Annotated in this window: 47 protein-coding genes, 2 tRNA genes and 3 pseudogenes (2 of these 52 cut by a window edge); 18 read left to right on the top strand and 34 right to left on the bottom strand. The window is 73.2% G+C overall.

The features are described from left to right. Positions 1-26 carry the beginning of an ectoine/hydroxyectoine ABC transporter substrate-binding protein EhuB gene (gene ehuB / locus FHS37_RS25260; RefSeq protein ID WP_184825156.1) on the bottom strand. Its footprint begins 889 nt before the window's first position, so 26 of the gene's 915 nt are visible here — the first part of the coding sequence; the start codon lies at positions 24-26; its stop codon lies off the left edge, out of view. A gap of 160 nt (positions 27-186) precedes the next feature. On the opposite strand from ehuB, the pseudogene FHS37_RS25255 reads away from it, so the two are divergent. Then, positions 187-435: pseudogene (locus tag FHS37_RS25255) on the top strand (DUF3830 family protein); the annotation flags it as partial. Here FHS37_RS25255 and FHS37_RS25250 read toward each other — a convergent pair. Together FHS37_RS25250 and FHS37_RS25245 are read right to left on the bottom strand one after the other, a co-directional pair. Continuing rightward, complete coding sequence (locus tag FHS37_RS25250) at positions 419-1846, bottom strand: amidase (protein ID WP_184825154.1); 1428 nt, start codon at positions 1844-1846, stop codon at positions 419-421. The pseudogene FHS37_RS25255 and the gene FHS37_RS25250 sit on opposite strands and share 17 nt — an antisense overlap. A gap of 17 nt (positions 1847-1863) precedes the next feature. Continuing rightward, the gene (locus FHS37_RS25245) at positions 1864-2811 is read right to left on the bottom strand and encodes a D-2-hydroxyacid dehydrogenase (protein ID WP_184825152.1); all 948 of its coding nucleotides are present in this window, start codon (positions 2809-2811) and stop codon (positions 1864-1866) included. Between the two features lie 171 nt (positions 2812-2982). Here FHS37_RS25245 and FHS37_RS39835 point away from each other — a divergent pair. The 4 genes and pseudogenes from FHS37_RS39835 to FHS37_RS25220 all read left to right on the top strand — a co-directional run bounded on the left by FHS37_RS39835 (position 2983) and on the right by FHS37_RS25220 (position 6692). Next, a pseudogene (locus FHS37_RS39835) lies at positions 2983-3564 on the top strand (aspartate racemase/maleate isomerase family protein). Then, the gene (locus FHS37_RS25230) at positions 3561-4292 is read left to right on the top strand and encodes a maleate cis-trans isomerase family protein (protein WP_184825146.1); all 732 of its coding nucleotides are present in this window, start codon (positions 3561-3563) and stop codon (positions 4290-4292) included. Before FHS37_RS39835 ends, FHS37_RS25230 begins: the two are co-directional and overlap by 4 nt. Before the next feature lie 129 nt (positions 4293-4421). Then, on the top strand, positions 4422-5222 hold the full coding sequence (locus FHS37_RS25225; RefSeq protein WP_184825144.1) for a hypothetical protein: 801 nt from the start codon (positions 4422-4424) through the stop codon (positions 5220-5222). A 369-nt stretch (positions 5223-5591) separates the two neighbouring features. Continuing rightward, a complete protein-coding gene (locus FHS37_RS25220; RefSeq protein WP_184825142.1) occupies positions 5592-6692 on the top strand; it encodes an LLM class flavin-dependent oxidoreductase in 1101 nt (366 codons plus the stop codon). Here the strand turns inward: FHS37_RS25220 and FHS37_RS25215 are convergent. Continuing rightward, a complete protein-coding gene (locus tag FHS37_RS25215; RefSeq protein WP_184825140.1) occupies positions 6668-8590 on the bottom strand; it encodes a putative bifunctional diguanylate cyclase/phosphodiesterase in 1923 nt (640 codons plus the stop codon). The genes FHS37_RS25220 and FHS37_RS25215 overlap by 25 nt on opposite strands. A gap of 434 nt (positions 8591-9024) precedes the next feature. On the opposite strand from FHS37_RS25215, the gene FHS37_RS25210 reads away from it, so the two are divergent. Then, complete coding sequence (locus tag FHS37_RS25210; protein WP_184825138.1) at positions 9025-10242, top strand: M6 family metalloprotease domain-containing protein; 1218 nt, start codon at positions 9025-9027, stop codon at positions 10240-10242. A 62-nt stretch (positions 10243-10304) separates the two neighbouring features. Here FHS37_RS25210 and FHS37_RS25205 read toward each other — a convergent pair. From FHS37_RS25205 to FHS37_RS25175, 7 genes and pseudogenes are all read right to left on the bottom strand, one after another. Further along, positions 10305-10378 (bottom strand) — tRNA-Lys (locus FHS37_RS25205). Then, a pseudogene (locus FHS37_RS25200) lies at positions 10369-10977 on the bottom strand (hypothetical protein). Before FHS37_RS25200 ends, FHS37_RS25205 begins: the two are co-directional and overlap by 10 nt. A gap of 139 nt (positions 10978-11116) precedes the next feature. Further along, positions 11117-11482 carry a DUF8844 domain-containing protein gene (locus tag FHS37_RS25195; RefSeq protein ID WP_184825136.1) on the bottom strand — a complete coding sequence of 122 codons (366 nt, stop codon included), beginning with the start codon at positions 11480-11482 and terminating at the stop codon, positions 11117-11119. A 361-nt stretch (positions 11483-11843) separates the two neighbouring features. Beyond that, positions 11844-13193, bottom strand: a complete 1350-nt coding sequence (locus FHS37_RS25190; protein ID WP_184825134.1) for an AAA domain-containing protein — start codon at positions 13191-13193, stop codon at positions 11844-11846. Continuing rightward, complete coding sequence (locus tag FHS37_RS25185; RefSeq protein ID WP_184825132.1) at positions 13190-14791, bottom strand: amino acid adenylation domain-containing protein; 1602 nt, start codon at positions 14789-14791, stop codon at positions 13190-13192. The genes FHS37_RS25190 and FHS37_RS25185 overlap by 4 nt, the downstream gene beginning before the upstream one ends. Beyond that, positions 14782-15903, bottom strand: coding sequence for a hypothetical protein (locus tag FHS37_RS25180; protein ID WP_184825475.1), 1122 nt, complete (start codon positions 15901-15903; stop codon positions 14782-14784). The genes FHS37_RS25185 and FHS37_RS25180 overlap by 10 nt, the downstream gene beginning before the upstream one ends. Before the next feature lies 1 nt (position 15904). Next, positions 15905-16867 carry a phosphatase PAP2 family protein gene (locus tag FHS37_RS25175; protein ID WP_184825131.1) on the bottom strand — a complete coding sequence of 321 codons (963 nt, stop codon included), beginning with the start codon at positions 16865-16867 and terminating at the stop codon, positions 15905-15907. Between the two features lie 184 nt (positions 16868-17051). Between FHS37_RS25175 and FHS37_RS25170 the strand changes: the two genes are divergently transcribed. Continuing rightward, on the top strand, positions 17052-17648 hold the full coding sequence (locus tag FHS37_RS25170) for a histidine phosphatase family protein (protein WP_184825129.1): 597 nt from the start codon (positions 17052-17054) through the stop codon (positions 17646-17648). A gap of 28 nt (positions 17649-17676) precedes the next feature. On the opposite strand, the gene FHS37_RS25165 is transcribed toward FHS37_RS25170, so the two are convergent. Then, entirely contained in the window at positions 17677-19074 is a 1398-nt protein-coding gene (locus tag FHS37_RS25165) for an NsdA family TPR-like regulatory protein (protein WP_184825127.1), read from the bottom strand. A 294-nt stretch (positions 19075-19368) separates the two neighbouring features. Here FHS37_RS25165 and FHS37_RS25160 point away from each other — a divergent pair, with 294 nt between their 5' ends. Continuing rightward, a complete protein-coding gene (locus FHS37_RS25160) occupies positions 19369-19812 on the top strand; it encodes a hypothetical protein (RefSeq protein WP_221500272.1) in 444 nt (147 codons plus the stop codon). A gap of 187 nt (positions 19813-19999) precedes the next feature. Here the strand turns inward: FHS37_RS25160 and FHS37_RS25155 are convergent, their stop codons facing one another. Next, positions 20000-20290 carry a hypothetical protein gene (locus tag FHS37_RS25155; RefSeq protein ID WP_184825493.1) on the bottom strand — a complete coding sequence of 97 codons (291 nt, stop codon included), beginning with the start codon at positions 20288-20290 and terminating at the stop codon, positions 20000-20002. A gap of 99 nt (positions 20291-20389) precedes the next feature. On the opposite strand from FHS37_RS25155, the gene FHS37_RS25150 reads away from it, so the two are divergent. Further along, positions 20390-21256 carry a spermidine synthase gene (locus FHS37_RS25150; protein WP_184825123.1) on the top strand — a complete coding sequence of 289 codons (867 nt, stop codon included), beginning with the start codon at positions 20390-20392 and terminating at the stop codon, positions 21254-21256. Between the two features lie 45 nt (positions 21257-21301). On the opposite strand, the gene FHS37_RS25145 is transcribed toward FHS37_RS25150, so the two are convergent. Further along, a complete protein-coding gene (locus FHS37_RS25145) occupies positions 21302-21853 on the bottom strand; it encodes a hypothetical protein (RefSeq protein WP_184825121.1) in 552 nt (183 codons plus the stop codon). 108 nt (positions 21854-21961) lie between these two features. On the opposite strand from FHS37_RS25145, the gene FHS37_RS25140 reads away from it, so the two are divergent. The 3 genes from FHS37_RS25140 (at position 21962) to FHS37_RS25130 (ending at position 25647) form a co-directional block, all read left to right on the top strand. Then, positions 21962-22681: a response regulator transcription factor gene (locus FHS37_RS25140; RefSeq protein WP_184825119.1), complete on the top strand. Its 720-nt coding sequence runs from the start codon at positions 21962-21964 to the stop codon at positions 22679-22681. Then, positions 22678-24087: a sensor histidine kinase gene (locus tag FHS37_RS25135; RefSeq protein WP_184825117.1), complete on the top strand. Its 1410-nt coding sequence runs from the start codon at positions 22678-22680 to the stop codon at positions 24085-24087. The genes FHS37_RS25140 and FHS37_RS25135 overlap by 4 nt, the downstream gene beginning before the upstream one ends. Before the next feature lie 111 nt (positions 24088-24198). Then, entirely contained in the window at positions 24199-25647 is a 1449-nt protein-coding gene (locus FHS37_RS25130; RefSeq protein WP_184825115.1) for a glycoside hydrolase family 18 protein, read from the top strand. Positions 25648-25798: 151 nt separating this feature from the next. On the opposite strand, the gene FHS37_RS25125 is transcribed toward FHS37_RS25130, so the two are convergent. From FHS37_RS25125 to FHS37_RS25110, 4 genes are all read right to left on the bottom strand, one after another. Continuing rightward, on the bottom strand, positions 25799-27238 hold the full coding sequence (locus FHS37_RS25125) for a GH1 family beta-glucosidase (RefSeq protein ID WP_184825113.1): 1440 nt from the start codon (positions 27236-27238) through the stop codon (positions 25799-25801). Positions 27239-27349: 111 nt separating this feature from the next. Next, positions 27350-28255: a carbohydrate ABC transporter permease gene (locus FHS37_RS25120; RefSeq protein WP_184825111.1), complete on the bottom strand. Its 906-nt coding sequence runs from the start codon at positions 28253-28255 to the stop codon at positions 27350-27352. A gap of 12 nt (positions 28256-28267) precedes the next feature. Further along, on the bottom strand, positions 28268-29278 hold the full coding sequence (locus tag FHS37_RS25115) for a carbohydrate ABC transporter permease (RefSeq protein ID WP_184825473.1): 1011 nt from the start codon (positions 29276-29278) through the stop codon (positions 28268-28270). Positions 29279-29283: 5 nt separating this feature from the next. Beyond that, positions 29284-30642, bottom strand: a complete 1359-nt coding sequence (locus tag FHS37_RS25110) for an ABC transporter substrate-binding protein (RefSeq protein ID WP_184825109.1) — start codon at positions 30640-30642, stop codon at positions 29284-29286. A gap of 345 nt (positions 30643-30987) precedes the next feature. Between FHS37_RS25110 and FHS37_RS25105 the strand changes: the two genes are divergently transcribed. After that, positions 30988-32043, top strand: a complete 1056-nt coding sequence (locus FHS37_RS25105) for a LacI family DNA-binding transcriptional regulator (protein WP_184825107.1) — start codon at positions 30988-30990, stop codon at positions 32041-32043. A 141-nt stretch (positions 32044-32184) separates the two neighbouring features. On the opposite strand, the gene FHS37_RS25100 is transcribed toward FHS37_RS25105, so the two are convergent. The 3 genes from FHS37_RS25100 to FHS37_RS25090 all read right to left on the bottom strand — a co-directional run bounded on the left by FHS37_RS25100 (position 32185) and on the right by FHS37_RS25090 (position 34483). Then, positions 32185-32257: transfer RNA gene (locus FHS37_RS25100), tRNA-His, on the bottom strand. Between the two features lie 118 nt (positions 32258-32375). Then, positions 32376-32978 (bottom strand): oligoribonuclease, encoded by a 603-nt coding sequence (gene orn, locus FHS37_RS25095; protein ID WP_184825105.1) that lies wholly within the window; start codon positions 32976-32978, stop codon positions 32376-32378. A gap of 212 nt (positions 32979-33190) precedes the next feature. After that, on the bottom strand, positions 33191-34483 hold the full coding sequence (locus FHS37_RS25090) for a GlxA family transcriptional regulator (RefSeq protein WP_184825103.1): 1293 nt from the start codon (positions 34481-34483) through the stop codon (positions 33191-33193). A gap of 784 nt (positions 34484-35267) precedes the next feature. On the opposite strand from FHS37_RS25090, the gene FHS37_RS25085 reads away from it, so the two are divergent. Further along, positions 35268-35795: a universal stress protein gene (locus FHS37_RS25085; RefSeq protein ID WP_184825101.1), complete on the top strand. Its 528-nt coding sequence runs from the start codon at positions 35268-35270 to the stop codon at positions 35793-35795. 133 nt (positions 35796-35928) lie between these two features. Here the strand turns inward: FHS37_RS25085 and glmS are convergent, their stop codons facing one another. The 3 genes from glmS to FHS37_RS25070 all read right to left on the bottom strand — a co-directional run bounded on the left by glmS (position 35929) and on the right by FHS37_RS25070 (position 39041). Further along, a complete protein-coding gene (gene glmS / locus FHS37_RS25080) occupies positions 35929-37746 on the bottom strand; it encodes a glutamine--fructose-6-phosphate transaminase (isomerizing) (protein ID WP_184825099.1) in 1818 nt (605 codons plus the stop codon). Between the two features lie 52 nt (positions 37747-37798). Beyond that, complete coding sequence (locus FHS37_RS25075; RefSeq protein WP_030217181.1) at positions 37799-38056, bottom strand: hypothetical protein; 258 nt, start codon at positions 38054-38056, stop codon at positions 37799-37801. Positions 38057-38129: 73 nt separating this feature from the next. Beyond that, on the bottom strand, positions 38130-39041 hold the full coding sequence (locus FHS37_RS25070; RefSeq protein WP_184825098.1) for a DUF4429 domain-containing protein: 912 nt from the start codon (positions 39039-39041) through the stop codon (positions 38130-38132). A gap of 101 nt (positions 39042-39142) precedes the next feature. On the opposite strand from FHS37_RS25070, the gene FHS37_RS25065 reads away from it, so the two are divergent. Continuing rightward, positions 39143-40783, top strand: a complete 1641-nt coding sequence (locus FHS37_RS25065) for a beta-N-acetylhexosaminidase (RefSeq protein ID WP_184825096.1) — start codon at positions 39143-39145, stop codon at positions 40781-40783. Between the two features lie 91 nt (positions 40784-40874). Here the strand turns inward: FHS37_RS25065 and FHS37_RS25060 are convergent, their stop codons facing one another. From FHS37_RS25060 to FHS37_RS25035, 6 genes are all read right to left on the bottom strand, one after another. Further along, positions 40875-42650 carry an IucA/IucC family protein gene (locus FHS37_RS25060; protein ID WP_184825094.1) on the bottom strand — a complete coding sequence of 592 codons (1776 nt, stop codon included), beginning with the start codon at positions 42648-42650 and terminating at the stop codon, positions 40875-40877. Continuing rightward, on the bottom strand, positions 42647-43228 hold the full coding sequence (locus FHS37_RS25055) for a GNAT family N-acetyltransferase (RefSeq protein WP_184825092.1): 582 nt from the start codon (positions 43226-43228) through the stop codon (positions 42647-42649). Before FHS37_RS25055 ends, FHS37_RS25060 begins: the two co-directional genes overlap by 4 nt. Next, on the bottom strand, positions 43225-44514 hold the full coding sequence (locus FHS37_RS25050) for a lysine N(6)-hydroxylase/L-ornithine N(5)-oxygenase family protein (protein ID WP_184825089.1): 1290 nt from the start codon (positions 44512-44514) through the stop codon (positions 43225-43227). Before FHS37_RS25050 ends, FHS37_RS25055 begins: the two co-directional genes overlap by 4 nt. Beyond that, a complete protein-coding gene (desA, locus tag FHS37_RS25045; RefSeq protein WP_184825087.1) occupies positions 44498-45940 on the bottom strand; it encodes a lysine decarboxylase DesA in 1443 nt (480 codons plus the stop codon). Before desA ends, FHS37_RS25050 begins: the two co-directional genes overlap by 17 nt. Positions 45941-46117: 177 nt before the next feature. Then, positions 46118-46987, bottom strand: a complete 870-nt coding sequence (locus FHS37_RS25040; RefSeq protein WP_184825086.1) for a siderophore-interacting protein — start codon at positions 46985-46987, stop codon at positions 46118-46120. A 35-nt stretch (positions 46988-47022) separates the two neighbouring features. Beyond that, a complete protein-coding gene (locus tag FHS37_RS25035) occupies positions 47023-48066 on the bottom strand; it encodes an ABC transporter substrate-binding protein (RefSeq protein ID WP_184825084.1) in 1044 nt (347 codons plus the stop codon). A 182-nt stretch (positions 48067-48248) separates the two neighbouring features. Between FHS37_RS25035 and FHS37_RS25030 the strand changes: the two genes are divergently transcribed. Continuing rightward, a complete protein-coding gene (locus tag FHS37_RS25030; RefSeq protein WP_184825082.1) occupies positions 48249-48590 on the top strand; it encodes a hypothetical protein in 342 nt (113 codons plus the stop codon). A gap of 80 nt (positions 48591-48670) precedes the next feature. Here FHS37_RS25030 and FHS37_RS25025 read toward each other — a convergent pair whose 3' ends face one another. The 4 genes from FHS37_RS25025 to FHS37_RS25010 are packed head-to-tail and all read right to left on the bottom strand — an operon-like array spanning position 48671 to position 54343. Continuing rightward, the gene (locus FHS37_RS25025; RefSeq protein ID WP_184825080.1) at positions 48671-49831 is read right to left on the bottom strand and encodes an acyl-CoA dehydrogenase family protein; all 1161 of its coding nucleotides are present in this window, start codon (positions 49829-49831) and stop codon (positions 48671-48673) included. Between the two features lie 5 nt (positions 49832-49836). Beyond that, positions 49837-50784, bottom strand: a complete 948-nt coding sequence (locus FHS37_RS25020) for a hydroxymethylglutaryl-CoA lyase (protein WP_184825078.1) — start codon at positions 50782-50784, stop codon at positions 49837-49839. Beyond that, positions 50781-52712 (bottom strand): acetyl-CoA carboxylase biotin carboxylase subunit, encoded by a 1932-nt coding sequence (locus FHS37_RS25015; protein WP_184825076.1) that lies wholly within the window; start codon positions 52710-52712, stop codon positions 50781-50783. The genes FHS37_RS25020 and FHS37_RS25015 overlap by 4 nt, the downstream gene beginning before the upstream one ends. Before the next feature lie 14 nt (positions 52713-52726). Beyond that, complete coding sequence (locus FHS37_RS25010; RefSeq protein ID WP_184825074.1) at positions 52727-54343, bottom strand: carboxyl transferase domain-containing protein; 1617 nt, start codon at positions 54341-54343, stop codon at positions 52727-52729. 87 nt (positions 54344-54430) lie between these two features. Between FHS37_RS25010 and FHS37_RS25005 the strand changes: the two genes are divergently transcribed. Both FHS37_RS25005 and FHS37_RS25000 read left to right on the top strand, forming a co-directional pair. Beyond that, a complete protein-coding gene (locus FHS37_RS25005) occupies positions 54431-55027 on the top strand; it encodes an SACE_7040 family transcriptional regulator (protein WP_184825072.1) in 597 nt (198 codons plus the stop codon). Positions 55028-55141: 114 nt separating this feature from the next. After that, a protein-coding gene (locus tag FHS37_RS25000; protein ID WP_184825071.1) for an acyl-CoA dehydrogenase family protein crosses the window boundary here: on the top strand, positions 55142-55675 show its beginning. The gene runs 624 nt beyond the window's last position; 534 of the gene's 1158 nt are visible here — the first part of the coding sequence; its start codon is at positions 55142-55144; the stop codon falls past the right edge of the window.

Below are 55675 nucleotides of genomic sequence, written 5' to 3'. Positions count from 1 at the left end.
CTGTAGGGGTGAAGTGGTGGAGCCATGGCGGCGCGGCTACCCGAAGCCATGCGAGTTATTCCGGCCAGTTTCGGCCCCGCGCGGCGGTCGGGCGTCTTGACCGGCGCGGGACGATGGGGGACACGGCTGACCGATGTCACGAGGCCGCGCTGGTCAAGCGCGCAGTCGCGGGCACGGCCCGGCTGCTTCTCCTTCGCGGGCGCCGAGGTGGGCACGCGGGCCTACGGCTACGACCGCGAGGTCCGCCCCGGCACCACGGTCGTGGACCCGGCCCTGTTCCACGAGCGCAACGACCTGCTCCCCGACGGCGACGTCGGCTGGGTCCCCGGCACCGTCTGGGGGCAGGTGGTGGAGGGCCCGGCGGAGACGGCCGACGCCTGCAACGACCTGTGGCGCACCGGCGCGGCGGGGGAGACCCTCAGCCTCCGCCGGGCGTGGCCCCCGACGCGGGCACCCCGGCCTCGTAGAGCGCGTGGGCCGCGCGCAGCACCAGGGCGTCCCGGTGGCGGGCGGCCACCAGCTGGAGGCCGACCGGCAGTCCGTCGGCGTCGGTGCCGACGGGGACGGTCGCGGCGGGCTGCTGGGTCATGTTGAAGGGGTAGGTGAACGGGGTCCAGCCCGTCCAGCGGCGGTGGCCGGACCCCTTCGGCACCTCCGCGCCCGCCTCGAACGCCGTGATCGGGAGCGTGGGGGTGACCAGCAGGTCGTAGCGCTCGTGGAAGCGGCCCATGCGGCGCCCCAGGTCCACGCGGACGTCCACCGCGGCCAGGTAGTCCAGCGCCGAGTACCGGGCGCCGGCTCCGCAGATCTCCCGCAGCCCGGGGTCGAGCCGTTCCCGCTGCTCCCGGGTGAGGCGCTGGACCACGCGGGCGGCCCCGGCGAACCACAGGGTGTGGAAGGCGTCCACCGGGTCGGCGAGGTCCGGGTCGGTCTCCTCGACGTACGCGCCGAGCCCGGCCAGCCGCTCCACCGCCCGCCGGACCGCCGCCGCGACCTCCGGCCGCACCGCCACCTGCCCGCCCAGCGACGGCGAGTACGCCACCCGCAGCCCGCGCACCCCGCCCGCCAGCCCCGCGGTGAAGGACTCCGGAGCCGGTCCGAGCGCCGACCAGTCGCGGGAGTCGGGCACGCCGATCACGTCCATCAGCAGCGCCGCGTCCGCCGCGTCCCGGGTCATCGGACCGACGTGCGCCAGCGTCCCGAACGCGCTCGCCGGGTAGAGCGGCACCCTCCCGTACGTCGGCTTCAGCGCGAAGATCCCGCAGAACGCCGCCGGGATGCGGACGCTGCCGCCGCCGTCCGTGCCCAGCGCCAGCGGCCCCGCGCCCCGCGCCACGGCCGCCGCCGCGCCCCCGCTGGAGCCGCCGGCCGTACGGGTCGGGTCGTGCGGGTTGCGGGTGACGCCGCTGAGCGGGGAGTCCGTCACGCCCTTCCAGCCGAACTCGGGGGTCGTCGTCTTGCCGAGGAACACCGCGCCGTGCTCCCGCAGCCGGGCCACCGAGGGCGCGTCCTCGTCCCAGCGGCCGCCCGCCGGGTCGATCGTCCGCGAGCCGCGCAGGGTGGGGGCGCCGCGCAGCAGCAGGATGTCCTTCACCGTCACCGGCACCCCGTCCAGCAGCCCGCGCGGCTCCCCGCGCCGCCACCGTTCCTCGGACGCCCGGGCCTGTTCCAGCGCGTCCCCGGCGAGCAGGCGGACGAACGCGTTCAGCTCCGGCTGGACCTCCTCGGCCCGCGCCAGCGCCGCGCGGGTGGCCTCCACCGGGCTGAACTCGCCCCCGCGGTAGCCGTCGAGGAGCCGTACGGCGCTCAGCTCGGTCAGGTCGGCGGCCTCGGTGAAGTCGGTCATCCACCCTCCTGGTGACGTCAGTGTCCGGGTACGTATCCGCGCTGCTTGTCGACCACGTTCACCAGCGGCCTGCCCGCCGCCCACAGCTCGTACAACTCAACGAACTGGTCGGCGAGTTCGTCCCGCCAGCCCACCGTGTCCCCGCTCATGTGCGGCGACACGACCAGCCCCGGGACCTCCCACAGGGGGCTGTCGGGGGCGAGCGGCTCGGCGGCGAAGACGTCCAGCGCCGCGCCCGCGATCCAGCGCCGCCGCAGCGCCTCGGCGAGCGCCTCCTCGACGACCAGCTGCCCGCGGCCGACGTTGACGAAGTGGGCGGAGGGCTGCATCACGCCGAAGCGGCGGGCGTCGAACATGCCCCGGGTCCGGTCCGTGAGGGGCGCGGCGGAGATCACCCAGTCCGCGCCGGCGATCAGCCGGTCCAGGTCGTCCGGCCCGTGCACGCCGGTGCGCTCGGCGCGGCCGACCAGGGCGGTGGTCACGCCGAGCGCCGTGAGCGTGCCGGCGATCGCCCGGCCGATCGGCCCGGAGCCGACGACGACGGCCCGCGTCCCGGCGACCCTGCGGGTCTCCCGGTGCCGCCAGGTCCGCTCCCGCTGGAACTCCAGGGTGCGCGGCAGGTCCTTGGCGAAGGCGAGGACGAGGGCCGCGACGTACTCGGCGATCGGCCGGTCGAAGATCCCGCGCGCGTTGGTGACCACCGTGTCGGAGGCGGCCAGTTCCGGACCGAGCAGGTGGTCCACGCCGGCGCTCGCCGTGTGCACCCAGCGCGGACGGGGGCCCTCGCCGGGCCACGCCTCGCGCACCGCGTGGGAGGTGAAGTCCCACACCAGCAGCACGTCCGCGTGCGGAAGACGCTCGGCGAGCGTCGAGGCGTCGGCGTGCTCGATCCGGACCCGGCCGGTGAGCCGGCCGAGGCGGGGGAGCGGATCGGCGTCCAGGACGAGCAGTGTGGGGACGGTCATGGGCCGCCGTGCCTCCGGGATGGCCGGGTGTCCTCCAGGAGCGTTCCGGGAGTGTTCCGGGAGTCTGAGATGCGCGGATCGCCCACGCTCGCACCCGGACCTGCCTCCGTCAACACGGGCGCTCCCCCGATCCGTTGCGTGCCCGTCTCCCCGCGTGAGGCCGGCGCTGACGTGGACGTCTCCTTCCTCGGCGGACCGGGCCCGCAGCGCGGTGCCGGCGCCGTCGCCCCCTTCGGCTTCGCGCTGGACCGCGAGCTGCGGCGCCGGGTCCCGGACGAGGTGCCGCTGCACCTCACCCGGACGCCGTAGGTGCCGGTCGGGGTGAGCCTCGACCTCGCCCGGCTGGTCGGCGAGCGCGCGGCCCCCGGGGACGCGGTGCGCACGCCCACCGCGGTCGCGCCCGAGGCCGTCGCCTACGCCCGTACGTCGGGCAGCTCCGCCGGCGGCGTCGTGGGCGAGCGCGCGGTGAGCGAGGCGGTGAGCCGGGCCGGCGCGGCGGACGCGCCGTTCCCCTCCTGCACCAACCCGCCGACCTGCGACGTGATCCCGCAGCTCGAGGCGGAGCTGCGCATACCGGTCATCTCGGCCAACCAGGTGACCGTGTGGGCGGCGTTGCGCCGATTGGGTACTCGGGCGGTGGGACCGTATCAGGCGCTGATCGACAGGTCGGCGCGCTCCGGGACCGTACTGCCGGGCCAGACGTCCGGCGCCGTACCGCCGGAGGAAGAGAAGCAGCAGGAAGGCTGGTCATGACCGCACTGGGATTCCTCTACCCGGGCCACTCCGCCGAGGACGACTACCCGCGCATCGAACAGCTGCTGGGCAGCGACGTCCGGGTGGACCTGGTGCACACCGACATCGGTGAGGACGCGCGCCGGGTGGACGCGCTGCGGGAGATGGGCTCGCCCGAGCGGCTGGCGGCCGGGCTGCGGGACCTGCGGCTCTCGGGCGCCGACGCCGTGGTGTGGGCCTGCACCAGCGGCGGTTTCGTGCACGGCTGGGACGGCGCCCACGAGCAGGTGCGCTCCCTGGCCCTGGCGGCGGGCATGCCCGCGTCGTCCACGTCCTTCGCCTTCGTGCACGCGGTGCGGGAGATCGAGGCGCGGCGGGTCGCCGTCGGGGCCACCTACCCGGACGACGTGGCCGCGCTCTTCGCCGACTTCCTGCGGGCCGGCGGGGTGGAGGTGACGCGGGTGCGCGGCTCCGGGATCGTCACGGCGGCGGAGGTCGGCACCTGGGGCGAGGCCGAGCTGTTCGCCCTGGCCCGCGGGGCCGACACCCCGGACGCCGAGGCGCTGCTCCTGCCGGACGCCGCCCTGCACACGGTCGCCCACATCCCGGCCCTGGAGAAGGAGCTGGGCAAGCCGGTCCTCACCGCCAACCAGGTCACGGTCTGGGAGTGCCTGCGCCTGGCCGACCGCCGGGTGAACGCCCCGGAGCTGGGCGCGCTGTTCACCAGGGAGCCGATCGTGCAGGTGTGATCGTGCGGACGTGACCACGCGGGTGCGGCCGGTGGCCGTCGCCGGTACAACCTCGACCCGGTCATGACGGTCTTGCTCTCGTGATCTTGTGCCGTTCCCGGGCACAGGACGCTGGACACGGGAGAGAGCATGCGAACCACCGCCGTACGGCGTACCGTCCTGACCGCTTCCGCGGCCGCCCTCGCCCTGGTGGTCACCGCCTGCGGCGGGAGCGACCGGGACGGTGGCGACACGAAGGCGAAGGACGGCGGGTCCGGCAAGCCGGCGGCGAAGGCGCTGACCGCCGGCGAACTGGAGAAGCTCGTGCTCACCACCGCCGACCTCGAGGACCACGAGGTCCGCAAGCCGGGGAAGGACGACGTCTTCGCGCCCGGCTCCGTCTCCGCCGAGCAGGCCGAGTGCGAGCCCGTCGCCCGGGTGCTGTCGGCCCAGCCGGCGGGCGAGCCGGCGGCGAGCGCCCAGCGCCTCGTCACCCAGGAGTCCGCGGCGGCCGGGAAGGGCCTGCCCTCGGTGGAGGAGCTCGCGGAGATGACGGAGGAGGAGGCCGAGGAGGCCGCGCTCGCCTCCCTCGACATCACCAAGACGATGACCTCCCTGTGGTCCTACGACGCCGACGGCGCGCAGCGCACCCTCGACACGCTGAGGGAGGCCGGCGAGAAGTGCGCCGGGGGCTTCGCCATGACGGCCGACGGGGAGAAGCAGCAGATCACCAAGGTCACCGAGGAGAAGCTCGCCGCCGGTGAGGACGCCGTCGCCTGGACGGTGGGGACCGAGCTGGACGGCACCCCCGCCGAGACGAAGGTCGTCGTCTTCCGGCAGGGCACCACGCTCGCCGGATTCTCGTCCTTCAACATCGCGGCGGTCGGCCGGGGCGAGGCGTTCGGGCAGCCGACCGCCGTCATCGAGGCGCAGGAGGCCAAGCTCGGCTGATCCGCGCCCTGCCGTGCGACCGGGGCGGCGCGCTCGCCCCGGTCCGCGCGGACGCGGCGGACACGGAAGAACCCCGGTCCCGCGGGAGCGGGGCCGGGGTTCTCGTCGAGCGCCGGGCAGGCCTTGCACCTGCATCTCCCCACAGGAAGTGGGGCGTCTTTCCTTGGACCACCAACGCATTGCCGACCACCGGGTGTTGTTCCCGTGACCAGGCAGGATGATCATACCGCAGGACCGGCCGACGCGCACACGCACGCCCGCACCCGGTCGACCGTGACGCGTGGCCGGAGGGAACGGAGGGGAATAACCGGGGGCGCCCTCCCGTTGCGTCGTGAGCGAACGTCGCACCCGACAGGAGGCACCACCACCATGGCCGCAGACACCGCAGAGGAGATCCGGGGCACCGCCCACGGCACCGCACCCGTCCCGCTCTCGGTGCTGGACCTGGTGACCGTCGGCGCGGGCCGGACCGCGAGCGACGCCCTGCGCACCAGCGTCGCCCTCTCCCGCCTCGCGGAGTCGCGCGGCTACCACCGCTACTGGGTCGCCGAGCACCACTCCATGCCGGGCGTGGCCTCCTCGTCCCCGGCCGTGATCCTGGCCCACCTCGCCGCCCACACCGACCGCATACGGCTCGGCTCCGGCGGCGTGATGCTGCCCAACCACGCCCCGCTCGTCATCGCCGAGCAGTTCGGCACCCTGGAGGCCATGGCCCCGGGGCGGATCGACCTCGGCCTCGGCCGCGCCCCCGGCACCGACGGCGCCACGGCGGCCGCCCTGCGCCGCACCGATCGGCTGAACGAGGGCGCCGACGACTTCCCCCAGCAGCTCGCCGAGCTCACCCGCTTCCTCGACGACGACTTCCCCGACGGACACCCCTACGGCCGGATCCACGCCGTCCCCGGACCGGTGCAGGCCACCTCGCCCGGCGGGGTGCAGTCCCCGCACCGCCCGCCGATCTGGCTGCTCGGCTCCTCCGGGTTCAGCGCCCGGCTGGCCGGCATGCTCGGTCTGCCGTTCGCCTTCGCCCACCACTTCTCGGCGCAGAACACCGTTCCCGCGCTGGACCTGTACCGCGAGACCTTCCGGCCCAGCGAGGTCCTCGACGCGCCCTATGCCCTGATCGGCGTCTCCGCGCTCGCGACCGAGGACGAGAAGGAGGCCCGCCGGCAGGTGCTGGCCGCCGCGCTGAACATGGTCCGGCTGCGCACCGGCCGCCCGGGCCTGGTCCCCACCCCCGAGGAGGCGGAGGCGTACCCCTTCACCCCCATGGAGCGGGAGTTCGTCGACTCCTGGAACGCCAACGTCGTCCACGGCACCCCGGACGAGGTCCGCGCCGGACTGGACGACCTGCAGAAGCGCACCGGCGCCGACGAGCTGATGATCACGGCCAACGCGCACAGCGGCGAGGTGCGGCTGCGCTCCTACGAACTCATCGCCGACTCCTACGGGTTGCCGGCCCTCGACTGAACCCCGGGCGTGCCCAGCAGCTCGGAGATGCGGTCCGGCGGCACCGGACGGGAGTACAGCCACCCCTGGCCGGTGTCGCACCCGATCCGGCGCAGCCGGGTGGCCTGCGCCGAGGTCTCCACGCACTCCGCGGTGACCGTGAGGCCGAGCCGGTGGGCGAGCTGGACCATCGCCTCGACGATCACCTCGTCGGCCGGGTTCGGCAGGGCGGCGGCGCGCTCCTCGTACCGGAAGCCCCGGACGAAGGAGCCGTCCAGCTTCAGCACCGACACCGGCAGCCGGCTGAGGTAGGCCAGGTTCGAGTAGCCGGTGCCGAAGTCGTCGATGGCGATGCGCACACCCATGTCGCTGAGCGCCTTCAGGGCCTGGAGCGGCCGGCCGGAGGAGCCCATCACCGCCGACTCCGTCAGCTCCAGCTGGAGCAGCTGCGGCGCGAGGCCCGTGTCCGCCAGGGTCCCGGCGACGTCCGCCACCAGGTCGGAGTCCCAGACCTGACGGACCGCCACGTTCACGCTGACGAAGATCGGCGGCTCGTCCGGGTGCTCCTCCTGCCAGCGGCGGGCCTGGCGGCAGGCGGTGCGCAGCACCCAGCGGCCGAGCGGCACGATCGAGCCGTCCTCCTCCGCGAGTCCGATGAACCGATTCGGCGTCAGGGTGCCGAACCGCGGGTGGTTCCAGCGGAGCAGGGCCTCCACACCGTGCACCCGGTCGTCCTCCATGCCGACCAGCGGCTGGTACTCCAGCGCGAACTCGCCCCGTTCGATGGCCGGGCGGAGGGTGGAGGCGAGGGCCTGACGGGTCACCCGGTGGGCGTTGCGCTCCGGGTCGAACAGCGTCCAGCGGGCCTTGCCGTCGGCCTTCGCCCAGTACAGCGTGGTGTCGGCGGCCTGCATCAGCGCGGTGGGCGTGGTCCCGGCGGCGTGCCGCTCGACCACCCCGATGGACGCGGAGACCGACAGCCGCTGGCCGGAGAGGTCGAAGGGGGCCTGGATCGCCTCGAGGACCGACTCGGCGAGGTCGGCGAGCTGCTCGGTGCCGGTGGAGTCCTCGACCAGCAGGGCGAACTCGTCCCCGCCGAGCCGGGCCACCAGCGGGGTGCCGGCCCTGGTCCGGCCGGCCTCCTGCGCGCAGCGCGCCAGGCGCTCGGCGACGGCGGCCAGCAGCCGGTCGCCCACGTGGTGGCCGAGGGTGTCGTTGACGGCCTTGAACCCGTCCAGGTCCAGGTAGCACAGCCCGATCCGGCCGCTGCCGCTGTGTTCGTACGACTCCGCCTCCAGGGCGGCCGTCAGCCGTTCGAAGAACAGGGTGCGGTTGGGCAGCCGGGTCACCGGGTCGTGCATCCGCGAGTGCCGCAGCCGCGCCTGGAGTTCCCGGCGGGCGCTGATGTCGGCGACCGAGAGCAGCACGCCCCCGTCGTCGGCGGGCAGCGGGGCGACCGTCACCCGCACCCACAGCGTGTGCCCCTCGGGGTGCTTCAGCCGGCGCGTGCAGCGCAGCTTCGCCCGCCGTCCGCGCAGCACCTCGCGGTAGGCGTGCCAGACCCGGGCGTCGGAGGAGAGGTCCACCAGATCGGCGGCGACGGCCCCGGTCAGGGTGTCCGGGTCGCCGCCCAGCAGGGTGGCGAGGCCGGCGTTGGCACTGACCACCGTGCCCTCGCGGTCGACCACGGCCATGGCGAGCGGCGCGACCGCGAAGGCGGCGCGGTACGCCGAGGGCGGGAGGGGCGGGGGAGGCGAGGAGGAGGCGGAGGACGACGGGAACGACGGGGGCGACGGCGATGACGGAGAGGGCGGGGGTGGCGGGGACGCGGTACGGGAAGACGTGACGGTCTCACTCTCTGTGACGACTGGCCGGTCGAGATCCGTTGCGGGCGCCGGCCCTTCGGACGTTCCGCTCACCGCTCGCTCCCGCAGTGCACTCGTTCGCTGTCCGTGCAGGAAAGTCTGCCGATCATAGAGGCCGACGTCAGGCCCTTCCAGACACTGTCCGGCCTCCGGGGCGCTCCCGCATCTCTTCCTGATCGTTTCCGTCCGCCGATGGACGGCTTCGACAGGCCTCCGACCAGTTGTGACGTTCCGTGAGCGGTCGGGGTTGCCCGGGGACCCCGGGGACCGGCCCCGGCGGGAAGGCCCGGCTTTCTCACCCGTCCGGTGCAACTGAACAGGGCGAAATACGACAAACACACACACTCTGGGTGCGGTGTCCCGCGAACCGTCTCCCGGAGGTCCCCGTGCCGCGTCAGCTCCCCCTGAGAGGACGAGGACTCGGCCGGGAAGCCCTCCGGGGACTGAGCCGTCCGGGTGTACGGCCCCGGCTGCGCAGCACGGCGGCGATGTGCACCACCATGTCGGCGCTCGCGGCGACCTCGATGGTGACCGTCCCCACCGCCTCCGAGCCCTTCTCCGCGGCGCCCTGCGCCCTGACCCGCACCGACGCGCACCACTCCGAGGGCCTGGACACCTGGAACACCGCCTATCCCCGCCCGGCCCGCCGGCTGGACGCGGTGATGGTCTTCCTGTCCTTCCCGGACTCCCACCCCCTGACCACGCCCGAGGAGCTCGCCGCCGACCACTTCCCGGCCACGAGCGACTTCTTCCGGCGGGCCTCCTACGGCAGGTTCACGCTGCGGCCGCACGCCCTGCGCCACTGGATCCGGATGCCGCGCCCGTCCACGGCGTACGCCATACGGCGCGACTGGTCCGTCTCCGACCGGGCGGCCTACCTGCGCGACGCGCTCGCGGTGACCGACGGGCAGGTCGACTTCTCGCGGTACGACATCGTGTACCTCGTCGCCGACCCGGACGCGCCGGGCGTGGACTCCGACGCCACGAAGGTCGTCAACCTGGACACCCCGCTGCGGGCCGACGGCACCGACATCCGCCGGGTCGTCACCGTCTTCGAGAACCACCCCCCGGACCGGCTGGTCCTCGCCCACGAGACCGGGCACGTCTTCGACCTGCCCGACCTCTACCACCGGCCCGTGGACGGCAAGGGCGACTGGGACACCCACGTCGGCGACTGGGACCTGATGGGCAGCCAGTTCGCCCTCGCGCCCGACCTGTTCGGCTGGCACAAGTGGAAGCTGGGCTGGCTGGAGCCCCGGCAGGTGCGGTGCGTGCAGGACGCGGGGCCGGTGCGGCTGACGCTGGAGCCGCTGGGGGCGGGGCCGGGGGTGCCGGTGACGGGCGCGGCCGGGACGCCGTCCTTCGGGCTCGGCCGGGGCGTCAAGCTCGCGGTCGTGCGCACCGGGGCCGACAGCGTGCTCGCCTTCGAGGTCCGCGGCCCGGTCGGCAACGACGCGGCGGCCTGCCGGCCGGGGGTGCTGGTCTACCGGGTGAGCAGCGGCACCCAGTCCGGCGGCGGCCCCATCGAGGTCGTCGACGCCCACCCGCACACCGAGGCCTGCTGGGGGGACTCGGTCTACCCGCCCCTCGCCGACGCCCCGGTCGCCCTCGGGGAGAGCTTCACGGTGCCGGGTGAGTCCGTACGGGTGGAGGTGGAGGGGCGCACGGCGTCGGGGGCGTGGACGGTGAAGATCACCACCCGGTGATCGCCGGCGGGACGCGCGCACGAGAAAGACCCCCCGCTCTCGCAGGAGGCCTTCCCGTGTCGTGCGCCGCCAGGGACTCGAACCCCGGACCCGCTGATTAAGAGTCAGCTGCTCTAACCAACTGAGCTAGCGGCGCCTGCTGACGTCGTAGACATTAGCATCCTGGTCGGCGGGAGGAAAAATCGATATCCGCACGGCCGCGCGGGCCGCCCGTACGGCCGCCCAGAGCAGCACCTCCGGGCCCGGCAGCCAGGGGTGACGCGTGTCCGGGGCGACCAGCCAGCGCGAGCCGGAGCGGGCCGGGGCGGCGGTGGCCGCCCCGCCGGAGAGGGCCGGGACCGTCACCGCGTCGCCGGTCCCGTGGCACAGCAGCGGCGGGACGGCCCCCGTGCGGCCCCGCCGGCGGCCGTGCGCGTCCCACTCCTCCCATTCCAGCAGGGCCGGCAGCCGCTGGGCCGTCCCCGGCGCCGCGAACAGCAGCATCCGGCCCCGGAACTCCGCCACCGGCCCGGAGCCCGGCCCCTCGTCCCACATCCGGTCCAGCATCCGGCGCCCGAAGACCGCGGGCGTGCTCACCACGTCGAAGACCGCACCGCAGGGCAGGACGACCGGAGCGTCCGCGCGCTCCGCCTAGTGCGCGAGCGTGCTGCGCGGATACGTTCCTGCCGAGGCGAGCCAGGCGGCACCGTCCGGGGTGACGCCGCTGATGCCGGAGGCATTCCGTGTGCTCCTCATGACGCACAGGTCTACCGGCCGTGAGGGAGCGGTCCCCCGGGGTCGCCGGAATCCGGGACGCGGTGCCGGGGGAGGCGGTATCGTGCCCGCCTGGCACGTGCCACGCCTGTTCGAGCAGGGGCCGGCGGTGTCGGGAGGATCACATCGGGTCGACGTCCCCCCGGCCCTCCCCGTCGCGCATCAGGTCCCGCCCGAACTCGATCATCTTCTTCGTGTAGTCCTCGGTCCACTCGGCGTGCTCCGCGATGTCGGCCGCCGTCAGCCGGTCGAAACGCCGGGGGTCGGCCAGCTGGGCCGCCGCCATCGCCTGGAACTCCGTCGCCCGGTCCGCCGCGGCGCGGAACGCGAGCGTCAACTCCGTCGCCCGCTCCAGCAGCGCGCGCGGATCCTCGATCGACTCCAGGTCGAAGAAGTGCTCGGGGTCGGCGGCCGCCGCCGCGGGCTCGAACAGCAGGGGCGCGGGGCGTAGCCGCGGTTCGTCCCGACGCGGCGTGGGCTCCGCCATGGTCTCTCCCTCTCGTACGTCGCGATCGGCCCCCAGGGAAGTGGGCCACCGTCCATTGTCCCGCGCCCCCGCAAGAGGGCCTCGCCCCTCCGCCGGGCGGCGTTCCCCGACCGGCTCCACCGGTACGACCGCCACCGGCCCCGCACCGGCACCGGTGGCGGAGGGCTCCGCCGCAGAGCCCCTCACCCCGGTGCGGTCGGTGACGACGACCGCACCGCCGGGAGCGGCCTCGTCACCCCGGCCGCGCAAGGCCGGGCCGCTCACTGACGGCACACCCCCTCACGCCCGGGCGCCGGACTCCGTCCGGCGGGTCGGGGGGTGCCGCGTCGACCGCCTGCCCGGGGGCGTGCCGGAGGGGCGGTCAGGGCCGCCAGGCCACCCGGTGCTCCGCCAGGTGCGCCAGCACCGCGTGGTTCGCCTCCCAGCCGTCCGGGAACTTCACCAGCGTGCCCAGCTGGACCGGTTCCGTGGACGGGTAGTCGTCCAGCAGGTCGCCCACCCCCTCCCGGCACACCACGATGCACGCGTGCCGGTGCCGGGAGGCGAGGACGCACAGCCGGCCCGTCTCCAGGTGGAAGGCGGTGGCGTCGGGGCGGCCGGAGAGCGGGTGCAGGACCACCGTGACGTCGTACTCCCGGCCCTGCAGGCGGTTCGCCGTGTCGACCGTGACCTCCGTCACGCCCAGCTCCGCGAGCGCCGCCCGCACCGCCGCCGCCTGGTCCCGGTGCGCGGTGCCGACGGCGATCCGGTCGGCGGTCAGCGGGACGGGGTCCGGTGACCGCTCGGACACGGCCGCGCCGCCGCGGTCCAGCAGCCTGCGCACGACCGTCGCCACCGCCCGCACCGCCTCCGGGTCCGTGCGCGGGGTGTGCCGGGCGGGCAGCTCCAGCAGGCCCCAGCCCGACTCGGCCGCCTCGTCGATCACCCGGTCCGGACCCGAACCGTCCGACGGGACGCCGAGGGTCAGCCTGCGGTCACCGTGACCGGTGCCGCTGCGGAACGGCGTGTACGGGTAGAAGGCGTCGGACACCAGGGGGGCCGCCGATGCCGGGAGCCGCCACGACACCGGCAGCCGGTGCTGCGGCAGCCCGGGGTTGTGGGCGAGCAGCGTGGTCACCGCCGACGCGGAGGGGTCGTACGACAGGCCCGCCCACTGCTCGCTGCCCACGACGGAGAAGGGGTCCAGCTGGCCCGGGTCGCCCACGAACAGCGCCCGCTCGAACAGGTTGGCCACGGCGAGCAGCGCGTCCGAGCGCATCTGGTACGCCTCGTCCACGATCGCGTGCTCCCACGGTTCGACGCCCTTGACGTGCGCCCACTTCGCCGCCGTGGAGAGCACCACGCCCAGGCCGACGAGATCGGCCGCCTTCGCCGACGTGCGCACGTTCTCCAGCGCGTCGAGCGCCTTGTCGTACGGGTCGGTGTCGCTGCTGTGCAGCCGGCCCACCGGCAGGTCGGGGTTCTTCTCGGCGAGCCGCAGCACCAGGTCGTCGACCTGCGCGTTGGTCTGTGCCACCACCATCAGCGGACGCCCCGCCTCCGCCAGCTCCAGCGCCGCCCGCACCACCAGCGTGGACTTGCCGGCGCCCGGCGGGGAGTCGACGACGACACCGCGCGTGGCACCGCGCAGGGTGTCGCGGAGGATCGCGTCGGTGGCGCGGCTCGCGGCGGCACCCGGGTCGAACACGGCCTGCTGGGCAGGGGCGGTCACAGCACGTCCTCCTCGGTCACCGGATCGGCGGGCTCCGGTACGGCCTCCTCACCGGGCGGACCGCCGTGGGTCCACGGCGTCTCCTCCGGGTCGGGCAGCTTCGCCCCGCCGCGCGGTTCGTGCTCGAACAGCGTGAAGCACACGCGGTCGCCCTTCTCCGGAACCGATCCTTCCTCCGGTTCCTTGCCCCGGCCCATCCTGTCCATGACGCGCAGGACGACCAGACCGTCCTCCGGGCCGGTCTCGTAGCCCACGAACTCCGCCGTCTGCGGCTTCCCCCCGAGCGACCGGTACGCCCGTGCCCGCTCCCCTAGGTGCGGGCGGTCGTCCGTGCGGACGGTGACCAGCGGGCGGGGGCTGGGCCGCTTGCTCTCGCTGTACGCCATCACCACGTCGACCACCTCGCCCGCGAAGGCCTCCCCGGCCAGCCGCCGGCCCGCCATCACCAGCGGGTCGTCCAGGGCCTCCTGGGCCTCCAGCCGGGTCTGCTCCCGCTCGCGCACGGCCAGCTTGTTCGCCGCGGTGACCGCGTCGTCGCGGCGCGGCTGCGGCGGCTCACCGGCCAGCACCCGGTCCCGGTGACCGGTGAACGACCAGCGGTCGCGCGTCCACCGCTCCTCGACGCGCGCGCCCGGAGGCAGCTCCCGCAGCAGGTCGAGGCCGTGCCACACCGCGTCCCAGGTGGGCCGCGTACGGCTCTCCACCAGCGCGCGGATCTCCCGCTCGGCGGCGGTCAGGGCGCCGAGGCGGTCGTCGGCCTCCAGTCCGTCCTCCGCGGCGGCGAGCGCGGTGCGGGCCCGGTCGTAGCGCTCGATGGCCGGGGCGAGCAGCCTGTTGTCGAACGCCGGGTCGGTCGCCGGGCCCGCGGGCGGGCACACCAGTTGGCCGTCGGCGTCCCGCGCGAGCTCGGCCTCCTGCGCCGCCTCGGCGCCGGAGCGCCCCCCGGGCGGGGCGATCCAGGCGAGCAGCGCCCCCAGGTGCTGGTCCTCCAGCGTGGACTGCCCGGTCGCCCAGTGCCGGCCCAGCAGGTCGGTCATGGCCAGCAGCAGCGACGAGCCGGGCACCCGGGCCCGCTCCCCGAAGTGCGTCAGCCACCGCCCCAGCAGCGGCACCCGGGGCGGCGCCGGGAACGGGGCCTCCGGGTCCTGCTCCGCCGTGCGCCTGAAGCGCATGGAGCGGCCCAGGAGCCGTACGAAGTCGACGCCCGCCCGGCTCGGCACGATCAGCTGGGGCGCGTCCGCGCACAGCTCGACCTCGACCTTGACCCGCTTGCCGGTCTCCGGGTCGGTCTCGGCGCGCTCGGCCGCCTCCACGGCGTCGGCGAACCCGTCGACGTACGGCAGGACCACGTCGGCCAGTTCGGCGAGGAAGGCGGACCTGAGGTCGCGGTCGCGCGGCTGCGGGACGACCAGCAGCCGCGGCGCGTCCCGGTCGGTGCCCACCAGCGCGCCGAGCGGGGCGCCCGCCTCGCCGGCGGTGGTGAGCGGGACGAACACCAGCGGCCGCTCGGACAGGTGCCGGTGCCGGACGGTGGCGACGGGCTGGGCGCGGCCGGTGCTGACGGCCTCGAGGCGGGCGAGGGTCGCGATCAGCGACAAGGGGACACCTCCCGGACGGCGGTGGGGGCGGCCGCGCCCGCGGCGCCCAGCGCCTCCGCGCGCAGGGCCGCGGCCCTGCGCAGTGCCGCCACCGCCGGGTCGTCGGGGTCGCCGGCCCGGCCCCGGGCCGCCGCCAGCACGTCCTCGACCGTGGTGAGGCCGCCCAGTTCGGCGCGGACCGGGCGGCCCAGGGAGGTCACCGCGCCGGCCGCGCGGGAGCGGTCCCGGCAGTGGAAGGCCAGTTCGCACGCGGACAGGCACTCCGGCGCGTAGGTCGCCGGGACCGACTCCACGGCCGCCGCCAGCCGCTCGGCGGGCAGTTCCGGCGAGAAGCACGTGCCCTCGGGGAGCGTGTCGGCGATCTCCTCGATCCGGGTGAGCCGGGACAGCTGACGGGCCGTCACCGCTCGCTGCTTGCGCACGTCCACGGCGGACGCGGTGGGCAGGTTGGAGAAGTCCTTGGGGCACACCAGCAGGATCCGGTGCCGTACGCGCGGGGAGGGGGCGAGCGCGCCGGCCACCTTCTCCAACGCCAGGACGTACACCGCCGCCTGACGGGCCGCCGCGCCGACCTTCGCCGGGTCCGCGGCGCCGTCCAGCATCGGGAAGGACTTGATCTCCACGACCGTCCAGCTGCCGTCCGGGTGCACCACCACCGCGTCCGGCTCCAGGAAGGCGGGGGAGCCGGCGACGTCGAGCGCGAGCATCGGGTGGTCGAGCAGCGTCCAGGTGCCCGGGGTCGCGGCGGACTCCTCCGCGGCCTCGCGCAGCGCCAGTCTCGTCCGCTCCAGACGCCCCTCGGGACCGGAGGCGGTCAGGTCGGGCACCCGCGCGGCGGCGGGCGGTTCGGCCGCGCGGTCCAGCTTCTCGTGGGCCAGCCGCAGCAGTTCCGTGCCGCCGTCGGCCTTGACCTTCGCCTCGAACGCGTTGCCCCGCACGAACGCGAACTGCGACTGCCCGAAGACCGACGGCGCACCCAACGCACCCGCCAGCGCCGCCTTGTCCACCCCGGCGCCGTCGAGGATCGCGCGCCGCCTGCAGCCCGGGTTGGCGGCGAGGGCGGCCAGGGCGCGCGCGTCCAGCGCCTTGGCCGGGACCTCGGGACCGCGCAGCTCAGCGAGCCGGTGCCGGAGCCCCTTCCCCCGCGTCCGAGGGGGAGGCGTCCGGCTCGGTTCCTGGTCCGTACCGCGGCTCGTGCTGCCGCTGCCGTGGAATTCGCTCACCCGCGGAAGTCTGGCATCCCGCACTGACAACCGGGGAACGCGTGCCGGAGGAGGGTGCCGTGACCGGTGTGCGGCGGGGCAGGAGCCGGGACTTGACCAGGTCGGCGTACCGCACCACGGCCGGGGTCAGCAGCAGTCCGGCGCCCATGACCGCGGCCCCCGCGGCCGCGTCGAGGAAGTAGTGGTTCGCCGTGCCCATCACCACGATCGTGGTCACCAGCGGGTAGACCACGGCGGCCGTCCGCGTCAGGAGCGAGCCGTTGCCGTACCGCCACAGGACCACCCCGCACCACAGCGCCCAGCCCACGTGCAGGCTCGGCATCGCCGCGTACTGGTTGGTCATCCCGCCCAGGCCCCGCGGGGCGCTCGCCTCGCCGCCCCACCAGCCCCAGGAGCTGTAGTGGGCCATCGTGTCCACGAAGCCGTGGCTCGCGTCGAGCAGCCGGGGCGGGCAGGTGGGCAGCAGGGTGAAGCCGATCAGGCCGATGAAGGTGGACGTCATCAGCCAGGTGCGGGCGGCGCGGTAGCGCACCGCGCGGGACCGGAACAGCCAGACCAGGATCGCGGGCGTCACCAGGTAGTGCAGCGACGCGTACCAGAAGTCGGCCGGTATGCCCAGCCACGGTTCCCGGGTGAAGAGACGGTTCAGCGGGTGCTCGGCGTTGAGGTACAGGGCCTTCTCGATGCGCAGGATCGCCAGGCCGTGGTCCACCGCGTCGGAGACGTCGCCCCGGACGACCAGCCGCCCCGCCGAGTAGCAGGCGTACACCAGGAGGATGAGCGGCAGCTCGGTCCACCAGCGCAGCCGGGTCGCCGGGGCCGCCTCGATGCCCGGTGTCTCGGTGTGCGGCATCCGATCGCCCTCCCCCTTCGTTCTCGCGCGGCGCGCGTCGGCGGCCAGCCACTCTACGGTGTGCGCGCCTCCCGTGAGACGCCTTCGGCCCTGATAGACGCCGAGATCGCCCGCCGGGTTGCCCGCGACCGGGGTGCGCGATGATGGAGGGGTCCGCCCGCGAACCCCACCCGGAAGGTCTCCCATGGCACCGCGCATCCTGCTGGCCCGGCACGGACAGACCGCCTGGTCGCTGTCCGGCAAGCACACCGGCAGGACCGACGTGCCGCTCCTGGAGGAGGGCCGACGGGGCGCCAAGCTGCTCGGCGAGCGCCTGCACCGGGCGCCGTACGACGGGCTGCCGGGCGTCGAGGTGCGCACCAGCCCGCTGGCACGCGCGCGGGAGACCTGCGAACTCGCCGGCTTCGGCGAGCGCGCCCACGCGTGGGACGCGCTCGTGGAGTGGGACTACGGGGCGTACGAGGGCATGACCCCGGCCGAGATACAGGCCGGCCGCCCCGGCTGGCTGATCTGGCGCGACGGCGTCCCCGAGGGGGAGACCCCGGCCGAGGTGGCGGCCCGCGCGGACGAGGTGGTGGCCTGGGCCCGCTCGGCCGACCGGGACGTGCTGGTCTTCGCCCACGGGCACGTCCTGCGCTCCATCGGCGCCCGCTGGCTGGGCCTGCCCCTCGACTTCGCGGCCCGCATCCGCCTCAACCCGACGTCGCTGTCGGTCCTGGGCTGGGCGTACGGGGAGCCGGCCCTCGAGAGCTGGAACGACCTGGGACACCTGACGCCCTGAGGAGCGGCCGCCGCCGCGCGGGGGCCGCTCACACCACGCGGGGGAACGAGGCGTGACGGTCCAGGAACGCCGAGACGCCCGAGGCGCGGCGGTGCGGGAGCAGGACGCGGGACGTGCCCGCCAGCATCGTCTGGATCCGGGACGACTGGACCTCGGCCAGCAGGTCCAGCACCCGCATCCCGGCCTGGGCCGCCTCGTCGGGGCGTCCGCCGCGGGCCAGGTCGTCCGCCAGTTCCGCCGTGTACAGGGCGATGTTGCGGGTGAAGTGCGGGTCCTGCAGCTCCGCCGCCCGCCGCGCGTGCCGGGCCGCGCGCGGCCAGTCGCCCAGCGTCGACCAGCACTGCGCCTCCAGGCCCTCCAGTTCGGCCTCCCCGTAGAAGCTCATCCACTCGGGGTCCGCCTCCGAGGGGCCGCGCTCGAAGTAGGCCTGTGCCCGGGCCAGGGCCTGCTCGCAGCCCGTGCGGTCGGCGAGTCCGGCCCAGCCGCCCGCCTCGCGCAGCGCCAGCAGCGACATCAGCCGCGGCGAGCCGAGCGACCGTGCCACCCGCTGTGCGGCCTGCGCCGCCCGCACCGCCTCCCGGGGCCGGCCCGCGTCCCGCGCGAGGAACGCCGTGTTGCAGAAGGCGTGCGCCTCCAGGCCCGGGTCCCCGGTCACCCGCGCGGTCGCCAGCGCCTCCGCGTAGTGCGAGCGCGCGTCGTCGAAGCGGCCCGAGTCGTGGGCCAGCCAGCCCACCGAGATGGCCAGTTCACCGGCGCCCGCGTACAGCCGGTCCGCCGTCCGCTGCCGGGTCGCACCGGCGTCCAGCAGCGCGTAGGCGGCGCGCAGGGGTGCCGCCGCACGCCGGTAGAGACCGTCGGCCCCGTGCCGGTCGTCCAGCAGCCGGATCCGGCGGACGGCTTCCTCCAGGGCGCCCGCGTCGCTCGCCCCGGCGCGGCGCACGGCGCGCTGCGCCGCCGAGGCGTCCGGGGCGATCCCGAGCGGGCCCAGTGAGGCGGCGGCCACCGTGGCGCCTCCGCCGGTCATGAATGCGCGACGCAGCACGTCGCTCTCCTCGTGGTCGTACGTGTCGTACCGGTCCTGCGTGTCGTACGGCTCGTCCGCCGCGCCCGTCTCACGCGCGGCGTCCCGCGCCCTGCGCCCGCGGACCGACGAGCGGGGCGCGAAGCCCAGGTCGGTCAGCGTGCGGCCGGGGAACATGTGCAGGAACACCCGTTCGTAGGCGTAGTTGGGGCAGCGGATCTCGCCCGCCTCCACCCGGTGCACGTACCGCGCGTCGCAGCTGACCCGCTCGCCGATCTCGCGGGCGGCCCGGCGGACCGCCGCGGCGAACTCGGCCGGCGAGCGCGGTCCGCGCAGTTGCCGGAAGACGAGGTTGGGCCGGGGTGGCCGGTCGGGCTGGGACGAGGGCACCGTTGACGACGCCATGGCCGGGTCCTCTCTGCGAACCGTCGAACCATGCCGGATTCGGGACGAGTTGGTCGATTGCCGAGTGTCGTCCTGTTTCCGGCGGGCAAGAACGTACCTGCTGTGACGGAGCCGCCACGCGGAGTTTGGCTACAAACCGGATATCTCAGCCGCGATCTGCCATGATCTGCCATCCTTTGCGGCGCACTCGTGCCGTTGCCGTTGACGATCCGGCGCGTTGAACCCCGTGGACCGGGAGGCCCCCGACTCCCGACCGCTCGTCTTCAGGCAGGGGTGTGTGTGGTGGAGGCCGGGATGGTGACCAGCCAGAGCAACGATCCTCCGGCGCCGCCGGGTGTGTCGGCGGCCGGACGCGCGGCGACCGCCGGAGGCGGTGCTCCGCCCCTCGCGCCGCCGGGGTGCGACGTGGTCACGGTCCCGGCACGGCAGGGCCTGGAGGCGGTCGACATCCTGCGGCGCGGGGCCGGGGACGCGGTGGGGCCCGTCCTGCACGACGGCGGCGGTGACACGCTCGGCTTCCTGGTGCCGCCGGGGACGGCCGCCGCCTGGGACGTGCCGGGCAGCACCTGTACGGAGACCGACGGCCGCGGGCTGCGGCCGTCCCCCGAGCCGCCGGTGGAGGGCTCGGACTGGCTGCTGCCTCCCGGGGACGCGGACCCGGCGACCGACCCCGCGGTGCTGCGGGCGGCGCTGGACGAGGCCCAGCGGCTGATCGAGGCGGCGGACAGCTGCCGCTGACGGCCCCCGCGCGACGGGCGGCCGGCCGCCCGTCGCCGCCCTCGCCGACGACGGCCGGCGGTGCGGTGCCCGGCCGGTGAGCGGGGCGAGCCCGACCGGGAGCAGGGCGGCGGAGGAAGGCGCCGGGGCCGGCCCGGTGCCGGAGCACGGGTGCGGAGGCTCTGCCGCCGGGCCGGGGCGGTGGGGATCAGCCGCGACGGCCGGCAGCGGCCGCGACCAGTCCTGCCGTCAGGGCGACGAGACCGACGGCCAGGACGGGGAGGCCGGGCCCGGGCAGGACGTACAGGGCCGAGCCGACCGCGGCGAGCACGGCGCCGACGGCTGCGAGGACGGTGCCGGCGCGCCGTCCGGTCCGGGCGTTCCCCGCCGACGACGGACCGGGCGAGGGGGAGTGCCCACGGCGGGCAGCGCGCATCCGGGCCTCCTGGGCGGCGGTCTCACGGGTGCCCGGCCCGTCGACGCCGACCGGCTCCGGCACACCCCGCACATCGTGGCACGCTCCCCGCGCACCGCCCGCCGCGGCCCCGGCAGGACCGCCCGGCGGACGGCACCGGTGGCCGCTTGGGACAATGCCCCCATGGGAAGGTCCAGGAACGCCGGGCGCAGGCAGGGCGCCGTCGAGGTCGTCGAGCAGGTCGACGGGGGGCTCGCCCAGCTCGTCCCCGACCGGGACCGGCCGCGGGCCTGGACGCTGCTGGTCGACGGCGCCCCGCAGTCGCACGTCGACCTGGACGACCCCGCCCACCTCTCCTTCGAGTACCAGCGACGGCTCGGCCACGTCGTCGACCTCGTCGCCCCGTCCGGCAAGCCCGTGCACGCCGTGCACCTCGGCGGCGGCGCGTTCACCCTCGCCCGGTACGTCGCGGCCACCCGCCCCCGCTCCACCCAGCAGGTCGTCGAGCGGGACGCGGCGCTGGTGCGACTGGTCCGCCGCGAGTTGCCGCTGGCCCCCGGGGACCGGATCCGGGTGCGTTCGGCGGACGCCAGGGAAGGGCTCGCCAAGGTGCCGGACGGATGGGCCGGCCTCGTCGTCGCCGACGTCTTCAGCGGGGCCCGGACACCGGCCCACCTGACCTCGACCGAGTTCCTCGACGACGTCCGCCGGGCCCTCGCGCCCGGCGGGGTCTACGCCGCCAACCTCGCCGACGGACCGCCGCTCGCGCATCTGCGCGGCCAGATCGCCACCGCCGCCGCCCGGTTCGCCGAGCTCGCGCTGGTCGCCGACCCCGCGGTCCTGCGCGGCAAGCGCTTCGGCAACGCCGTCCTGGTCGCCTCCGACGCCCCCCTGCCGATCGCCGAGCTGACCCGCCGCGCCGCCTCCGACCCGCACCCGGGCCGGGTCCAGCACGGCAGGGACCTCACGGACTTCACCGGCGGGGCGGTCCCGGTGACCGACCTGGCGGCGGTGGCGTCACCCGCGCCGCCCCCCTCGGTGTTCCGGTGACCGGCCCCGGCCCCGGTGACGAGCCGCTCGGCCCGGTCGGTCCGGTCAGTAGGTCCCGACCTCCACGCGGGGCGGCCCGTCGTGCCAGGTGCAGAAGACCGACACCCGGTCCGCGCCCGAGGCGAACTCCACCCGGATCCACGTCTCCGTCTTCCACACCTGCATCGACCAGCCCGCCCCCGGCGTCGCCGACACCAGGGACGCGGAGGTCCCGCCGAGGTCGAAGACCGCCCGCCCGCCGTCGGTGTCGTAACTCCTGACCCGGCCGGAGGCGGTGGCGGTGGCGGTGGGGGAAGGGGAGCGGGTGGGTGCGGGCGCGGACCGCGAGGGCTCGGGGTCCGGTGCGCGGGACGCCCCGTCCGGCGTCGGGGACGGCTCCTGCGGGGCCCGGGAACCCGGCGCGTGCGACGGCCGCCGCGTCGAGGACGACACCGGCCTCGACTCCTGCGCGGCCGCGTCGGCCGCCGCGACGGGCAGGGCGCGGGGCGGGGTGTAGGCGGTGCCCGCCATCACTGTGCTGACACCCCACCACGACAGCGTGACGGCCGCGCCCGTGGCGAGCAGCCAGGCCAGTACGTGTACGAGTCCTCTGCGCATCGTCGGCCATACTGCCTCACCCGCCCCACGGGTGTCGCGCCCGCGGGGGGTCCGGAGTTGTCCACAGGCCCGCACGGGGCCCGCCCGCCATGGCGTACGGTGCGGCCCATGGCAAGTGTTCTCGTGGTCGAGGACGACCAGTTCGTACGTTCGGCGCTGATCCGGCAGCTGACCGACGCCTCGCACACCGTGCGCAGCGTCGGCACGGCACTGGAGGCGCTGCGCGAGGTCGCCCATTTCCGCTTCGACGTGGTCGTCCTGGATCTCGGACTGCCCGATCTCGACGGGTCCGAGGCCCTGAAGATGCTGCGCGGCATCACGGACGTACCGGTGATCGTCGCCACCGCCCGCGACGACGAGGCGGAGATCGTGCGGCTGTTGAACGCCGGCGCGGACGACTACCTGACCAAGCCCTTCTCGGTGGAGCACCTCTCGGCCCGGATGGCGGCCGTGCTGCGCCGGGCCCGGTCCGGCGGCCCGGAGAGCGCGCCGTCCCCCGTGCTCCGGGTCGGCGGACTGACCGTCGACCCGCTGCGCCGCCAGGCCGAACTGGACGGCGTGCGGCTCGACCTGACCCGGCGCGAGTTCGACCTGCTCGCCTTCCTGGCCGGCCGGCCCGGCGTGGTCGTGCCCCGCAGGGAACTGCTCGCCGAGGTGTGGCAGCAGTCCTACGGCGACGACCAGACCATCGACGTCCACCTGTCCTGGCTGCGGCGGAAGCTGGGGGAGACCGCCGCGCGGCCGCGCTACCTGCACACCCTGCGGGGCGTCGGCGTGAAGCTGGAACCGCCCGCCGCCCCCCTGCCCGAAGGGGAGCCGCCGCGATGAGGTGGGCGCTGGTGAAGGTCTCGCTGGCGGTGACCGCGATGGTCGTGATCGCGTTCGCGGTGCCGCTCGGGCTGGTCATCCGGGAGATGGCCCGCGACCGCGCCTTCTCCAACGCCGAGCGGGAGGCGGCGGCCATCGCCCCCGCCCTGTCCATCACCACCGACCGCGACCAGCTCGAGCGCGTCGTCGCCTCCGCCGGCTCCGACGCCGCCATGGCCGTGCACATCCCGGCCGGCGACGGCGGCGAACCCCTCGACATAGGACGCCGGCGGACCGCCGCCGAGGACATCGCGATGGTGCGGGAACTGGGGCGCGCCTCCACCTCCACGGTGCCCGGCGGCTCGACGCTGCTCCAGCCGGTCGCGCTCAGCAGCGGCGAGATCGCCGTGGTCGAGGTGTTCGTCCCCGAGTCCGAGGTCACCAACGGCGTCGGCACGGCCTGGGCGGTGCTCGCCGGGGTCGGTGCCGCGCTGATCCTCGGCTCGGTCGCGGTCGCCGACCGGCTGGGCGTGCGGATGGTGCGGCCCGCGCGGCGGCTGGTGGAGGGGGCGCGAGAGCTGGGGGAGGGCAAGCTCGGGGCCCGGGTGCCCGAGGACGGGCCGACCGAACTGCGGCTGGCGGCGGTGGCGTTCAACTCCATGGCCGACCAGGTCGTCCAACTGCTCGCCAACGAGCGGGAGCTGGCCGCCGACCTGTCCCACCGGCTGCGTACCCCGCTGACCGTGCTGCGGCTGAACGCCGCCTCCCTCGGCGACGGGCCGGCCGCCGAGCAGACCCGGGCGGCGGTCGAGCAGCTGGAGCGCGAGGTGGACACCATCATCCGCACCGCCCGGGAGGCCAAGCCGCAGACGGCCGCCGCCGGTCCCGGCTCCGGGTGCGACGCGGCCGAGGTGGTCCGGGAGCGGATGGCGTTCTGGTCGGCGCTCGCCGAGGACGAGGGCCGCAAGTGGCGGGTGGCCGGGGCGGACCGGCCGGTGCGCGTCCCCGTGGCCCGCACCGACCTGGCCGCCGCCCTCGACGCCCTGCTCGGCAACGTCTTCCGGCACACCGCCGAGGGCACCGCGTTCGCGGTCGACGTGCACAACGGCGACGACGCGGTGATCGTGCTCGTCTCCGACGCGGGGCCCGGCATACCCGACCCGGAGGCGGCGATGGCCCGCGGCCGGGGCTCGGGCAGCGACGGCTCGACCGGGCTCGGCCTGGACATCGTGCGCCGGCTCGCCGAGTCGACCGGCGGGGACGTGCGGATCGGCTCGTCGGTGCTCGGCGGGACCGAGGTGCGGATCTGGCTCCAGCTCGACGGACGCGGGCGGGCACCCGGACGGCGCGGTCACCGCGGGAGCGTCCGCCGGCGCCGGCCCGGCCGTCTGGTCCCGACCTTTAACCGCCCCCGATCCCTTCCTTAAGCGCGCCCTAAGATCCCCGACGGCCTCCCGGATCGGGAAGTTCGTCCGGTTCCGGATCGCTAGCGTGCTGCCGCACCGCATCCCCCGAACAGCAGCGAAGGCAGGCACGTGATGAGCACGCACCGGCGCAGGACCAGCGGCAGGAACAAGGCGATCGGCGGCGTGGTCGCCGCGGCCGTGGCCGGCGGCGGCGCGTTCCTGTTCACCGGCACCGCCCAGGCGGCCGGCGTCGGCGCGGCGTACACGAGGACCAGCGCGTGGTCGACCGGGTACACCGCCCAGTACGTGGTGACCAACAACAGCGGCGAGCGGGACGAGGACTGGACGCTGGAGTTCGACCTGCCCGCCGGCACCGAGCTCGGCTCGCTGTGGAACGCCGAGTCGGAGGTGAGCGGCCGGCACGTCACCGTGCGCCCCCCGAAGTGGGACACCGACGGCCTGGCCGCCGGCGAGTCGGTCACCGTCGGCTTCGTCGCCAAGGGCACCGGCGAGCCGACCGGTTGCCTCGTCGACGGCGCCGAGTGCTCCGCGGACGGCGGCCCGGCCCCGGAGCCCAGCGGCCGCCCCACCGAGGCCCCTACCCCGACCGGGCAGCCGACGCCGACCGGGGAGCCGACGGCGACCCCCACCCCGAAGCCCACGGAGAGCACCGGCGGCGGCACCCCGGCCACCGCCCGCTTCGCCCCGTACGTCGACACCTCCCTCTTCCCGGCCTTCGACCTCCTCGCGAGCGCCGAGGCGACCGGGGTGAAGCACTACAACCTCGCCTTCATCACCGACGGCGGCGGCTGCACGCCCACGTGGGGCGGCGTGAGCGACCTGGGGAGCAACGCGGTGGCCGCCCAGATCGGCGCGCTGCGCGCCGAGGGCGGCGACGTCCGGGTCTCCTTCGGCGGCGCGGCCGGCTCCGAACTGGGCACGACCTGCACCTCGGTGGACGCGCTGGCGGCGGCGTACGGAAAGGTCGTGGACGCCTACGACCTCACCGAGGTCGACTTCGACGTCGAGGGCGGCGCACTGCCGAACGCGGCGGCCAACACCCGCCGCGCCCAGGCCATCGCCAGGCTCCAGAAGGACCACCCGGACCTGGACGTCTCCTTCACCCTCCCGGTGATGCCGGAGGGCCTGACCCAGGACGGCGTGAACCTCCTCGCGGACGCGAAGAGGAACGGCGTGCGGATCGACGCCGTCAACATCATGGCGATGGACTACGGCCCCGCCTACAGCGGTGACATGGGCACCTACGCCGAGCAGGCGGCCACCGCCACCCAGGCCCAGCTCAAGGGCGTCCTCGGGCTGAGCGAGGACGAGGCGTGGAGGACCGTCGCGGTCACGCCCATGATCGGCGTCAACGACGTCGTCACCGAGGTGTTCGAGGTCGACGACGCCACCCAGCTGGTGAACTTCGCCGAGGCCAAGGGCCTGGGCTGGCTGTCCATGTGGTCCGGCACCCGCGACCGGCAGTGCCCCGGCGGCACCAAGCCCTCCGCCGACGCCACCTGCAGCTCGATCCTCCAGGACGAGTTCGCCTTCACGAAGGCGTTCGCGGCCTACGAGTGAGCCCCCGCCGCACCACGGAGAAGCGTGTGCCCCGGCCGGTTCCCCATCCGGCCGGGGCACACGTGGTCCGGTGGCAGGACCGGACCATCCCCGCACGGGGCGCGGCACTCCCCTAGGGCACCGCGCCCCGTCCCCCGCTTCCGGAGAGGGCTCAGACGCGCTCGGGTTCGGGCAGGGTCCCCGACTTGGCAGCCCGCGCGTACCACAGGGCGCTGGACTTCGGGGTCCGCTGCTGGGTCACGTAGTCGACGTACACCGCGCCGAAGCGCTTGTCGTAGCCGTACGCCCACTCGAAGTTGTCCATCAGGGACCACAGGAAGTAGCCGCGCACGTCGGCGCCGTCGGCGATGGCCCGGCGGACCTCGGTGAGGTGGCCGTGCAGGTAGGCGACGCGCTCCGGGTCGTGCACCTTGCCGTCGGCGTCGGGCTTGTCGTCGTAGGCCGCGCCGTTCTCGGTGATGTAGAGCGGCAGGCCGGGCGCCTCGCGGTGGTAGCGCATGATCAGCTCGTGCAGGCCCGTCGGGTCGACGGACCAGCCCATCTCCGTCTGCTCGCCCGGCGACTGGTGGAAGGCGACGTCGTCCGCGGCGGGCCACGGCGAGTGGGCGCTCGCCCCGTGGCCGTCGGCCCGCGGTCCCTTCGCGTCCGGGTCCGCCGCCGACACCAGGGTGGGCGTGTAGTAGTTGAGGCCGAGCGCGTCCAGCGGCTGGTGGATCAGGTCCAGGTCGCCGTCCTGGATGCACGACCAGTCGGTGAGCGACGAGGTCGCCTCCAGCAGGGTCTCCGGGTACGCGCCGTGCAGGATCGGGCCGTGGAAGATGCCGCTGGACAGGTCGTCGATCTTGCGCGCCGCCGCGACGTCCGCCGGATCGCTCGGCGAGAGCGGCCGGACCACCGAGGAGTTGAGGCTGATCGCGACGGAGTTGCGGGCCGGCATCACCGAGCGCAGCGCCTTGGAGCCCAGGCCGTGCGCCAGGTTGAGGTGGTGGGCGGCCCGCAGCGAGGCCGCCGGGTCGGTGCGGCCGGGGGCGTGCACACCGGAGGCGTAGCCCAGGAAGGCGCTGCACCACGGCTCGTTGAGCGTGATCCAGTGCTCCACCCGGTCGCCGAGCGCCTCGCCGACGATCTGCGCGTACTCCGCGAAGCGGTACGCGGTGTCGCGCTCCGGCCAGCCGCCCGCGTCCTCCAGCTCCTGCGGCAGGTCCCAGTGGTAGAGGGTGACGGCGGGCTTGATGCCCTTCGCCAGCAGCTCGTCCACCAGGCGGCGGTAGAAGTCGAGGCCGCGCTGCACGGCGGGGCCGCGGCCGGTGGGCTGCACCCGGGACCAGGAGACGGAGAAGCGGTAGGCGGTCAGGCCCAGCTCCGCCATCAGCGCCACGTCCTCGCGGTAGCGGTGGTAGTGGTCGACAGCGATGTCACCGGTGTCGCCGCCGGCGGTCTTGCCCGGCGTGTGGCTGAAGGTGTCCCAGATGGACGGGGTCCGTCCGTCCTCCCGCACCGCACCCTCGATCTGGTACGCGGAGGTCGCGGCGCCCCAGAGGAAGGCGGGAGGAAAGGTCACCGGGGTCGCCGGCGTGGCGGAGTCAGACATGGAAGCGCTCCCATAGGAGGTCGTGGAAGACCGACGAGTAAGAAACGGGGGAGGAGAGGAGGGGCCGAGGCGGCGGTGACCCGGCCCCAGGGGGACTTCGGACGAGCGGGGTCAGCCCTTGACGGCGCCCTGCATGATGCCGCCCACGATCTGTTTGCCGAAGATCGCGAAGACCAGCAGCAGGGGCAGCGTGCCCAGCAGCGCACCCGCCATGATCAGGGACTGGTCCGGGGTGAAGCCGCGGCCGAGACCCGCGACCGCGACCTGCACGGTCGGGTTGCCGGTCTGGGTCAGCACCAGGAACGGCCACAGGAAGTCGTTCCAGGTCTGCACGAACGTCAGCATGCCGAGCACGGCCATCGCCGGCCGCGCGGCCGGGAACACCACGTGCCACACCACGCGCCAGCTGCTCGCGCCGTCGACCCGGGCCGCCTCGATGACCTCGTCCGGCAGCGCCTGGAGCAGGTACTGCCGCATGAAGAACACGCCGAACGCGCTCACCAGCGACGGGAAGATGACCGCCTGCAGCTGGTCGGACCAGTCGAGCTTGGCGACCATCATGTACAGCGGGATGATGCTGAGCTGCGGCGGCACCATCATCGTGCCGATGACGATCAGCATCAGCGCGTTGCGGCCCTTGAAGCGCAGCTTGGCGAAGGCGAACCCGGCGATCGTCGACAGCACGACGATGGTCACCGCCGAAGTGCCCGCCACGATCGTGGTGTTGAGGAACGCCTCGCCGAGGTTGGCGTCCTTCCAGGCGATCTCCAGGTTCTTGAACAGGTTGGAACCGAACCAGAACGGCGGCGGGTTCTGCGCCAGCCGCTGGTTGTCCCGGGAGGCGGCGATCGCGGTCCACACCAGCGGGAACAGCGACACGATCGTGAACACGATCAGGATCGCGTACGCGATCGGACCGCCGTGCAGCGTTCCGCCGGCCCGCGCCGACTTCGGCAGGCGCGGACGCTTGGCCTCCTTGGCGGGCGTGGTCTCGGGGGGCGTCACAGTCGTCGTCACGGCCACAACTCCTTAACTGCTGGCGCGCAGCCGGCGCGAGATGAGCTGGTTGATGATGCCGATGACGATCAGGATCGCGAACATCGTCCAGGCGATCGCCGAGGCACGGCCCAGGTGCTGGTTCACCCAGCCCTGCTCGTACAGGTACAGGCCGAGCGTCTGGAACTGGTGCTCCGCGCCGCCGGACGCGCCCCTGTTGGCGTCGAACAGCAGCGGCTCGCCGAAGACCTGGCTGGCGCCGATCGTGGAGACCACCACCGTGAACAGGATGGTCGGGCGCAGCGAGGGCAGCGTCACGTGGATGAACTGCTTCCAGCGGCTGGCGCCGTCCAGCGCCGCCGACTCGTACAGGTCCTGCGGGATCGCCTGCATCGCGGCCAGGTAGATCAGCGCGTTGTAGCCGGTCCAGCGCCAGATGATGATCGTCGAGACGGCGATCTGCGAGGGCCACTTCTCGCCCTGCCAGTCGATCGGGTCGATCCCGATCGAGCCCAGCGCCCAGTTGATCATGCCGTAGTCACGCCCGAAGAGCAGCACGAACACCAGGGCGGCGGCGGCGATCGAGGTGGCGTACGGCGCGAGCATCGCGACCCGGTAGAAGGTCGAGGCGCGCAGCTTGTAGTTGAGGATGTGGGCGATGCCCATCGCCATCATCAGCTGCGGAACGGTGGAGATGATGCCGATGGTCAGGGTGTTCTTCGCCGCGTTCCAGAAGAAGTCGTCGTCGAAGATCCGGGTGTAATTCTTCAGCCCGACCCAGTTCATGTCGGTCGGGGAGGTCAGCTCCACCTGGTGCAGCGAGGCCCAGCCGGTGTAGATCAGCGGGAACAGGCCGAAGGCGGCGAACAGCAGGAAGAACGGCGCGACGAACGCGTACGGACTCCAGCGCACGTCGCGCTGCCAGCGGCGGGACAGCCTGGCCCGGCGCTGCTGTTCCTTGTCCGTGGGGGAGCCCCCGGGCGAACGGCCCGGGGCCGCGCCCCCCTTGACGGGGGGCGCGGCGGTGTCGTGGCGGGTGGCCATGCGGGTCACTTGTCCAGGTTGTTGTCGATGGTCTTGGTGGCCGTCTCCCAGGCCTCCTTGGCGGACTTGCCCTTGGTCACCAGGATGACGCCGTTGTCCGTCAGACCCTGCTGGATGATCTGGTCCTTCGGGCCGAGCACCTGGGACGGGATGGACTCGGCGGCCTTGGCGAAGATCTCGCCGATCGGCGTGTCACCGGTCATCTCGTTCTTCGCGTCCTTCACCTGGGGCAGCTCGTACGCGCCCGGGGCGCTCGGGAAGTTGCCCTGCACGGCGAACAGCTTGGCCTGCTGCTCCGGCGCGGTCAGCCAGGTCACCAGCTTCTGCGCCTCCTCCACGTTCTTGCCGCTCTTGGGCACGCCCAGGAAGGCGCCGCCCCAGTTGCCGGCCTTGGGCGCGGCGGCCACGTCCCACTTGCCGGCGGCGTCCGGCTTGGACTTGCCCTTGATGGTGCCGAGCATCCACGGCGGGCAGGCGACGGTGGCGAACTTGCTGTTGGCGATCGTCGTGTCCCAGGCCGGCTGGAACTGCGTCTGCGACTGGACCAGCCCCTTCTCGGCGGCCTCGGCGGTCAGGTCGAAGGCGGCCTTGACGGCGGGGTTGGTCTTGTAGATGACCTCGCCGGAGGAGTCGTAGAACTTCTCCTCCTCACTGCTGAGGACGGCGTTGAGCAGACCGCCGGGGGAGTCCATGAAGAAGGTGTCCTCCCCGGCCGCCTTCTTGTACTTCTCACCGGTCTCGATGAACTTGTTCCAGTCGCCCGCCCACAGCTTGCCGACCTCCTCGCGGTCGGTGGGCAGACCGGCCTTCTCGAAGAGGTCCTTGCGGTAGCAGATGGCCATCGGGCCGATGTCGGTGCCCAGGCCGACCGTCTGGCCGTCCTTGCCGGTGGCCTGCTGCCACTTCCAGTCGAGCCACTTGGTCTTGTCCACGCCCTCGGCCTTGGACATGTCCACGAACTTGTCCGCCTGGGTGTTGACGATCTCGGTGATGTTGGCGATCTCGATCGCCTGGACGTCCATCAGGCCACTGTTGGTGGTGAGGTGGTTGACGAGCGCCGGGTAGTAGTTCTCGTTGCGCTCGACGACGTTCTCTTCGATGTTGATGTCCGGGTTCAGCTTCTCGTACTCGTCGTAGAGACCGGCCTCCTTGAAGCCGAAGGTGCCGAACAGCCCCAGCGTGATCGTGGTCTTGCCCTCGCCGCCGCCCGACGAGGAATCGGAGTCGTCTCCGCCGTCGTCGGCACAGCCGGCCAGCAGCCCGGTGCTCAGCGCCACCGCCGCCGCGACGGCCAGCGCCTTGCGGGCGATGGGCTTCCCCCCGCCCGAACGCTGCCGAGAGAGGGGGAGGGTACGTGCTCGCATGTGCGTCCTCCTGTTGCCCTGACGTGCCGACCCCCCGGCCAACGGCATGGTTGGTCCCGTGTTATTGCTCGCTGCGGCTCGGGCGGGGAACGTGCGGGTTGTGTATGTGTCAGGTACCGTGGGAGCGCTCCCACAAGTGATGTGTTGAAGAGTCCCCGGTCCGGGCGGGGGTGTCAAGGGAGCAGACACGGCAAAGTGCGTTCAGTTATCGGCCTGTTAACTGGACGTCTCCGGACCGCCCCCGGAAGCCCGGCGTCCGGGAGCCGTGCTCCCGGCGGCGGTCACGACCGCCCGCGGGGCTGTTAGATTCCAGGCCAGAGTGACATACGACGGGAGGCGGAGCCGATGGCAAGCCACGGAGCGCGGAGCCGGAGCGGCGGTCGGCCCACCCTTGAAGAGGTGGCGGCGCGCGCCGGTGTGGGCCGCGGCACGGTCTCCCGGGTGATCAACGGTTCCCCCCGGGTGAGCGACGCCACCCGGGCCGCCGTGGAGGCCGCGGTCGCGGAGCTCGGGTACGTCCCGAACACCGCCGCCCGCGCCCTGGCCGCCAACCGCACGGACGCCATCGCCCTGGTCGTGCCCGAGCCGGAGACCCGGTTCTTCGCCGAGCCGTACTTCTCCGACATGCTCCGGGGCGTCGGCTCGGCGCTGTCCGACACCCGGATGCAGCTGCTGCTGATCTTCGCGGGCAGCGACCGGGAGCGGCAGCGGCTCGCCCAGTACCTGGCCGCCCACCGGGTGGACGGCGTGCTGCTGGTCTCGGTGCACGCCGACGACCCACTGCCCGACATGCTGTCCCAGCTGGAGATCCCGGCGGTGATCAGCGGCCCCCGCTCGGCCGCGGAGACGCTCACCTCGGTGGACTCGGACAACTACGGCGGCGCCCGCCAGGCCGTCGAGCACCTGATCGGCCGGGGCCGGCGCACCATCGCCCACATCACCGGCCGCCTCGACGTCTACGGCGCCCAGCGGCGCACCGACGGCTACCGGGACGCGCTGCGGGACGCGGGGCACGAGGCGGACGAGCTGCTGATCGAGGCCGGTGACTTCACCGAGGAGGGGGGCCGGCGCGCGATGGCGGCCCTGCTGGAGCGCCGCCCCGACCTGGACGCGGTCTTCGCCGCCTCCGACGTCACCGCGGCCGGTGCCCGCCACGCCCTGCGCGAGGCGGGCCGCCGCATCCCCGACGACGTGGCGCTGGTGGGCTACGACGACTCCGCCATCGCCCGTCACATGGACCCGCCGCTGACCAGCGTGCGCCAGCCCATCGAGGAGATGGGCCACCGGATGATCGACCTGCTGCTCGCGGAGATCGCCGACCGCCGCCCGCCCGCGTCCCGGGAACTGGACCGGCGCCAGATGGTGCTGGCCACCGAGCTGGTGGAGCGGGCCTCGTCCTGAGGCTCCCGAGGCCCCGGGGGGCCCGAGGCCCTGACGAGTCCGGGGCGTGCCCGGGACCTCCCGGACGGGGAGGTTCCGGGCACGCCCCGGAGACGAGTTCAGCCGGTGACCTCGGTACCGGGTCACCGGCTGACTGCTGAGGGTGAGTGACGGGACTCGAACCCGCGACATCCTGGACCACAACCAGGTGCTCTACCAGCTGAGCTACACCCACCATGACCTTGTCGGCTGGGATCAGTTCCTTCCCCGACCGGCCGAGAAAAAGTGTACAGGGTCCGAAGGGGTGCTCGCGCACGACTTGTCGCAGCGCCCCCGGCGTCCCCCCGATCCGCCTACTGAGCAGGCAGAACGTGCTTCGCGGCGATCTTCTTCGCGGTGTCCGAGTCGGGTCCCGGCTGCGGTACGAAGACGGCCTCGCGGTAGTAGCGCAGTTCCGCGATGGACTCGCGGATGTCGGCGAGGGCGCGGTGGTTGCCGTTCTTCTCGGGACTGTTGAAGTACGCCTTCGGGTACCAGCGGCGGGCCAGTTCCTTGACGCTGGACACGTCCACGATGCGGTAGTGCAGGTAGTCCTCCAGCGTCGGCATGTCCCGCAGCAGGAAGCCGCGGTCGGTGCCGACGGAGTTGCCGCACAGGGGCGCCTTGCCGGGCTCCTTGACGTGCTCCTTCACATAGGCGAGCACCCGCTGCTCGGCGTCCTCGAGCGTCGTGCCGTCCGGCAGCTCGGCGAGCAGCCCGGACGCGGTGTGCATCTGACGCACCACCTCCGGCATCGTCTCCAGGGCCCGCTCCGGCGGGCGGATGACGATGTCCACGCCCTCGCCGAGGACGTTCAGTTCGGAGTCGGTCACGAGGGCGGCCACCTCGATGAGCGCGTCGTCCGACAGCGAGAGGCCGGTCATCTCGCAGTCGATCCACACCATGCGATCGTTCATGTGTCTCACCTTACGGCGCGGGGGACCGCGCCGTGCCGGGCCGGGTGGTGCCGTCGGCGGCGCCGGCGCGACCGCCACGGGGCCGCCGCCCCCGGCCCGTCCGGCCCGTCCCGGCCCCGGACGGGCCGGACGAGGGCTGCGCGACCTCGCCGGCACAGGCCGACGGGCCGGAGGCCTCACGGCCTCCGGCCCGTCGGCCGCCGGTGGTCACTTCACGTCGCGCTGCGCTGTCCCGGGACGCCGGCCCGCGACGGGACGTAGGCCTCGCGGCCGGTGTCCGCCGAGGCCGTCAGGGACGGGCCCAGGGCGCTCGCCGCCGCGGTGCGGCGGGCCGCCTGGTGCGGGACGGGGTTCTCCGGGTGCAGGGCGGCCGCCGCCTGGCCCGGATGACCCGGATGACCCGGCAGTCCCGGGTGGCCCTGCTGGCCGACCGGGACGCCGCCCGGAGGGTTCGCGGTGCCGTCGGTGTCCTGGCTCCGGTCGGACTGCGGGCGCCGCGCGCGGTACGCGGCCCGGTAGGCGGCCGGGGACGAGCCGAGCTGGCGCCGGAAGTGGCCGCGCAGGGCGACCGGCGAGCGGAAGCCGCAGCGGCCGGCGACCTCGTCCACCGAGTAGTCCGACGTCTCCAGCAGGCGCTGCGCCTGCAGCACCCGCTGCGTGATCAGCCACTGCAGCGGCGCGCTGCCGGTCAGCGAGCGGAACCGGCGGTCGAACGTGCGGCGGCTCATGTACGCACGGGCCGCCAGCGTCTCCACGTCGAACTGCTCGTGGAGGTGCTCCAGCGCCCAGGCGACGACCTCGGCCAGCGGGTCGGCGCCGATCTCCTCCGGTAAAGACCGGTCGAGGTAGCGCTCCTGGCCGCCGCTGCGGCGCGGCGGGACGACCAGGCGGCGGGCGAGCGCCCCGGCCGCCTCGTTGCCGTGGTCCGTGCGCACGATGTGCAGGCACAGGTCGATGCCGGCCGCGGTGCCCGCCGAGGTCAGCACGTCACCGTCGTCTACGAAGAGTTCCCGCGGATCGACGTGCACCGACGGATAGCGTTTGGCCAGCGTCGGCGCGTACATCCAGTGGGTGGTCGCGGGCCGGCCGTCCAGCAGGCCCGCCGCCGCGAGGACGAAGGCCCCGGTGCACAGCCCGACGATGCGGGCGCCCTCCTCGTGGGCCCGGCGCAGCGCGTCGAGCGCCTCCTGAGGCGGTGGCGAGGTGATCGAGCGCCAGGCCGGCACCACGACGGTGCCCGCCCGCGCGATCGCCTCCAGTCCATGCGGCGCGGTGAGTTCCAGGCCCCCTGTGGTCCGCAGCGGGCCTTCTTCGCCGCCGCACACCAGCAGGCGGTAGCGCGGCACGCCGGCGTCCTGGCGGTCAACCCCGAACACCGACAGCGGTATGGAACTCTCGAAGATGGGGCCGCCGCTGAACAGCAGCACCGCGACGATCTCCTTGCGGCGTCGCCCGGCGAGCTTCCGGGCCGCGGTTTCCGGCGCGGCAGTGGAGTCGTGGCTCATCCTGCTAAGCCCCCCTCGGTGGTCGCGGCTCCTCGGTTGTGTCGCTCCTGCACGTTTCCCCTCGGTCCTGCACGAGTCCCCCGCCGTAAGACAGTCAAGATCGAATCTACTGCGTCCCGCCGTGCCCCGGTGGCCAGTTCGGCATCCGGCACATTGTCGACTTGGCAACTTGGCGTGAAGCATTCGATCACGAAGCGTTGCACTCGCGGGCCGCGCAGGGAAGTGCGCCTCGTCGCAGTGGCCAATCCCCGTAGGGTGCGCGGGACCCCCGTGACCCTTTCCGTGCAGGTCGAACGGGGGTTGGGGGGTGGTCGGAGCGGGGGGTGGGCGAGAAGCGGAAGTTGGCTGAAAAGATACGGGCGTGTGCGCGGAAACCGGTCAGTCGGCCGGTGCCTCCCCGCCGTCGTGCGGCCTCCGCCCGGAGCCGGCGCCGAGGGCGGCACCGGTGCCGGGCGCGGCGTGCTCCCCTGTGGCGTGGCTCACGGGGGGCGGCGTGCGGCCGGACCGTCGCTCACCGCGCCTTCCGGGGCGGACGGCCCGCGGCGACCCACTCTCGCGGCTGAGTGAACCCCGCGCAAACCGCCTGTACGGCACAGCAACCATTGCGTTACGGGCGTCCCCTCGTGCATGCTCCGGAGAACCCGCCAGCCAGCGTGCGCGGGATCTGGGCTCAGGAGGAGTGCCGCCGTACCCTTGGGGGTATGGGGTTGGGAAGATGATTCCCGGACACAGCTCCGCCGCACACTGTCGTCCCCCACCGAAGGATCACCACTCCGAGACAGCCATGGCCGGTCACGAATTCTTCGAACCCGCGGACCGCAAGCGGCCGGTCGCCGACCCCACGGCGGCCGATCCCGCGGCGGCGGAGGAGCCACGCCACGCGTGCGACCCCGCGTTCCGGCACGGTGTGGTCGTCGGCTTCGACGGCTCGACCTCCAGCGAGCGGGCCCTCGCCTACGCGATCGGCATGACGCGGCGCCTCGGCTCGGGCCTGATCATCGTCCATGTCGCCAACCGGCTGCCCACCACGGTGTGGGCGGGCTGCGAGCCCCCGGTCTTCGTGGACGTCCCGGACCACCGCACCGAGGTCCTCGGTCTGGAGCTCGCCTGTGCGGACCACCTCACCGAGGTGCCCTGGATCCTGGTCGAGCGCGGGGGCGACATCTGCCACGAACTCGAGGAAGTGGGGCGGGAGTACGAGGCCGACGCGATCGTCGTGGGGTCCACCCACGGTCTCGTGGGGCGGCTCTTCGGTTCCGTCGCCGGGAGGCTGGCCAAGCGGGCGCAGCGGCCGGTCGTCGTCATTCCGTGAACGGATGCGGACCCCCGGTGCCGTGCGGCGCACCCGGGGGTCCCTCTCGTGTCTCCGCCCGTGACGGCACGCGGGGCTGACCGCGTCCGCGCGGCGGGGCCGCACGTCGACGCGGCCCCGCGCCCCGGGCGTCCTACTCCACCGTCACCGACTTGGCGAGGTTCCTCGGCTTGTCGATGTCCCGGCCCAGGGCCAGCGCCGTGTGGTAGGCGAGGAGCTGGAGCGGGATGCCCATGAGGATCGGGTCCAGCTCGTCCTCGTTCTTCGGGACGACGACGGTGTGGTCGGCCTTCTCCTGCTCCTGGTGGGCCACGGCGAGGATCCGGCCGCTGCGGGCCTTGATCTCCTCCATCGCGGCGCGGTTCTTCTCCAGCAGGTCGTCGTCCGGCACGATCGCGACCGTGGGCAGCGCGGGCTCGATGAGGGCCAGCGGGCCGTGCTTGAGCTCGGAGGCCGGGTAGGCCTCGGCGTGGATGTAGGAGACCTCCTTGAGCTTCAGGGAGGCCTCGCGGGCCACCGGGTAGCCCCGCACGCGGCCGATGAAGAGCATCGAGCGGGCCTCGGCGTACTCCAGGGCCAGCTTCTTGATCTCCTCCTCCTGCTCCATGATCTCGGCGATCTGGGCCGGGAGCCGGCGCAGGCCCTCGATGATCCGCTTGCCGTCGCGCACCGACAGGTCGCGGGTGCGGCCCAGGTGCAGGGCGAGCAGGGCGAAGGCGACGGTGGTGTTGGTGAAGCACTTGGTGGACACCACGCACACCTCGGGGCCGGCGTGCACGTAGATGCCGCCGTCCGCCTCGCGGGCGATCGCCGAGCCGACGACGTTCACCACGCCCAGCACCCGGGCGCCCTTGCGCTTCAGCTCCTGCACGGCCGCCAGCACGTCGTACGTCTCACCGGACTGGGAGACCGCGACGTACAGGGTGTCGGGGTCGACGACCGCGTTGCGGTAGCGGAACTCCGAGGCCGGCTCGGCGTCGGCGGGGATGCGGGCCAGCTCCTCGATCATCTGCGCGCCGATCATGCCGGCGTGGTACGAGGTGCCGCAGCCGAGGATCTTCACGCGGCGGATCCGGCGCGCCTCGCGGGCGTCCAGGTTCAGGCCGCCCAGGTGCACGGTGGAGAAGCGGTCGTCGATCCGGCCGCGCAGCACGCGGTCCACGGCCTCGGCCTGCTCGTGGATCTCCTTGTGCATGTAGGTGTCGTGGCCGCCCATGTCGTAGGAGGCGGCCTCCCACTCCACGGTGGTCGGCTCGGACGTGGTCCGGGTGCCCTCGGTGGTGTACGTGCGGAAGTCGTCGGCCTTGAGGGTGGCCATCTCGCCGTCGTCGAGGGTGACGACCTGCCGGGTGTGGGCGACCAGGGCGGCTATGTCGGAGGCGACGAACATCTCCTTCTCGCCGATGCCGAGCACGACCGGCGAGCCGTTGCGGGCCACCACGATGCGGTCCGGGAAGTCGGCGTGCAGGACGGCGATGCCGTAGGTGCCCTCGATGAGGCGCACGGTCTCGCGGACCTTGTCCTCCAGCTTCTCGGCCTGCGAGCGGGCGATCAGGTGGGTGAGGACCTCGGTGTCCGTCTCGGAGAGGAACTCGACGCCGTCCGCCTCCAGCTTGCGGCGCAGGTCGGAGGCGTTGTCGATGATGCCGTTGTGGACGACGGCGACCTTGCCCTCGGCGTCCAGGTGCGGGTGGGCGTTCACGTCGGACGGGGCGCCGTGGGTGGCCCAGCGGGTGTGGGCGATGCCGGTGGTGCCCTTGAAGCGGGCGGGGACCTTCGCCTCCAGGTCGCGCACCCGGCCCTTGGCCTTGACCATCTTCAGGCCGGACGCCTTCGGGGAGGTGACGACGATGCCCGCCGAGTCGTAGCCGCGGTACTCCAGCCGCTGCAGGCCCTCGAGCAGCAGGGGAGCGACCTCGCGCCTGCCGATGTATCCGACGATTCCGCACATGTGGGTGTGTTCCTAGGTGTAGGCGGTGGCTGTGGACGGTGGCCGCGGAGGGTCAGCCGTACACGATGCGGCGCAGCTGCCGGAGCGAGAGCTCGGGCGGGGCCACGGCGCGGTATCTGAGGTCCGCCTCGATCCGTTCGAAGATCGTCGCGTTCACCAGGCCCTGGGCCTGGAGCTCGCGGTGGCGGCGACGGACGTACTCCTCGGTCGTCTCGTCGAAGTAGGCGAGCACGTCCTGGACCACGCGCAGCGCCTCGCCCCGGCTGAGGGGCGTGGACCGCGTCAGGTGATCAACAAGTTCGTCGTGCACCCGTTGATCCTGAGGCACCGGCGGCGGTTTCGCAAGAAACGTGCCCGATTCCGGGCAGGACCGGGCGGCGCCTTTACATGCGCTTGAGGATCGCCTGCTTGGCCAGGGTGAACTCCTCGTCCGTCAGCACCCCGGAACGGTGCAGCTCGCCCAGCTCCCGCAGCCGGCGCAGCAGGGCGTCGTGATCGTGCTCGGCGGCGGGGGCGGGAGCCGCGGCGGGCGCGCCGACGGCCCCGGGGTCCGCCGGCGGCTCGCCCGCGGCGACGCTCCCGGCGGCGTCCCGGACGGCCGGGTGGGGCAGGCGCACCTGGACGGCGGCGGCGACGAGCGCCATCAGCGGGTCCTTCTTGAAGCCCCACAGCTCCACCGCGTTGGGGTCGTACTTGGCCGGGGCCTTGGTGGGGGCGCTGCGCACGGTGAAGCGGAGGTGGCCGTTCTCCAGGCCGACCGCCGGCTGCCACTCCACGGCGGTGATGTCGGCCAGCGCGAGCGTGCGGGCGCCGGCGGCGGCCTTGGCGTCCTCCGTCTTCCAGTTCCACTCCAGGCGGACGCGCTCGCCGTCGAAGCTCGCCGTGCCGTCCCCGGCGGACACGGACAGCGGCACGGACGGGCCGGGCAGCAGGTACCCGTCGACCGGGTCGGAGGGGACCTGGTCCAGCAGCAGGGCGTTGCGGACCTCCTCCGTGAAGTACTCGGCGACTCCGTAGCGGTCGGACTCGACGATCAGCTGGTACGGGTCGTGCGGCTCGGTGAGCCGGCCGCCGGTCGCGTGCAGCAGCGGATCGGCGCCGTCGCGCAGCCGCAGCCTCAGCCGCCCCGCCTTCTTGCCCTGCTCGAACGAGATCCCCGCCAACGCCTCCAGGGGCACCGCCAGTTCACCCAGGGTCCTGCGCAGCAGGCCGACGTTCTTGTCCCGCCCGGGAGTCAGGCGCAACGCGTCCCCGTCGAAGGTCCAGGTGCCGTCCTTCTGGATGATTTCCGCCATGGGGTGATTGTTTCACCGGTTCTGCGGGATAGTGGTCTAGACCCGTCCGATTTCCCTTGCGGAGCAAGGGAGTTGGCACGGAACAGACGAAGGGAGTACGTGTGAGACGGCAACGACGGCACCACCGAACGGCTCCCCGCACCACCCGGCTGCTCGGGTCCCTGCTGCTGGTCGCGGCGGTCGGGGCCCTCACGGTGGGGGCGAGCCCCGTGGGAGCGGATCCCGCACGGGCGCACCACGGCCGGGGCCCGGCCGACCCGGTCCCGCTCGACCGGGTGATCCCGGCCCCCGCCTCGGTGGCCCCGGGCGGATCCCCGTACCGCATCACCGAGCACACCCGCATCCGGGTCGACGGCTCCCGCGAGGCCCGCCGCGTCGGCGAGTACCTCGCGGACGTCCTGCGGCCCTCCACCGGCTACCGGCTGCCGGTCACCGAGCACGGCGGGGGAGGCATCCGGCTCCGCCTCGCGAAGGGCCCGTACGGCGCGGAGGGCTATCGCCTGGACAGCGGACGCTCGGGCGTCACCCTCACCGCCGCGGAGCCCGCCGGCCTCTTCCACGGCGTCCAGACCCTGCGTCAGCTGCTCCCCGCGGCCGTCGAGAAGGACACCGTGCAGCGCGGCCCCTGGCTGGTCGCGGGCGGCACCATCGAGGACACCCCGCGCTACGCCTGGCGCGGCGCCATGCTGGACGTCTCCCGGCACTTCTTCGGCGTCGACGAGGTCAAGCGCTACATCGACCAGCTCGCCCTGTACAAGATCAACAAACTGCACCTGCACCTCAGCGACGACCAGGGCTGGCGCATCGCCGTCGACTCCTGGCCGCGCCTGACCACCCACGGCGGCTCCACCGAGGTCGGCGGCGGCCCCGGCGGCCACTACACCAAGGCCGACTACCGGGAGATCGTCCGCCACGCGGCCGCCCGCCACCTGGAGGTCGTCCCCGAGATCGACATGCCGGGCCACACCAACGCGGCCCTCGCCTCCTACGCCGAGCTGAACTGCGACGGCGTGGCGCCCCCGCTCTACACCGGCACCGAGGTCGGCTTCAGCTCGCTGTGCGTCGGCAAGGAGGTCACGTACGACTTCGTCGACGACGTGGTGCGCGAGCTGGCCGCGCTCACCCCCGGCCGCTACCTCCACATCGGCGGCGACGAGGCGCACTCCACCCCGCACGAGGACTACGTGGAGTTCATGGACCGGGTGCAGCCGATCGTCGCGGAGTACGGCAAGACCGTGATCGGCTGGCACCAGCTCACCGGCGCGAACCCGGCCGAAGGGGCCCTCGCCCAGTACTGGGGCCTGGACGGCACCGGCGCCCGGGAGAAGGAGCAGGTCGCCGAGGCCGCCCGGAACGGCACCGGGCTGATCCTCTCCCCGGCCGACCGGAGCTACCTCGACATGAAGTACGACGAGGACACCCCGCTGGGGCTGTCCTGGGCCGGGTACGTCGAGGTGCGGCGGTCCTACGACTGGGACCCGGGGGCGTACCTCGAGGGCGTGCCCGCGTCCGCGGTGAGGGGGGTCGAGGCGCCGCTGTGGACGGAGACCCTCGAGAACTCCGCCCACCTCGAGTACATGGCCTTCCCGCGGCTGCCGGGAGTGGCCGAGCTGGGCTGGTCCCCCGCGGCCACGCACGACTGGGAGGACTACCGGGTGCGGCTCGCGGAGCAGGGGCCGCGCTGGGACGCGATGGGGATCGGCTACCACAAGTCCCCGCAGGTGCCCTGGCCGGCCGCGTAGCAGGGAACGGAGAACACCGACGGGCACCCCGGAGGACCGTACTCCGGGGTGCCCGTCCGTCCGTGGGCCCGTCCGTCCGCGGGCCCGTGGGTCAGAGCCCCGCGAGGGGGTTCTTCAGGGTGCCGACCAGCTGGAGCGCGCCGGACGGGTCCGCGAGGTCCACCATCTGGCGGTTGTTGCGCAGCTGGAGCCGGTTGAGGCAGGACAGCGCGAACTCGGGGGCGAACACGTCGTACTGGGCGAACTTGTCGGCGAGCTCCGGCACCGACGCCTGGTACTCGCGGGTGACCTCCGCGACCGTGCGCCAGAAGCCGTCCTCGTCCAGGACCCCCTCGGTGGCGAGGTTCGCGGCCAGGAAGCGGAAGAAGCAGTCGAAGACGTCCGTGAAGACCGACAGCAGCTTCTGGTCGTCCGGGACCTCCACGCGGATCCGGGAGACCTCCGGCGGCAGCACCGCGTCCGGGTCCATCACCGCGATCTCCTCGGCGATGTCCTTGTAGACCGCCCGCCGCACCACGCCGTCCTCCAGGACCAGGATGACGTTCTCGCCGTGCGGCATGTACACCAGGTCGTAGGCGTAGAAGCTGTGCAGCAGCGGGACGTAGTAGGCGCGCAGGTAGCGCCGCAGCCACTCGGCCGGCGCGAGCCCCGACCGCTCGATCAGCGCGCCCGCGAAGGACTTCCCCTCGTAGTCGACGTGGACGAGCGACGCCATGGTGGCCAGGGTCTCGCCGTCCTCGAGCGAGGACACCGGGCTCTCCCGCCACAGCGCCGCCAGCATCTTCCGGTACGGCGAGTAACGGTCGGTCGCCTGCTCGTACTCCAGGTGCCGGTAGCCGACCGCCGCCCGCTCCCGGATGATCGTCAGGCCCGTCGACCGCAGCACCGGGTCGTTCTCGATCAGCTGGGCCAGCCAGTCGTTGATCGCCGGGGTCGCCTCCATGTAGGCGGCGGACAGCCCGCGCATGAAGCCCATGTTGAGGACGGACAGCGCCGTCTTCACGTAGTGCTTCTCGGGGTGCGAGGTGTTGAAGAAGGTCCGGATGGACTGCTGGGCCAGGTACTCGTCGTCGCCCTCGCCCAGGCAGACCAGGTGCCTGCGCGCGACCTCGGCGGCGAAGGTGACGGACAGCTTGTTCCACCACTGCCAGGGGTGCACGGGGACGAGGAGGTAGTCGGCGGGGTCGAGCCCCTGCCCGCGCAGGACGCCGTGGAACCGCTCGACGGTCTCCTCGCCCAGCTCGCCGTGCAGGAACGACTCGTACTCGATGCCGGCGCCGGCCGTGAACGCGGCCCGCGAACGGTGCGCGGCCAGCCACACCAGCTTCACGGGGCTCGCCGTCTCCGGTGCGTACGCCAGGTACTCGTGGACGCCGAAGCCGAGCCGCCCGTTGTTGGCGACGAAGCAGGGGTGGCCCTCGGTCATGCCGCTCTCGACGGCCTGGAAGTCGTCGCTCCGCGCCAGTTCGGCGGAGGTGACCCGCGGCTTGGCGAGCTTGTAGCAGGTGCCGGAGAGGGTGGAGGAGATCTCCTCCAGGTACACCGGGAGGATCTCGTCGCTCAGCCCCAGCGACTTCTGCAGCTCGATGAAGAAGTCCAGGGCGGCGAGCGGGAGTTCCTCGTCCCCGCGGTGGCGGACGATGGAGTCGGCGTCCACCTGCCAGTGGTCCAGCGCCCGGCGGACGGCGGTGAAGCGGTACCGGGTCAGGCCGTCGTCGCTGCGGACGGCGTAGGAGCCCGCACCCGTCTCCTCCGGGGTGATCAGCCGCTCGTGCGCGAACTCGGCGAGCGCCTTGCGGATCAGCAGGCGGTTGGCCCGCTCCCAGCGCTCGGGGGTGAGGTGGGAGACGGCGTCGGCGGGGCTCATGCGCCCACCCCCGTGGCCGCGGTGAACTGTTCGCGGGTGCAGAAGCTCAGCAAGGCCCTCTTCTCCGGCTTGTCGATCTCGCGTGCGGGGACGAAGCCCACGGCTTCGTTCAGGGCGTGCACCGCCTTGTTGGACACGTCCGGTTCGACGACGACGCGCCGGGTCGCCGGGTCGTCGAACAGGTGCGCCATCACGGCGGTGATGACGGAACGGGTGAAGCCGTGCAGCGGGGTGTCGGTGGGCGCGACCAGGAAGTGCATGCCGACGTCCCCGGGCTCCGGTTCGTACAGGCCGACCAGCTCGCGGTGGGCGGGGTCGTACCACTCCATGAGGAAGGCGGGCTCGCCGTCGTGCAGCCCGAGGCAGGCGTGGTGGTGCTCGTCGGCCGCGATCCTCATGTACTCGCGCTCGACGTCCTGGAGCTTCGCGTCCTGCATCATCCAGAACGCGGCCTTCGGGTCGGTGACCCAGCGGTGCAGCAGCTCGGCGTCGGTCAGCGGGTCGAGCGGGCGGACGGTGAACGTGCCGAGCTCGTTCTTGAAGCCGGTGTGCCCGGATCCGGTGTCGCGGGTGCTCATACGGCGAACTCCTGGAACGCGATGGACTTCTCGACGGGGTAGTACTCGGTGCCGAGCAGCTCGCGGATGATGCAGCTGTTGCGGTACGGGCCCATGCCCAGGTCGGGGCTGGTGATGCTGTGCGTGTGCACGCCGGCGTTCTGCAGGAAGACGCCCCGGCCGGTCACGTCGATGGCGTAGTCGCGGGTCACGTCGAAACGGCCGTGGCCGTCGAAGCGGAGCCGGTCGCGGATCGGGTCGAGGAAGGCCGGCGGCTCGTAGTGGTAGCCGGTGGCCAGCACCAGGCCCTCGGTGCGGATCTCGAAGTCCTTGTCCTGCTCGTCCTGGTGGAAGCCGAGCGTGTAGCCGCCGTCCTCGTACCGCGCGGAGGTCAGCGAGGAGTTGGTGAGCAGCCGGGTGGGGACGCCGCGGCCGCGGCTCTCGACGTTCTTCTGGTACAGCAGGTCGAAGATCGCGTCGATCAGGTCCGAGTTGATGCCCTTGAACAGGCCCTTCTGCTGCTTCTCCAGCCGGTAGCGGGTCTCCTCGGGCAGCGCGCGGAAGTAGTCGATGTAGTCCGGGGAGGTCATCTCCAGGGTCAGCTTGGTGTACTCCAGCGGGAAGAACCGCGGGGAGCGGGTGACCCAGTCGAGCCGGTAACCGTGGACGTCGATCTCGGAGAGCAGCTCGTGGTAGATCTCGGCGGCGCTCTGCCCGCTGCCGACGATCGTGATCGACTCCTTCCCGAGCAGCTCCGCCTTGCGGTGCACGTACTGCGCGTTGTGGAAGAGGTCGCCCTCCAGGCCGCGGCACGCCTCGGGGACGAACGGCACGGTGCCGGTGCCGAGGACCAGGTGCCGGGCGCGGTAGGTCTCCCCGGCCGCCGTGTGCACGGCGTACAGCTCGGTGGCCTCGTCGTAGGTCACCTCGGTGACCGTCGTGCCGAAGCGGATGCTGGACAGCTTGCCCGCGGCCCAGCGGCAGTAGTCGTCGTACTCGATCCGCAGCGGGTAGAAGTTCTCCCGGATGTAGAACGGGTACAGCCGGCCCTTCTCCTTCAGGTAGTTGAGGAAGGAGTACGGGGACGTCGGGTCGGCGAGGGTGACCAGGTCCGACATGAACGGCGTCTGCAGGTGGGCGCCGTCGAGGAACATCCCGGCGTGCCACTCGAAGTCCGGCTTGGACTCCAGGAAGACGCCGTCGAGCTCGTCGATGGGCTCGGTGAGGCAGGCGAGGCCGAGGTTGAAGGGGCCGAGGCCGATCCCCACGAAGTCGTACGTCGTGGCGGACTCAGGAAGCGCGGTCAAGGGACTCTCCCAGGTACTGCTCGGCGTGGCCGGCGATCAGGTCGAGGACGGCGGCGATGTCGGCCGTCGTGGTCTCGGGATTGAGCAGGGTGAACTTCAGGTAGTGGCGCCCGGCGACCTTGGTGCCCGCGACCACCGCGTCACCGGAGGCGAACAGGGCCTTGCGGGCGTAGAGGTTGGCCCGGTCGGTCTCGGCGGGGTCGGTGACGGCCGCCGGGACGTAGCGGAAGACGAGCGTGGACAGGCTCGGCGCGACGACCACCTCGAAGCGCGGGTCGGCGGAGAGCAGCTCGAAGCCCTCGGCGGCCAGGTCGCACACCTCGTCGAAGAGCCGGCCGATGCCGTCGGCGCCCATCACGCGCAGCGTCATCCACAGCTTGAGCGCGTCGAACCGGCGGGTGGTCTGCAGGGACTTGTCGACCTGGTTGGGGATGCGCTCGGTCACCATGCGGCGCGGGTTGAGGTACTCCGCGTGGTAGGTGGCGTGCCGCAGCGTGGCCGCGTCGCGGACCAGCACGGCGGACGAACTGACCGGCTGGAAGAAGGACTTGTGGTAGTCGACGGTGACGGAGTCGGCGCGCTCGATGCCGTCGATGCGGTTCCGGTGCTTCAGCGAGGCGAGCAGACCGCAGCCGTAGGCGGCGTCCACGTGCATCCAGGTGCCGTACCGCTCGCACAGCTCGGCGATCTCGGGCAGCGGGTCGATGGAGCCGAAGTCGGTGGTGCCGGCGGTGGCGACGACCGCCATGGGGACCAGGCCCGCCCCGGTGCAGCGCTCCAGCTCACGGGCGAGGGCGACCGTCCGGAGCCGCTTGTCGTGGTCGACGGGGATCGGCACCACGGCGTCCGGCCCGAGACCGAGCAGCTTCGCGGACTTCTGCACGCTGAAGTGGCTGACCTCGGAGGCGAAGACGCGCAGTTTCGCGAGCGACTCGGTCTTGGCCTCCTCGCGTGCCAGCAGCAGCGCCTGGAGGTTGGACTGGGTGCCGCCGGAGGTGAACACGCCGTCGGCGGCCGGGCCGAGTCCGATGCGCCGCGCGGTCCAGTCGACGAGCTTGCGCTCGATGAGGGTGCCGCCGGCCGACTGGTCCCAGGTGTCCAGGGAGGAGTTGACGGCGGAGAGCACGGCCTCGCCGAGCAACGCCGGTATGACGACCGGGCAGTTCAGGTGGGCGAGGTAGCGGGGGTGGTGGAAGTAGACCGCGTCCCGGAGGTAGACGTCCTCCAGTTCGTCCAGCACCGCGGTGGTGTCGTGCAGCGGCCGGTCGAGGTCGATCTCGTCGATCCGGGGGGAGAGGGCGTCGACCGTGACGCCGGTGAACGGCCGGTCGGTGGTGGCGAGTTTGGCGGCCACCCGCTCGACTCCTTCGGTCACGGAGCGACGGTAATGCTCCGCGGTGGTGTCGTTGAGCAGGTGCGAGCGCATGGTGGGGGTCCTCCGGTGGGGACGGTCCGGTGCGGGGTGGGGAGTGGGCCGGGGCCGCGGGGCGGCCTGTCGCGCTACTTAGGCTAGCCTAACCTAAGTGACGGGGGGTCCGGTCGGGTCCGATGTGACCGTGATCACTCCGGCCCCAGGGGTGCGGCGGTCCGACCCGCCGCGGGGTCAGCCCTCTTCGCGCAGCTGCTCCTCGGTCATCCCGCGGCGCCAGTAGCCCACGAACGTCACGCGGCGGCGGTCGATCCCGTGCTCGTCCACGAAGACGCGCCGCAGCCGCTTCACGCAGCCGGACTCGCCCGCGATCCACACGTACGGCCGCTCGGCGGGCGGGAGCCGGTCGGCGCGGAGGCTGCCGAGGGCCAGGGGGGAGTCCTGGGCGGCGTCCGCTCCCTCCCGCACGAACCAGGTGACCTCGGCGTCGGCCTCGGTGGCCAGGTCGTGGACGTCCCCGGAGTGCGGCACCTCCAGCCAGACCCGGGCGCGGGTGCCGGCCGGCAGCGACTCGAGGACGGCGGCGGTGGCGGGTAGCGCGGTCTCGTCGGCCCAGATCAGGACCAGGTCGGTGTCCTCGGGCGGCCGGAAGCGGATCGCCCGGTTGTCCGCGACCGCCGGGCCGAGCAGCAGCACCCGGTCGCCGGCGCTCGCCCCCGCCGCCCAGCGGGAGGCGGGGCCGGCCCGGAGCGAGGTGTCCGGTCCGATGCCGTGCAGCACGAAGTCGATGTCGACCTCGGTGGTCCGCCCCCGGGAGTCCGTCCGCAACTCCCGGAGCGTGTACGACCGCATCACCGCCCGGACGTCGTCCGGCAGTTCGCGCCAGCCCCGCCACCAGTCCTCGCCCAGCTCGAGCGGCACGACCGGCTCGCTCTGGCCCGGGTGCGGCAGGAACAGCGACAGGGACTGGTCGAGTCCGTCGGAACGGAAGTCCCGCAGTTCGGGGCCCGCGAAGGTGATCCGGACGAGGGACGGGCCGAGCCGCCTCGTCGTCACGACCCGGAGGGCGAAGAAACGGAACGGGGCGGCTACGGCGGTGGTCACCTGCGACTCCGGGGGGAGGGTTCCGACGGGGACGGTCAGTCGACCTTCTTGGCCTTCTCGATGGCCTCGGCGAGGTTGTCGAGCAGCGGGGTGCACTTGTCGTAGGACAGGATCGGCTCGGGGGAGCGGGAGATGACCTGGCCGGCCTTGACCGCGGGGAGCTTCTTCCAGGTGCCCTCGGTGATGTCGGCGGGCTGGATGGTCGAGGCGCGGTCGTCCATGATGATGACGTCGGCCGGGTACTTGTCGACGTTCTCCCAGCTCAGGGTCTCGAACCAGCCGCCGGTCGCCTTCTTGGCCTCCTCCGGGGGCTCCACGATGTTCACGCCGAGGGCCTTGAAGTACTCCAGGTCGATGGAGTAGTTCGAGCCGGAGACGTAGAAGACGTCCGGCGCGGCGGAGCCGGCCAGCACCCTGATCTCCGGGCGGGCCTTGGCGGCCTTGCGCAGCCGCTCGGCGGCGGCCTCGAACTTCTTCTTCGCCTCGACGACCTTCGCGGCCTTCATGTCGGCGCCCAGCGACTCGGCCAGCTCGGCCATGCGCTGCAGCGGCTCGGGCATCTGGCGGTCGTAGACGGAGACGGCCACGCTCGGGGCGAGCTTGGCGATCTTGTCCTTGGAGGCCTCGGGGACGTACCAGAGGGTGCCGGCGTCGTCGAACGTCGTGGAGATGAGCACCTCGGGCTGGAAGGCCGCGTACTGCTCGACGTTGAAGCTGTCGAACTTGTTGCCGAAGATCGTCAGCTTGCTGACGTCCATGTCGCCGGCCTGGACATCGGCCTTGCCGTCCGGCGTCTTGGTCGGGCCGAACACGCCCTTGACCTCGATGCCGTAGTCGTAAAGAGCGGCGGCGACACCGGTGAACGCGACGATCCTGGTGGGGACCTCGTCGAGCTTCACCGTGGTGCCGCGGTCGTCCTTGAAGGACCAGGGGCCGGACTTGCCCTTCTTCGCCGACTCCGAGCCGCCGCTCTTCGCGTCGTCGCCCCCGCAGGCGGCGAGCGCGGCGCCGAGTCCGAGGGCGCCGCCGGCGGCGAGCAGTCCGCGGCGGGAGAGGCGGGCGGTTCTGGCGTTCGACATGGCTGGGTCTGCTTTCGTGCGTACGGAGCCGGCGGGTGCGCGCTCGCGGCCCCTTGGCTGGAAACAGGCTTAGGTTAGCCTAACCTCATGGTCTGTCCAGAGGGGGGACGGTGTGCATCCCCTCACGGACCGCCGGCATGCGTGCCCTGTACCGTGGCCCCCGCCGCACAAGGGGGGTTGACGTGGAGTCGGTCCGGCGCTGGGGCCCGTCCGTGGCCGTCAACCTGGTCCTCGGGGTCGTGGCCGTCGTGCCGCTGTGGCTGTCGATGATGTTCGCGGCGAACTACCCGCTGGCGGAGCTGGGCCTCACCTCCCGTGAACCCACGGACAACGACGGCATGCTGCCCTGGGCGATGCTCCTGGCCCCGCTGTGGGCGGCCTTCCTGGCCCTGTGGATCCCGGTGAACGCCCTGGCCCGTCCGGAGTCGGGCGTGTCGACGCGCCGGTACTGGGCCGTCGGCTCGGGGCTCGTGCTGACGCCGATGGCGGTGCTGATGACGCTGTTCGTCCTGGTCGACGGCTGAGGGGACCCGCGGCGGGGTGACCGGCGCGCGCCCGGCGAACCGGTCCGCGCCCGGGCGGACGCGGACCGGCCCCGGGCGGCTCAGCCGGCCAGGCCCAACTCCCGGGCGATCAGCATCCGCTGGACCTCGCTCGTGCCCTCGCCGATCTCCAGGATCTTGGAGTCGCGCCACATGCGGGCCACCGGGTACTCGTTCATGAAGCCGTAGCCGCCGTGGATCTGCGTGGCGTCGCGGGCGTTGTCCACCGCGACCGTGGAGGAGTACAGCTTCGCCAGCGCCGCCTCCTTCTTGAAGGGTTCGCCGGCCACCAGGCGGCTGGCCGCGTCGCGCCAGGCGAGGCGGGCCGTGTGGGCCTTCATCTCCATGTCGGCGATCTTGAACTGGATGGCCTGGTTGGCGCCGATCGGCCGGCCGAAGGCGTGACGTTCCCGCGCGTACTTCACCGACTCGTCCACGCAGCCCTGCGCCAGCCCCGTCGCCAGCGCGGCGATGGCGATGCGGCCCTCGTCCAGGATGCGCAGGAACTGCGCGTAGCCCCGGCCCTCCTCGCCCAGCAGGTTGGCCGCCGGGACGCGGACGTCCTGGAACGACAGCTCCCGCGTGTCCGAGGCGTTCCAGCCGACCTTCGAGTACGGGGCCGCCACCGTGAAGCCCGGTGTGCCCGACGGGACGATGATCGCCGAGATCAGCGGCCTGCCGTCGGGCTTGCGTCCGGTCACCGCCGTGACCGTGACCAGGCCCGTGATGTCCGTGCCCGAGTTGGTGATGAAGCACTTCGTGCCGTTGACGACCCACTCGTTGGTCGACTCGTCCAGGCGGGCCGTCGTGCGGGTCGCGCCCGCGTCGCTGCCGCCGTCCGGCTCCGTCAGTCCGAACGCGCCCAGGACCTCGCCGGAGCACAGGCGCGGCAGCCACTCACGCTTCTGCTCCTCCGTGCCGAAGAGGTGGAGGGGCATGGCGCCGAGGGAGACGCCGGCCTCCAGGGTGATGGCCACCGAGGAGTCGACCCGGGCCAGCTCCTCCAGGGCCACGCCCAGCGCGAAGTAGTCGCCGCCCATGCCGCCGTACTCCTCCGGGAACGGCAGGCCGAACAGGCCCATGCGGCCCATCTCCCGGACGATCTCGTACGGGAACTCGTGCCGCTCGTAGAAGTCACCGATCTTCGGCGCCACGACGTCGTGTGCGAACTCCTCGACCGTCCGGCGGAGTTCTTCCAGTTCGGGGGAGAGCTTGTGGTCCATGGCGTTCACTGCTCCTGGTGGGAGAGGGCTCGTACGGTGCGGGACGGGCTGGGTCGGCCCAGGTGGGCGGCCATCCAGACGCTCGTGGCGACGAGACGGCCGAGGTCGACTCCGGTGTCGATGCCGAGGCCCTGCAGCATCCACACGAGGTCTTCGGTGGCGAGGTTGCCGGTGGCGGACTTCGCGTACGGGCAGCCGCCCAGTCCGCCGGCGGAGGCGTCGACCGTGGCGACGCCCCGCTGGAGCGCGGCCAGGGTGTTGGACAGGGCCTGGCCGTAGGTGTCGTGGAAGTGCACGGCCAGGGCGGACACGGGCACGCCCGCCTCCGTGAGGGCGGTGAGCAGGGCGGTCACGTGGCCCGGCGTCGCCACGCCGATGGTGTCGCCCAGGCTCAGTTCGTCGCAGCCCATGTCCAGCAGGGCCCGGCAGACCTTCACCACCCGGGGGACCGGGACCGCGCCCTCCCAGGGGTCGCCGAAGCACATCGACAGGTAGCCGCGGACGTGGACGTCCTCCGCCTTCGCCCGCCGCACCACCGGCTCGAACATCGCCAGCGCCTCGTCCACCGTGCGGTTGAGGTTGGCCTTGGCGAAGGACTCCGTCGCGCTGGCGAAGACCGCCACCCGCCGGGCGCCGAGCGCCAGCGCGCGGTCCAGGCCGCGCTCGTTCGGCACCAGGACCGGCAGCGACACCGGCAGGCCGGCGACGGCCGGGTACAGGTCCTCCGCGTCCGCCAGCTGGGGCACCCACTTGGGATGGACGAAGCTCGTCGCCTCGATCGTGGTCAGGCCGGTGCCGGCCAGGCGGCGGATGAACTCCGCCTTGACCTCGACCGGGACGACCGCCTTCTCGTTCTGCAGGCCGTCGCGCGCGCCGACCTCGTGGATGCGGACGCGCGCGGGCAGGCCCTCGGCCGGCACGGCCATCGGAAGTCCCAGTTCCGGGGTGTTCACGCCGTCTCCTCCTCCGCGGGTGCGATGACCGCCAGGACCTGGTCCATGGCGACCGTGGTGCCCGGGGCCACGTCCAGCTCGGTGACCGTGCCGGCGTGCGGGGCGGAGATGACGTGCTCCATCTTCATCGCCTCCACCACCAGCAGGCTCTGGCCCGCGCTCACCTCGTCGCCGACGGCGACCTTCACCACCGTCACCGTGCCGGGCATCGGCGCGGTCAGCGAGTCGGCGCCCGCCTGGCCCGCCCGGGTGAGGGACGCGGCGACCGGGTCGTGGTCGCGCACGTGCCAGGCGTCGCCGTCGCGGCCGAGCCAGTCGGCGGCGCGGTGGAAGGTGTGCCGGACGCCGTCCAACGTCACCGACACGTGGTCGGCGGTGACGGTGTGGGTGCCGCGCGGGGTGTGCTCCACCGGGTCCGTGACCCGGAGGTGGAACGCGGCCGGCCTGGGCGTGCCGCCCATGCGCCAGCCGTCCGGCACCGAGAAGGGGTCCGTCCAGCCCTCACCGCGCGGGCGCAGCTCCTCCAGGCGTACGGCAGCCGCGGCCTCGTACACCTCTTCGGGCACGTCGGCGGGGACCAGGCCGTCCGCCTCGCGCTCCACCAGGCCGGTGTCCATGTCCCCGGAGACCACCGCCGGATGCGCCAGCAGCCGCCGCAGGAACCCGGCGTTGGTCTGCACGCCCAGCGTCACCGTCCGCGCGAGGGCCGCCCGGAGCTTGCGCAGCGCCGTCGCGCGGTCGGGGCCGTACGCGATCACCTTGGACAGCATCGGGTCGTAGAGGCTGCCGACCTCCGTGCCCTCGCTCAGTCCGGAGTCGGTGCGCACGCCGTCGCCCTGCGGCTCGCGCAGCTTCAGCACCGTGCCGCCGGAGGGGAGGAAGCCGCGCGCCGGGTCCTCCGCGCAGACACGCGCCTCGATCGCGTGGCCGGTGAGCCGGATGTCCGCCTGCCCGAACGGCAGCGGCTCGCCGGCCGCCACCCGCAGCTGCCACTCCACCAGGTCCAGTCCCGTGATCAGCTCGGTGACCGGGTGCTCCACCTGGAGGCGGGTGTTCATCTCCATGAAGTAGTACGAGGAGGGGTCGCCGCCGGGGACGATGAACTCCACCGTGCCCGCGCCCCGGTAGCCGCAGGAGCGGGCCGCCTGGACCGCCGCCTCGCCCATCGCGGCCCGGGTCTCCTCGTCGAGGAGCACACTGGGCGCCTCCTCGATGATCTTCTGGTGGCGGCGCTGGAGGGAGCACTCGCGCTCGCCCAGGTGGACGACGCCCCCGTGGCCGTCGGCCAGGACCTGGATCTCGATGTGCCGGGGACGGTCGATCCACCGCTCGACCAGGAGCGTGTCGTCGCCGAAGGAGGCGCGGGCCTCGCGGCGGGCGGCGGCGATCTCGTCGGTCAGCTTCGCTTCGTCCCGCACCAGGCGCATGCCCTTGCCGCCGCCGCCCGCCGACGGCTTCAGCAGCACCGGCATGCCGATCCCGCGCGCGGCGTCGGCGAGCTGCCCGTCGGTGAGGCCGCTGCCGCTGGAGCCGGGCACGACCGGGACCCCGGCCGCCTTCACCGTCTCCTTCGCGCGGATCTTGTCGCCCATCAGGGAGATCGCGTCCGCCGGCGGGCCGATGAACACCAGCCCCGCCCCGGCGCACGCGCGCGCGAAGCCGGCGTTCTCGGCGAGGAAGCCGTAGCCCGGGTGGACCGCCTGGGCGCCGGTGCGGGCCGCCGCCTCGAGGAGCCGCTCCACCGACAGGTAGCTCTCCGCGGCCGGCGCCGGACCGATCCGCACCGCCGTGTCGGCCTCGCGGACGTGCCGGGCGTCGGCGTCCGCGTCGGAGAAGACGGCCACCGAGCGCACGCCCATCGACCGCAGGGTGCGGATGACGCGGACGGCGATCTCGCCCCGGTTGGCCACAAGAACTGTCTCGAACATCGTCGTCCGTCCCCTCACATCCGGAAGACGCCGAACTGGGGGTCGCCCAGTGGCGCGTTGGCGCACGCGGTCAGGGCCAGGCCCAGGACCTGCCGGGTCTCCAGCGGGTCGATCACGCCGTCGTCCCAGAGGCGGGCCGTCGCGTAGTAAGCGTTCCCCTGGCGCTCGTACTGGGCGCGGATCGGCGCCTTGAAGGCGTCCTCGTCCTCGGCCGGCCACTCCTCGCCGCGTGCCTCCAGCTGGTCCCGCTTGACGGTCGCGAGGACCGAGGCGGCCTGCTCGCCGCCCATCACCGAGATCTTGGCGTTCGGCCACATCCACAGGAAGCGGGGGGAGTAGGCCCTGCCGCACATGGAGTAGTTGCCCGCGCCGTAGGAGCCGCCGACCACGACCGTCAGCTTCGGCACGCGCGTGCAGGCGACCGCCGTGACCATCTTGGCGCCGTGCTTGGCGATGCCGCCCGCCTCGTAGTCCCGGCCCACCATGAAGCCCGAGATGTTCTGCAGGAACACCAGCGGGATCCCGCGCTGGTCGCACAGCTCGATGAAGTGGGCGCCCTTCTGGGCCGACTCGGAGAACAGGATGCCGTTGTTGGCGACGATCCCCACCGGGTGGCCGTGGATCCGGGCGAAGCCGGTGACCAGGGTCTGCCCGAACTCCGCCTTGAACTCGGCGAACCGGGAGCCGTCCACGACCCGCGCGATGATCTCGCGCACGTCGTAGGGCGTGCGGGAGTCGACCGGCACCGCGCCGTACAGCCCGGCCGGGTCGACCTTCGGCTCGACGGCCGGCTCGACCTCCCAGGGCAGGGAGCCGCGCGCGGGGAGCGTGGAGACGACGGTGCGGACGATGCGCAGGGCGTGGGCGTCGTCCTCCGCGAGGTGGTCGGTGACGCCGGACACGCGCGAGTGGACCTCGCCGCCGCCCAGCTCCTCCGCCGTGACCACCTCACCGGTGGCCGCCTTCACCAGGGGCGGGCCGCCGAGGAAGATCGTGCCCTGGCCGCGGACGATCACCGCCTCGTCGCTCATCGCCGGGACGTACGCCCCGCCCGCCGTGCAGGAGCCGAGCACCGCCGCGATCTGCGGGATGCCGGCGCCGGACATCCGGGCCTGGTTGTAGAAGATCCGCCCGAAGTGGTCCCGGTCCGGGAACACCTCGTCCTGCATCGGCAGGAAGGCGCCGCCCGAGTCCACCAGGTAGACGCAGGGCAGGCGGTTGTCGAGGGCCACCTCCTGCGCGCGGAGGTGCTTCTTCACCGTCATCGGGTAGTACGTGCCGCCCTTGACGGTGGCGTCGTTGGCGACGACCACGCACTCCCGGCCGCTGATCCTGCCGATCCCGGCGATCACGCCGGCCGCCGGGGCCTGCCCGTCGTACATCCCGTCGGCCGCCAGCGGGGCCAGCTCCAGGAAGGGCGAGCCGGGGTCGAGGAGGGTGTCCACGCGGTCGCGCGGGAGCAGCTTCCCGCGCGCGGTGTGCCGCGCCCGCGCCTTCTCGCCACCGCCGAGGCGGGCCGCGGCCAGCTTGCCGCGCAGCTCCTCGACGAGCGCGCGGTGCGCCTCCTCGTTGGCCCGAAAGGCCTCCGACGCGGGATCGGCCGCGCTGTGAAGCTCCGGTGCCTCGTGCATCCTTGCGGTCCCCTCACCTTGTTAATGAGCGTTAACGCATTTCCTTCAGGTTAACGACCGCTAACCTCGCTGTCTAGAATCGTCTCCATGGCCACCAGAACCGACGCCCCCACCCGCCGCGAGCAGATCCTCAAGGAGGCCGCCCGGCTGTTCGCCGAACGCGGCTTCCACGGCGTCGGGGTCGACGAGATAGGCGCCGCGGTCGGCATCAGCGGGCCCGGGCTCTACCGGCACTTCGCGGGCAAGGACGCGATGCTCGCGGAGCTGCTGGTCGGGATCAGCGACTCGCTGCTGACCGGTGCGAAGCGACGCCTGGAGGAGGCCGACGGGGTGGCCCCCGAGGCGGTCCTCGACTCGCTGATCGAGGGGCACATCGACTTCGCGCTCGACGACCGCCCCCTCATCACCCTGCACGACCGGGAGCTGGACCGCCTCCGGGACGCCGACCGCAAGCTGGTCCGCCAGCTGCAGCGGCAGTACGTCGAACTGTGGGTGGAGGTGGTCCGCGAGGTGTACCCGGAGCTGGCCGAACCGGCCGCCCGTTCGGCGGTCCACTCGGTGTTCGGCCTGCTCAACTCCACCCCGCACCTGGCCCGCCCGGGGTCGCTCCCCGGACGCGGGGCGACGGCCGAGCTGCTGCACCGGATGGCGCGGGGCGCGTTCGCGGCGGCGGGCGCGCGCTGACCCCGCGGCGTGACGAGCGTTACGGGGCCTCCACTCTGGACGCCTGTGGATACTCGCCGGTACCTTTGTCTGAGCAAGCGCTTAGACACGTTGAGGTGCCTGGAGGTGGCGGCGGTGCGCCGTACGATTTTCAACGAGGATCACGAGGCGTTCCGGGAGACCGTCCGCGCCTTCATCGAGGCCGAGGTCGTCCCCGTCTACGACGAGTGGTTCGCGGCCGGCCAGGCGCCCCGCGACTTCTACTACAAGCTCGGTGAGCTGGGCATCTTCGGGATCAGCGTGCCCGAGGAGTTCGGCGGCGCGGGCATGGACACCCACAAGTTCGAGGCCGTCCTCTACGAGGAGACCGCCCGCGCGGGCGTCCAGTTCGGCGGCTCCGGCGTGCACGTGCTGCTCGCCCTGCCCTACATCAAGATGCTGGCCACCGACGAGCAGAAGAAGCGCTACCTGCCGAAGTTCGTCACCGGCGAGGAGATGTGGGCCATCGCGATGACCGAGCCGGGCACCGGCTCCGACCTCGCGGGCATGAAGACCACCGCCAAGCTCTCCGAGGACGGCACGCACTACGTCCTCAACGGCGCCAAGACCTTCATCACCGGCGGCGTCCACGCCGACAAGGTGATCGTCTGCGCCCGCACCGCCGCGCCG

This window comes from Streptomyces griseomycini (assembly GCF_014203535.1).
GTDB classification, from domain to species: domain Bacteria; phylum Actinomycetota; class Actinomycetes; order Streptomycetales; family Streptomycetaceae; genus Streptomyces; species Streptomyces griseomycini.
The sequence above is the reverse complement of the archived record's forward strand: the minus strand, read 5'-3'. Positions and strand labels throughout refer to the sequence as shown.

Bases quoted from the DNA above. Each gene is read 5' to 3' on its own strand.
- FHS37_RS25060 (WP_184825094.1), bottom strand. From the start codon at position 42,650: ATGAGCCCCGCCGACGCCGTCTCCCACCTCACCCCCGAGCGCTGGGAG.
- FHS37_RS25140 (WP_184825119.1), top strand. From the start codon at position 21,962: ATGGCAAGTGTTCTCGTGGTCGAGGACGACCAGTTCGTACGTTCGGCG.
- FHS37_RS25015 (WP_184825076.1), bottom strand. From the start codon at position 52,712: ATGTTCGAGACAGTTCTTGTGGCCAACCGGGGCGAGATCGCCGTCCGC.
- FHS37_RS25250 (WP_184825154.1), bottom strand. From the start codon at position 1,846: ATGACCGACTTCACCGAGGCCGCCGACCTGACCGAGCTGAGCGCCGTA.
- glmS (WP_184825099.1), bottom strand. From the start codon at position 37,746: ATGTGCGGAATCGTCGGATACATCGGCAGGCGCGAGGTCGCTCCCCTG.
- FHS37_RS25090 (WP_184825103.1), bottom strand. From the start codon at position 34,483: ATGAGCCACGACTCCACTGCCGCGCCGGAAACCGCGGCCCGGAAGCTC.
- FHS37_RS25175 (WP_184825131.1), bottom strand. From the start codon at position 16,867: ATGCCGCACACCGAGACACCGGGCATCGAGGCGGCCCCGGCGACCCGG.
- FHS37_RS25145 (WP_184825121.1), bottom strand. From the start codon at position 21,853: ATGCGCAGAGGACTCGTACACGTACTGGCCTGGCTGCTCGCCACGGGC.
- FHS37_RS25225 (WP_184825144.1), top strand. From the start codon at position 4,422: ATGCGAACCACCGCCGTACGGCGTACCGTCCTGACCGCTTCCGCGGCC.
- FHS37_RS25005 (WP_184825072.1), top strand. From the start codon at position 54,431: ATGGCCACCAGAACCGACGCCCCCACCCGCCGCGAGCAGATCCTCAAG.
- FHS37_RS25150 (WP_184825123.1), top strand. From the start codon at position 20,390: ATGGGAAGGTCCAGGAACGCCGGGCGCAGGCAGGGCGCCGTCGAGGTC.
- FHS37_RS25035 (WP_184825084.1), bottom strand. From the start codon at position 48,066: ATGTCGAACGCCAGAACCGCCCGCCTCTCCCGCCGCGGACTGCTCGCC.
- FHS37_RS25070 (WP_184825098.1), bottom strand. From the start codon at position 39,041: ATGGCGGAAATCATCCAGAAGGACGGCACCTGGACCTTCGACGGGGAC.
- FHS37_RS25110 (WP_184825109.1), bottom strand. From the start codon at position 30,642: ATGCGAGCACGTACCCTCCCCCTCTCTCGGCAGCGTTCGGGCGGGGGG.
- FHS37_RS25170 (WP_184825129.1), top strand. From the start codon at position 17,052: ATGGCACCGCGCATCCTGCTGGCCCGGCACGGACAGACCGCCTGGTCG.
- FHS37_RS25245 (WP_184825152.1), bottom strand. From the start codon at position 2,811: ATGACCGTCCCCACACTGCTCGTCCTGGACGCCGATCCGCTCCCCCGC.
- FHS37_RS25165 (WP_184825127.1), bottom strand. From the start codon at position 19,074: ATGGCGTCGTCAACGGTGCCCTCGTCCCAGCCCGACCGGCCACCCCGG.
- FHS37_RS25025 (WP_184825080.1), bottom strand. From the start codon at position 49,831: ATGGACCACAAGCTCTCCCCCGAACTGGAAGAACTCCGCCGGACGGTC.
- FHS37_RS25115 (WP_184825473.1), bottom strand. From the start codon at position 29,278: ATGGCCACCCGCCACGACACCGCCGCGCCCCCCGTCAAGGGGGGCGCG.
- FHS37_RS25085 (WP_184825101.1), top strand. From the start codon at position 35,268: ATGGCCGGTCACGAATTCTTCGAACCCGCGGACCGCAAGCGGCCGGTC.
- FHS37_RS25130 (WP_184825115.1), top strand. From the start codon at position 24,199: ATGAGCACGCACCGGCGCAGGACCAGCGGCAGGAACAAGGCGATCGGC.
- FHS37_RS25135 (WP_184825117.1), top strand. From the start codon at position 22,678: ATGAGGTGGGCGCTGGTGAAGGTCTCGCTGGCGGTGACCGCGATGGTC.
- FHS37_RS25105 (WP_184825107.1), top strand. From the start codon at position 30,988: ATGGCAAGCCACGGAGCGCGGAGCCGGAGCGGCGGTCGGCCCACCCTT.
- FHS37_RS25220 (WP_184825142.1), top strand. From the start codon at position 5,592: ATGGCCGCAGACACCGCAGAGGAGATCCGGGGCACCGCCCACGGCACC.
- FHS37_RS25160 (WP_221500272.1), top strand. From the start codon at position 19,369: ATGGTGACCAGCCAGAGCAACGATCCTCCGGCGCCGCCGGGTGTGTCG.
- FHS37_RS25010 (WP_184825074.1), bottom strand. From the start codon at position 54,343: ATGCACGAGGCACCGGAGCTTCACAGCGCGGCCGATCCCGCGTCGGAG.
- FHS37_RS25125 (WP_184825113.1), bottom strand. From the start codon at position 27,238: ATGTCTGACTCCGCCACGCCGGCGACCCCGGTGACCTTTCCTCCCGCC.
- FHS37_RS25230 (WP_184825146.1), top strand. From the start codon at position 3,561: ATGACCGCACTGGGATTCCTCTACCCGGGCCACTCCGCCGAGGACGAC.
- FHS37_RS25210 (WP_184825138.1), top strand. From the start codon at position 9,025: ATGTGCACCACCATGTCGGCGCTCGCGGCGACCTCGATGGTGACCGTC.
- FHS37_RS25055 (WP_184825092.1), bottom strand. From the start codon at position 43,228: ATGAGCACCCGCGACACCGGATCCGGGCACACCGGCTTCAAGAACGAG.
- orn (WP_184825105.1), bottom strand. From the start codon at position 32,978: ATGAACGATCGCATGGTGTGGATCGACTGCGAGATGACCGGCCTCTCG.
- desA (WP_184825087.1), bottom strand. From the start codon at position 45,940: ATGCGCTCGCACCTGCTCAACGACACCACCGCGGAGCATTACCGTCGC.
- FHS37_RS25195 (WP_184825136.1), bottom strand. From the start codon at position 11,482: ATGGCGGAGCCCACGCCGCGTCGGGACGAACCGCGGCTACGCCCCGCG.